Below are 55,534 nucleotides of genomic sequence, written 5' to 3'. Positions count from 1 at the left end.
AGTTCTCGGTGATCAGGGCGTGGGTGACCTCGAGTTCCAGCGCCGAGTCGAAGGCGTGGTCGATCCCGGCGTCCAGCGCCCGCTTCGCCATCGTGGCGGCCTCCGGCGGGTGATGGGCGATCTTCTCGGCCCAGCCGAGCGCGAGCGGCATCAGCTCGTCGGCCGGCACGGCGGCGTTGACGAGGCCGAGGTCGTGCGCGCGCCGGCCGTCGAACCGGTCGCCGAGCAGCAGCAGCTCCTTCGCCTTGACCGGTCCGACCAGCAGCGGGAGCAGCCTGGACGCGGCTCCGGTGACGCTCAGCCCCAGCGACACCTCGGGGAACCCGAACACCGCGTCCTCGGCGGCCAGGATCAGGTCGCAGCCCAGCGCGAACTCCGCGCCCGCGCCGATCGCGTACCCGTGGACCGCGGCGATCACCGGCTGCCGCAGCGCGCGCAGTCTCCGGGTGACGTCCTGGAGCCGCTCCAGCCTCGCGCGAGAGTCCCCCGCGGGGGTGGGTTCCTTCAGGTCGTGCCCGGCGCAGAAGGCGCGGCCGTTGCCGGAGAGGAGGACGACGCGGGCGGCACTGTGCGCGACCTCCTCCAGTGCGGTGAGGAAGTCGTCCACCAGCACGGGCGCGACGGCGTTGAGCCGCTCGGGCCGGTTCAGCCGGATCTGCGCGATGCCGCCCTCGACGGCCAGGTCAACGGTGCTCATGGAGGCGAGCCTAGACGTTCGATCGATCGATCGATAGTGTCCAGGGCATGCAGGTTGACGCGGTGTACGAGAACGCCAGGCTGGTCACCGGCGACACCGCGCTGGCGGTGCTGCACGGCCGGATCGTGGCGCTGGGCGACGACGCGCGCTCGCTCTCCGCCCGCCGCCGGGTGGACCTCGGCGGGGGTTTCGTCGCGCCCGGGTTCCACGACGCGCACAACCACATGGCCTGGTTCGGCATGGGCCTGGACGACGTGCCGCTCAGCGACTGCCGAAGCGTCGACGAGGTGTACGACGCGGTGGCGCGGCGCGCGGCCGAGCTGCCCGCCGGGAGCTGGGTCGTCGGCAGCGGCTACGACCAGAACAAACTCGCCGGCGGCCGGCATCCGGACCGGCACGGCCTCGACCGCGCCGCGCCCGGCATGCTCGTGCGGCTCAAGCACACGTCCGGTCACATGACGCTGGTCAACTCCGCGGTGCTGGACCAGCTGGACCTCGCGAACGTCCCGGTCGGCGGCGACGTAGTCCAGTCCGCCGACGGCTCGCCGACCGGCCTGCTGCGCGAGCAGGCGCAGTTGCTGCTGCGTCCGCTGACGTACCCGACGCCGCTCGAATCGGTGGTCCGCGGCCTCGACCGGGCGAGCCGGCAGTACCTGTCGGAGGGCATCACGAGCGTCCAGGAAGCCGGCATCGGCGGCGGCCTGGTCGGCGAGACCCCGGCGGAACTGGCCGCGTACCAACTCGCGCGCGAACGCGGCGTCCTGCGGGTGCGCAGCACGGTGATGGTCGCCGCGAGCGTCCTGCACGACCTGCCCGACGGCGCCGGCTTCGGCCTGGACCTGGGCCTGCGCACCGGCCTCGGCGACGAGTGGCTGCGGATCGGCCCGATGAAACTCTTCGCCGACGGCTCGCTGGTCGGCCGCACCTGCGCGATGCACGAACCGTTCGATGGCGAACCGGACAACCGCGGCTACTTCCAGGTGCCCGAGGACGAGCTGACGCGCACCATCCGCCAAGCCCACGACGCCGGCTGGCAAATCGCGACGCACGCCATCGGCGACCGAGCCATCACGGTCGTCCTGGACGCCTACGAAGCCGCCCTCGCCGCCACCCCGCGCGCCGACCACCGGCACCGCATCGAGCACTGCGCAGTGCTCCCGCCCGCGGAGCTGACCCGGCTCGCCTCGCTGGGCCTGATCGCGTCCCCGCAGGGCCGGTTCGTCAACGAACTGGGCGACGGCATGCGCGCAGCCCTCGGCGAAGCTCGGGTGCCGTGGTGCTACCGCCTCCGCAGCGTCCTGGACGCCGGATGCGTCCTGCCAGCCAGCTCAGACCGCCCCGTCGTCGACGGTGCTCCGTTGCTCGGCCTCGCCGACATGGTCCGCCGCCGGACATCCACCGGCCAACCGTTCGCGGTAGAGGAAGCGCTGACCCCGGCGGAGGCCCTGCGCGCCTACACGTACGGATCGGCCTACGCGACCTTCGCGGAGAGCTACCTCGGCACACTGGAACTCGGGAAGCTCGCGGACTTCGTCGTGTTGTCCGCGGATCCACTGTCCACTGTGGAGGACGCCCGGGTGCTCGGGACCGCGGTGGGCGGAGAGCTCCGGTACGAGGCGTCGTGATGGGGACGCCGTCGCTCCGCCCGGCTGGGCTGGCTTGCTCGCTGGTCGGCTCGGGGGAGCTTCGCCGCTCGCCGGTCGGGTTGCAGCCACTTCGGCGATCGATGACTGGCTGGAGTGCTCGCGACCGCTCGGCGGTGCGGTCGCGAGCAGGTCACCACTCGCTGGCTGGCTCGCGTGCTCGCGGCTGTTCGCCGGTTGGCCTGCGCGCTCGTGTTCGCTCAGCAGGTGGCTTGGGTGCTCGCGACCGCTCGGCGGTTCGCTCGCGGGCACGCCACCACTGGCTGATCGGCTCGCATGCTCCCCGTCGTTCGATGGCTCGCCTGCGCGCCGCCCGTTGTTTGACGACGGGTTTGCGCGCTTGGCCGCTCGTCGGTTGGTTTACATGCTCGCCGTCGCGCGGTGGCTTGCTCGCAGGCGCTGCACCCTTCACCGGTTGGCGAGCGTCCTCGCGACCGTTCGGCGGTTCGATCGCGGGCACCTCACCCCCGGCTGATCGGTTCGCGTGCTCCCCACCGTCTCGTGGCTTGCCCGCACCCCGCCCGCCGTTCAGCGATTGGTCGCGCTCCTCGTCACCCGCCAACGAAGGTGAGCGTGCGCACCACAGCTCGCCAGGTCACCGGGCCGACCCATCGGCCTATTCAGTTGTCGATTCACCGACCACCAACCACCAACTCCTTCCGTCCAACAACGCTCCACACCGGCTCCGCCGCGCCGGGCCTTCCTTACGCCTTGCTTCGATACCCGCAACCGTAGCCGCCACCACCGACAAGAAAGGGGCTTCCGATGCCCGTTCGCGACGCCGTCTTCGAGGACGTCGAGGAAATCTGCAGCCTCATCGAGGAACACGCGGTCTACGAGGACAAGCACGACCTCAAACTCGACCGCGCCGAGATGAGCGGGCACCTGTTCGGTCCGGAGCCCAAGGCGTGGGTCCTGATGTGCACGCCGCCGGGACGTCCGGACGTCATCGCCGGGTTTGCCTTCTGCAGCTGGAATTTCTCCACCTGGGAGGGACGCCCGGGCATCTGGCTCGACGACCTGTTCATCCGTCCGGAGCACCGCAGGCACGGGCTCGGCCGGGAACTGCTCGACGCGCTGCGCGCCCGCACGACCGGGCGCGTCGAGTGGGACATGCAGGCCGGCAACGAGAAGGCCGAGGCGTTCTACGCGCAGCTCGGCGCGGAGCCGGTGCCGGGCTGGATCCGTTATCGCTGGCGGCCGTGACGGACGGTGTCCGGCGCCTGTCCGATCGGGAAAGAGCCTGGCCAGGCGATCAGCACGGCAGACCCGGGACGGAACCCGCCACCGCTCCTGAACCGGCCGACCGCGGCGGGCTCGGCACCGTATCGTATGCGGCATGGGAGATGGTTCCGTCCGGAGGTCGTCGTCGGTCGAGGACTACGTGCGGGTGATCTACGGGCTGGTCGAACGGGGCGAGGCGGTCACCAACGCGTCGCTGGCCGGGCGGCTTGAGGTGAGCCCGTCGTCGGCGTCGGGCATGGTCACGAAGCTTTCGCAGCTCGGCCTGGTCGCGCACGTGCCCTACCGCGGCATCGAGCTGACTTCGGAAGGGCGGCAGCTCGCGCGATCGGTGCTGCGCAGGCACCGGCTGATCGAGACGTACCTGGTCTCCGAACTCGGCTACACCTGGGACGAGGTCCACGCCGAGGCCGACGCCCTCGAGCACGCCGTCTCCGACCGGCTCGTCGACCGGATCGCGGCCAAGCTCGGCAACCCCGTTCGGGACCCGCACGGCGACCCGATCCCGGCCCCGGACGGCAGCGTCGAGGAACTTCCGATGCGCATCCTGGACGACCTCCCGCCGGGCGCGGTCGGCGAGATCGTCCGCGTGTGGGACACCGACCCGGACCTGCTGCGCTACCTCACCGAGCACGCGATCGGGCTCGGCGAGCGCATCGAGGTCGTCGAGCGGCAGCCGTTCGGCGGGCCGATGGTGGTCAAGGTCGGCCAGCCGCCGGACGCCGCCACGCACGCGATCGGCAAGGAGATCGCGCAGGCGTTGTCGGTCACCTTGCGCTGAGGGTGGGCGCGGACCTGGCGCTCGCTGCTTGGTCGCCCACTGGACGGGACGGGCAAGGAGAGACAGCGCAGTCGTCGGTCGCCCTGCGCTGAGGGACGTACGCGAGAGTGTCGCTGCCGGACGGATGTGCCGGGCAGCCCGCCCGCCGACGATGGTCGGCATGACCACTACCAAGCCGTTCCGCTTCGGCATCGTCACCGGGTACGCCCCGGACCTGGAGTCCTGGACCGCGCAGGCCCGCCGGATCGAGGAATTCGGGTTCGACCTCATGTTCGCGACCGATCCGGTCGGCGGGCTCGACCCGCTGACGCTGGTTCCGGCCGCCGCCGCGGTCACCAGCAAGCTGACCCTCGGCACCTTCGTGCTGGCCGACCCGTTCCGCGACGCCCGGAGCCTCGCGTGGCAGGCCGACTCCCTGCATCAGGCGACCGGCGGCCGCTTCCTGCTGGGGCTGGGCGTCGGCCATCCGGGAGCGGGCAAGCACGCCGCGACGCTGGGCCGCGAGTTCCTTTCGCCGGGCGAACGCGTCGCCCGGTTGGCGGACACCCTCGAGGTGCTTGCGGAGCGCCCCGAGCGACCCCGGCTATTGCTCGCGGCTTCCGGGCCCAAAATGCTCGCGCTCGCCGCGCGCACCGCCGACGTCGTGACGTTTTCCTGGGGGCCGCGCACGACCGAGGACCAGGCTGACTCCATTGTGGACACTTTTCGCTCGTTCGCGGGAAACCGGGATGTCGAATTGGCGGTGAATCTCACCGCGATCGGGGACCGGCCCGCCCCGCAGATCGCGCGCTACACCGGGGTCGATGTGCCGCAGCTGGTGGAGGAGAAAGCCGTCACCGTGTTGCCGGAAAACCCTGACGCCGCCGGGGAAATGCTTCTCCGCTGGCGCGAACGGTGGGGGATTTCCTGTGTCACGGTCAATTCCGGCTATGCGGAACCGTTCGCCGCGATTGCCCGGGCACTCTCCGCACAAGGGTGAAAGCCCTTCCGATCATGCGTTATCCGGCCTACGCTCCGAGGTTTCCCAGCGACGTGGTTCGGAGCGTGTGCGATGACCGGTCAGCGAACACCGACGATCGACCGGGGGAGTACAACAGGGCGGGATCTCGGGCAATTGCTCGAAACCGGCCCGTTCGCCGAAGCGCTGCGCGCGGCCATCCGGGCCCGCGGGCTCGGCCTGGAACGCATCAGATATCGGCTGCGGGGAAGGGGAACGACGGTCAGTCTCGCGACGCTGAGCCATTGGCAATCCGGACGTTGCCGCCCGGAACGCCCGGAATCCTTGCGGGCACTGCGAAATCTCGAGCAGATCCTCGGCGTCCCGGACGGGTCGCTGCGCAGGCTGCTCGGCCCGCCGCGTCCGCGCGGCCAGTTCCATCAGCCGGGCCAGCCGCTCTCCTGAGCGCGCCCGGCCGCGGCGGACGACGAAGCGCGCGGGTGGATCCCGACACCTGCGCGCCGTCGTCCGCCGCGTTCGCCCGGAGGTGCCGCGCCGCTACGGCCGACGCCGCGCCCACTGCGGAGAAAACCCCAATGTGGCATTGGGTGCGTCAGACGCACCGAACGCCACATTGGGTGCGTCGCATGCACCCAATGCCACATTGGGGATCCGCACGCCCGGTGAGCTGAAGCCAGCGGCCGTACCGGCGGCTTCTACGATCGGACTCATGCGTGCGGTCGTGATCGAAGAGTTCGGCGTGCTTCCCGAGGTGCGGGAAGTACCGGATCCGGTGACCCCGGACGGCGGGGTCGTCATCGCCGTCGAAGCGACCGGGGTGTGCCGCAGCGACTGGCACACCTGGCAGGGGCACGACGAGGCGGTCCGGCTGCCGCACGTCGCCGGGCACGAGCTTGCCGGGCGGATCGTCGAGGTCGGCGCGGGGGTCAAGGGCTGGGCGAAGGGCGACCGGGTGACCGTCCCGTTCGTCTGCGCCTGCGGGGTCTGCGCGCAGTGCGCCAAGGGCGACCAGCAGATCTGCGACGACGAGTTCCAGCCCGGCGCGACCCACTGGGGTTCGTTCGCCGAGAAGGTCGCCATCGAGCACGCGCAGACGAACCTGGTCGCGTTGCCGGACTCGATGTCGTCGGCGGAAGCTGCTGCGCTCGGTTGCCGTTTCGGGACGGCTTTTCGCGCAGTGTTGCGCCAGGGCGGCGTACGCGCTGGGCAGTGGGTCTCTGTGTACGGCTGTGGCGGCGTAGGCATCTCCGCGGTTCTCCTGGCGGCCGCTGCGGGCGCGAAGGTGGTTGCGGTCGACGTCTCGCCGCAGGCGCGCGCGTTGGCGGAGCGTTCTGGCGCCGTGCTGAGCGTCGACGCGAGCGCATTCGACGGGCCGGAAGCGTTGGCCGCGTACGTCCGCGAGCGCACTGAAGGCGGTACGCACGTGTCGCTCGACTGTCTCGGCTCCCCGGCCACCTGTGCGGCTTCGGTGGGCAGCTTGCGCAAGCGCGGCCGTCACGTGCAGGCCGGGTTGATGCCGCCCAGCCAGGGGGTTCCGCCGATTCCGATGCACCGGGTGGTCGGCGGCGAGCTGGAAATCGTCGGGATCCATGGTCTGCAGGCGTACGAATACCCTGAGCTGCTCGGCGTGGTGGAGCGGTCCGGGATCGACCTGGCCGGGTTGATCGGCACGCGGATCGGGCTGGACGGGGTGCCGGCGGCGCTCGCTGCGATGAGTGATCCGGTGCCTGCTCGGGCCGGGGTGACTGTCGTCGAGTTCGGGTGACGAATGGTGACTGGCAAACACCCTGGGTGGCGAGTCCGAGTTGTAGCTGACGAAAACCTGGCGGCGCCCGCGGCGGTGTGGGAATCTTCGAAGCTTGGCGGCAAGTGGCGAGGGGAATCCGCCGCAGGAGCGCCCGTCCGGGTGGCTCCTGCGGCCGCCAGCCTGGGAGCGGCGTGATGGAGCTGCTGCCGCGTCCTCGCCGGGAGATTGCACCCGGAGCCGTGCACGTCCCGGATTGGCTCACCGGGGAAGAACAACGCGACCTGGTCACGGCCTGTCGCGGCTGGCGTGGCTACCGGTCGACCCGGCTGCCGGGCGGCGGGGTGATGTCGGTGCGCACGGTCTGTCTCGGCTGGCAGTGGCGGCCCTACCGGTACGAACGGCTGCGCGAGGACGGTTCGCCGGTGGAGCCGTTCCCGGACTGGCTGGCCGACCTCGGCCGCCGCGCGCTCGCTGACGCCTACGACCGGCCTGCCGACGATTACCAGCCCGACGTCGCGCTCGTGAATTACTACGACGCCGACGCGAAAATGGGCATGCACCAGGACAAAGACGAGCGTTCGACCGAGCCGGTCGTCTCGTTGAGCCTCGGCGACACGTGCGTGTTCCGCTTCGGCAATACCGAGCATCGCAATCGCCCGTACGCCGATGTCGAGCTGCGCTCGGGCGACCTGTTCGTGTTCGGCGGCCCGTCGCGGCTGGCGTTCCACGGGGTACTGAAAACGTTGCCGGGCACGGCGGATCCGGATCTTGGCCTGACCGGACGGCTCAATATGACGCTGCGGGTTTCCGGGTTGTGAACCGTACCCGTTGCCCGGGCCGGAGCTGGGCGGCGAGGTCCAGGTCGTCCTCGTCGACGACGGCGGCGACGGGGTAGCCGCCGGTCACCGGATGGTCGGCGAGGAACAGGATCGGCACGCCGGAAGGCGGCACCTGGAGCGCGCCGGGCATGGCGGCTTCCGGGGCCAGTTCGCCGACGCGGGCGCGGGTCAGCGCGGGACCGTCGAGCCGGACGCCGACGCGGTCGAGGTCGTTGGTCACGGTGTAGGCGCCAGTGAGCAAAGTGGACAGCGCGGACGGGGTGAACCAGTCCAGCCGCGGTCCGGGTTCCAGGCGCAGCACGGGTTCTTCGGCAAGCCGCGGCAAGGGGGCGAGGTCGATGCAAGGGGTGCCTTGCACCACTGAACCGATCGGCAGCGACATCCCGGCGGCGAGGACGGGCGGGCCGAGTTTGCCCAGCGTGTCCGTGGCGCGCGCGCCGAGCACCGGCGGTACATCCAGGCCGCCGCGCACCGCGAGATAGCTGCGCAGACCGAGCGACGCGACACCGAGTTCGAGTTCGTCCCCCGGGCGCAGGTGGATCGGCGCACCGACCGCGGCGGCCCGTCCGCCAGCGCGGATCGGCAGCCGCGCGCCGGTGACCGCGACGACGGCGTGCTCGGAAACCCGCAGGTGGAGGCCGCCGAGGGTGACCTCCAGCGCCGCGTGCGTTTCGGGGTTGCCGACGAGCCGGTTCGCCAGCTTCAGCGAACCCCGGTCGGCCGCGCCGGAACGGCCGACGCCGACTGCCGCGTATCCGGGCCGCCCGAGGTCTTGCACGGTCGCGAACGGGCCGGGCGCGAGGATCTCGATCTTCCCGGTCACCGAATCGCCTCGAACCGCACGCGGGTGCCCGGGACCAGCAGGTTCGGCTGCTCGCGGTCGACGTTCCACACCGGCGCGTCGCTGTGGCCGAGAAGGTTCCAGCCGCCGGGCGAGGAATGCGGATAGATCGCGCTGTACTCGCCGGCGATCGCGACCGCACCCGCGGGCACGCGCGTGCGCGGCGTGCTGCGGCGCGGCAGGTGCAACACCGGGTCGAGACCGGTCAGGTAGGCGAAACCAGGTGCGAAACCGCAGAACGCCGCGACGTAGGTGGCCGCCGAATGCCGTTGCACGACCTCGGAAACCGACAGTCCGGCGGCTTCGGCGACGTCCGCCAGGTCCGCACCGTCGTAGCGGACCGGCAGGGTGACGGTCTCCGCTGAGCGCTCGGATACGTCCACTGTGGACAAGGAGGCCAGCGTGCGCGTCAGCGTGGTGGAATCGGTGCGGGCGCGGTCGAACCGGACCAGCAGGGTGCGTGCGGCGGGGACGAGTTCGACAACGCCCTCGGGCTGGGCGGCTTCGCAGGCCGCCTGGAACCCGAGCACGTCATCGACCTCCACCAGCAACGCGGAACGGCCGTAGCGCAACACAGTGCTCACACGAACGACCTCAGCACCACGCCGGATTCGGTGAGCAGCTCGCGGATCCGCCGGGCCAGCTCGACCGCGCCGGGCGTGTCTCCGTGCACGCAAAGGGAATCCGCCCGCAGGGTGAGCTTGCCGCCGTCAGCGTCGACGACCTCGCCGGTGGTCGCCATGGTGAGCGCCCGCGCGGCGACTTCGTCCGCGTCGTGCAGTACCGCACCCGGCAGCTTTCGCGACACCAGCCGTCCTTCAGGCGTGTACGCGCGGTCGGCGAACGCTTCTGCGTACGCAGGCACGCCTGCCGCTTGAGCCGCACGCAGCATTTCGGAGTCCGGAGGACACAGCAGGGCCAGATCGGTGTGATAGCGCCGTACGCCTTCGACAAGCGCAGCTGCCTGCTCCGGATCGACAGCCGCGGTGTTGTACAGCGCGCCGTGCGCCTTCACGTAACGCACGCAGCTGTGCGCCGCGCGCGCGAAGGCATCGAGAGCGCCGATTTGGTACAGCACTTCGTCCGCGAGGTCTTCCGGTGCGATGTCGAGCGCGCGGCGGCCGAAGCCGGCGAGGTCGCGGTAGCCGACGTGCGCGCCGATGGTGACGCCGCGTTCGGCCGCGCGTTCGCACACGCGGCGCATCACGCTCGCGTCGCCCGCGTGGAAGCCGCACGCGATGTTCGCGCTGGTCACGATGTCGAGCATGGCTTCGTCGTCGCCCATGGTCCAGGCGCCGAAGCCTTCGCCGAGGTCGCTGTTGAGGTCCATGTCATCCCACCTGGTAATCGCGATCGGGTCGGTCGGTCAAGAACATGTAGCCGGGAGCGTGCGTGATGGCGAACGGCGGACGGGACGCCATCAGCGCCGCCTGCGGGGTGACGCCGCAGGCCCAGAACACCGGCACGTCGCCGGGCTCGGCGTCGACCGGATCGCCGAAATCCGGCCGGGCGAGGTCGGCGATGCCCAGCTCGGCCGGGTCGCCGACGTGCACCGGAGCGCCGTGCACCGCGGGCATCGCGGCGGTGATGCGCACGGCTTCCTCGACCAGAGTTTCCGGAATGTGCCGCATCGACACCACCATCGGGCCGCTCATCCGCCCGGCCGGTTCGCACTGCCGGTTCGTCACGTACATCGAGACGTTGCGGCCCTGCTCGACGTGCCGCAACGGGATGCCCGCCGCGCGCAGCAACGTCTCGAAGCTGAAGCTGCACCCGATGGAGAACGCGACCAGGTCGCTGCGCCATACCCCGGTGGCGTCGCTGATTTCGCTGGTCAGCGTGCCGTTGTGCCAGACGCGGTAGCGCGGCAGGTCGGTGCGCAGGTCCGCGCCGGGCGCGAGCCGGGTGGTCGGGTCGCCGGGTTCGCTGACGTCGAGCACGGGACACGGCTGCGGGTTACGAGCGCAGAACTCGCGGACGTCTTCGGCCCAGTCCGCGGGGACGGCGATCAGGTTGGTCTGGGCGTAACCGTCGGCCCAGCCGGTGGTCGGGCGCTCGGTGCCGGCGCGGAAGAGCGCGCGGGCCTCGGCCGGAGTGAGCGTCGAAGGATCGTAGGAAGTCGTCATACCTCCACCAGTTCCTTGCCTCGCGTTTCCGGCAGCCCGAGCAGCGCTACCGCGGCGATCGCGTAGCCGACCGCGCCGAGGACGATCGCGCCGCCCGCACCCAGAAAGCCCACCACGGCGGGGAAAGCGGCGCCGACCGCGCGGCCGAAGTTGTAGGTGAAGCCCTGTCCGGTGGCGCGCAGCGCGGTCGGGTACAGCTCGGCGAGGTACGCGCCGAAGCCGCTGAAGATCGCCGAAGTCGAGAAACCGAGCGGGAAACTGATCAGCAGCATCAGGCCGTTCGCGCCGTAGGGCAGCTGTACGAACAGCACGATCAGCAGCGCGGAAACGACCGAGAACAGCAGGAACGTCTTCTTCCGGCCGAGCAGGTCGGTGAGGTAGCCGCCGCAGACGTAGCCGATGAACGCGCCCGGGATCAGCAGCGCGAAGTAGCCGCCGGTGTTGACCACGGAAAGGCCGCGGCTGCTCTGCAGGTACTTCGGCATCCAGGTGAACAGCGTGTAGTAGCCGCCCTGGACGCCGGTCGCGAGGAGCGCGGCGAACACCGTGGTACGCAGGAGTTCCGGCCGGAAGATCCCGACGAGCGAGCCTTTGACCTTCGCGGAAACTCGTCGTTCGGCGGCCTCCGGCGCGTCTTCGACGCTGCGCCGCACCCACAGCACGAGCAGCGCCGGGATCACGCCGACCCAGAACAGCACGCGCCACGCGAGGTCCTGGTCGAGCACGCTGAACAGCACCGTGTAGACGATGACCAGCAGGCCCCAGCCGACCGCCCACGCGCTCTGCACGAACGCCACCGTGCGGCCGCGGTACTTGGCCGAGCAGTACTCGGCGACCAGCGCGGCGCCGACCGCCCACTCGCCGCCGAACCCGAGCCCCTGCAAGCCGCGGAAGACGAGCAGCGTCTCGAAGTTCGGCGCGAAACCGCAGAGCACCGTGAAGATCGTGTACATCGCGATGGTCAGCTGCAGCGTGCGGACGCGGCCGATGCGGTCGGCCAGCACGCCGGCCCCGACGCCGCCGATCGCGGACACGACCAGCGTGACCGTGCTGAGCAGGCCCGCCTCCCCGGACGTGATGCCGAAGTAGGCGGTGATCGCGGCCAGGCCGAAGGGCAGGGTCTGGTAGTCGAACGAATCGAGGCCGTAGCCGCCGAACGCGCCGAGGAAGGCGCGGCGGCCCTTGTGGCCGAGCGAGCGATACCAGCCGAACGGGCGGGCCGCGTTCGCGGTGCCGTCGGCGACGTTGACGTTCATAGGGCACCTCACAGGGGGACGAACTCATGGTGGCACGAGTCACATGGCCGCTACCGTACGGATCGTTCAACAATTCCACAAGTCCCTCATTTTATTGTTCACCGTCCGCTGGCTACGCTGGGCGACGTGGTCACAGACGGAGAGCCGATGGGCCTGGAAGCGGATCGCGGCCTGCTCGGCCGGACGAGCACCGCGGAACGAGTGGCGGGCGTGCTGCGCACGCGCGTTTCCGAGGGCTACTTCCTGCCTGGAGTACGGCTTTCGGAGCAGGACATCGGAAGCGCGCTCGGGGTCTCGCGCAACACGCTCCGTGAAGCCTTCCGGCTGCTGACGCACGAACGGCTGCTGGTCCACGAGCTGAATCGCGGCGTTTTCGTGCGGGTGCCGAGCGTCGAGGACGTGCGCGACATCTACCGCGTCCGCAAGCTCATCGAGTGCGCGGCGGTCCGCGACGTGACCGAGAAGCCGGCGGCGTACGACAAGATCGCCAGCATCGTCGCGGACGGCGATCGCGCGGCGAAGCAGGCGCAGTGGCAGGACCTGGGCACCGCGAACATCCGGTTCCACGCGGAGCTGGTGGCGCTCACCGGCAGCGAGCGCATCGTCGAGCTGATGCAGGCGCTTACCGCGGAACTGCGGCTGGTGTTCCACGTGATGGCCGACCCGCGCCGTTTCCATGAGCGGTATCTGCCGCGGAACCACGAAATCCTCGAAGTGCTCGCGGCTGGCGACGGGATCCGTACTGCGGAGATGCTCGCCGTGTACCTCGACGACGCCGAAGCGCAGCTGGTCGAGGCCTACGCGGAGTTGTCCGGCGCTCGTTGAGCGGTTCGGCCGAAACCGGCCGGTTTGCCCCGGGAAGGCAGCGCGGATGGCCGTTCGGCCCTTCCTGTCCCGCGCAAGGCCCGCGGCGCACGCGGGCTGGCTACCTTCGGCAGTGGGCCGCGTGAGCGTGCCGCCCCGGGCGTCGGGACCCCCAGCCGACGCGCGGAGGGCGGCCCACGCGGTTTTCCGCGGCGGGCCGTGGCCACCGGGGGGTGGTTACGGCCCGCCGTCTTACTTCAAGGCAACTTGTCCACAGTGGACGGCTACTGGTTCACCGACCATTTCTGGTTGACGTTCCCGGTGCACGTCCACAGCTGCAGTTTCGTCCCGTTGGCCGAACTGACCCCGGCCGCGTCGAGGCATTTGTTCGCGTGCGGGTTGACGATGTCGTGCGCCGCGGTCACGACCCACTGCTGCGCGTCGCTGTTGTTGCAGTCGTACATCTGGACCGGCGTGCCGTCAGCGGTGCCGGAGTACTTGACGTCCATGCACTTGCCGAGCGCGCGAATGGTCCCGTCATTGCCGATCGTCCAGTTCTGCGCGGCGTTGCCGTTGCAGTCAGTGATCTGCAGCTGGGTGAAATTCGCCGGATTGGCCCAGGGCACGTCGACGCATTTGCCGCCGATGCCGATGATCCGGCCGCTCGACCCGCCGGTGCTGCTCGTGGTCACGTGCACGTAGTCGACGACCAGTTGCTGCGGGAACTGCGTGCTGCCGTCCGGATCGCCGGGCCAGTCGCCGCCGACCGCGAGGTTCAGGATCAGGTAGAAGGGATGGTCGAAGACCCAGCGGTTGCCGTTCAGGTCGGCGGGGGTGCGGATCTGGTAAGCGTTGCCGTCGACCGACCAGACGATCTTGTTCGGCGACCAATCGACCGCGTAGGTGTGGAAATCGTCGGCGAAAACCGGGCCGTTGTACGGAGCGCCGATCCCGCCCGCGCCGGAGTAGCCGGGGCCGTGGATGGTGCCGTGCACGGTGTTCGGCTCGCGGCCGATGTTCTCCATGACGTCGATTTCGCCGTCGTTCGGCCAGTTTCCGCCGCCGAGCATCCAGAACGCGGGCCACATGCCCTGGCCGCGCGGGATTTTCATCCGGGTCTCGACGTGCCCGTAGGCCTGGCTGAATTTCCCGGCGGTGTTGAGCCGCGCGGACGTGTACTGGCAGGTGCCGTACCAGCAGGTGTGGCCGGAGTTTTCGCGTTTCGCGGTGATCACCAGGTGGCCTTGGCCGTCGAGGGCGCCATTGGCGGCACCTGCGGTGTACCACTGCCGTTCGTGGTTGTTGCCGTTGTTGTCGCCGGTTTCGTAGGTCCATTTCGACGCGTCGGCGGCGGCTCCGGCCGGACCGTTGAAATCGTCGGTAAAGCTGTCGGCGGCGGCCGCGAGGGGAGGAGCCAGCACGGCTGGCGCGGCTTGGAGGCCGAACGCCAGAAGCGCGGCGGCGGCGAATGCGGTGGGGAGGCGTCTGAGGAAATTGGGCATGCGTGGTCACCTCGGTTTCCGGGAGGAACCTGGGGGAGTGCTTTGTTGTGGCGGGCAACAAAGTAGGAGAAGTATGCCTGGTCTGGACCTCTGCGGCAATGGTCCGGCGGCGGCCGGCGGTCGTCACGCTCGGTTCAGTGGATCACCTGGCCGAGGGTAAGGCTGCCCCCACCGCACTGACGCCAGTCGGCACCATGGTTCGCGCGGGGTACCCGTCCTACGTTCGGAAGTGCCAGCCGAGAACGGACGACGGAGAGAGGCGAACATGACGGCGGGGACGGATCTTCGACCACAGCGGGCGGAGCCCGCGGCGGAGCGAACGGTACGGGTCGAGCCGAAGAAGCACTGGTGGCGGCGGCCCTGGATAGTGCCGCTGGGCCTGGTGATCGTCGCGTTCCTGGCGTATTCGCTGCCGCCGTACCTCGCGCTCGACCCGGCCCGGTCCCGGGTGCCTTCGACCTTCCCGGCGCACTACCTGATCCTGTCGGCGCACGTGGTGTTCGGCTCGATCGCGATGGTGACCGCGCTGCTGCAGGTCTGGCCGTGGATCCGGCGGAAGCATCCAGTGCTGCACCGCTACGCCGGCCGCGCGTACGTGTTCGCCGGGGTGCTGCCGTCCGGGGTGCTGGCGCTGACGGTCGGCGCGGCGACTCCGTACGGGCCGGTGACCCGCGCCAGCGACGTGCTGCTCGCGGTGCTGTGGCTCGGTGCGACGTGGGCGGGTTACCGCGCCGCTCGCGAACGCCGGTTCGGCGATCACCGGCGCTGGATGATCCGCAGCTTCGCGATGACGATGTCGATCATCCTGAACCGGCTCATCGGCCCGATCGCGGCGATTTTCCTCGAACCGCAGCTCGCCACCACGTTCGGCGGCAGCGAGATCGCGCTGGGGCAGTCGGTCGCGGCGCTCGGGGCGTGGGTGAGCTGGACGGTCGTGCTGATCGCCGCGCAGCTGTGGCTCGACCGGAAACCGAAACGGCGCGCGAGCGTTTAGCCGCGGCTGGATACCTCCTGCTGGTGTGTTCGCCAGCAGGAGGCTTATCCGCGCCGCTGAAGCGACCGCGCGATGATCGTCCGCTGGATCTCGGACGCGCCTTCGTAAATGCGCGGCGCCCGGACCTCGCGATACAGGTGTTCCAGCAAATGCCCGCGCCGCAATGCTCGTGCGCCGTGCAATTGCACCGCTTGATCCACGACGTACTGCGCGGTCTCGGTCGCGAACAACTTCGCCATTGCCGCGCGACCGGCCAAGTTCTGCTCGCCCGCGTCGTAAGCCGCGGCGGCGGCGTACACGAGCAGCCGGCCAGCTTCCGTCCGCGTCGCCATTTCGGCCAGCGTGTGTGCGACCGTCTGCTGCTTCACCAACGGACCGCCGAATGCTTCGCGCGAAGCCGTGTACTCCACGGTCGCATCGAGCGCGGCCTGCGCCATCCCGACCGCGAAGGCACCGACGCTCGGGCGGAACAGGTCCAAAGTGCGCATCGCTACGGCGAAACCGCGGTTCTCCTCGCCGAGCAATTCGTCGCGGTTCACCCGGACGCCGTCGAACACCACGGTGCCGATGGGGTGCGGGCTCACCAAATCCAGGTGCTCGCCGCTGAGCCCGGCACGGTCGCCGGGGACGACGAAGGCGCTGACGCCGCGTGAACCGGCATCGGGAGTCGTGCGGGCGAAGACCGTGTAGAAATCGGCTTCCGGGGCGTTCGAGATCCACATTTTCGTGCCGGTGAGCCGCCAGCCGTCACCGTCTGGTTCGGCGGCGAGTTGCAGGGCGGCGGCGTCGGATCCCGCATCGGGTTCGGTGAGGGCGAAGGCGGCGACGGCGTCACCGGCGGCGACGGCGGGGAGCCAGCGCCGGACCTGTTCGTCCAAACCGGACTGCAGCACCGGGTAACTGCCCAAGCCCTGCAACGCCAAGGCGGTTTCGGCTTCGGTGCTTTGGGTGGCGAGGGCTTCTCGCAGCAGACACAGGTCGGTCGCGGCGGCTTGCCGGGTCGGCTGTCCACTTTCGACTCCGGGGAACAGCCGAGCAAGCAAACCGTGGGAGCCCATGGCCTTGAGCAGTGGACGGTTGACCGCGCCTTCGGCACCGGCGGCGGCCAGTTCGACTAGCTGCTCGGCGGCGATTTTCCGGACAGAAGCGGCGTACGCGGTCTGTTCCGGAGTGAAAGCGAAAGCGTTCATCGGGCGTCCTCCGGTCGCCAGCGGGCATGGGCGGTCTGGTGGCCGCCGGTGCGGACCAGGTCGAGCCGGGGTTCCGGGCCGTCGGTGCGGCCGGTCTGCGGCGGGCGTTTGCCCGCTGCCCACTGTTTCGGCCACGGCACCGGATACTCCTGCGCCGCAGCCGCGTGCAAGGTCCATTGTGGATTGAACAGGTGGGTGCGGCCGAGCGCGCACAGGTCGGCGCGGCCCGCCAGGATGAGCGAGTTCACGTCGTCGTACGAGGAAATCGCGCCGACAGCGATCACCGCGGTGCCGTAGCGACGGCCGACCTCGTTGCGGATCCGGTCCGCGTACGGCGTCTGGTAGCTGCGGCCGAACTTCGGCTTCTCCTCGCTGACCACCTGGCCGGTCGACACGTCGATCGCGGCCGCGCCGTGTTCGGCGAACGCCTGCGCGATCGCCACGGCTTCGTCGGCGTCGTTGCCGCCCTCGAACCAGTCGGTGGCGGAGATCCGGACGGTCAACGGCCGGTCGGCCGGCCACACGGCGCGGACCGCGTCGAAGACCTCCAGCGGGAAGCGCAGCCGGTTTTCCGGGGAGCCGCCGTAGGAATCGGTGCGGTGGTTGGTCAACGGGGACAGGAACGACGACAGCAGATAGCCGTGTGCGCAGTGCAGTTCCAGCAGATCGAACCCGGCGCGCGCGGCGGCTTCCGCGGCCGACACGAACTGGTCCCGGATCTCGCCCAGTTCGGCGACGGTCAGTTCGCGCGGCGTCTGGTTGTTCGGCGAGTACGGCAGCGCGGACGGCGCGCACACCTCCCAGTTGCCCTCGGGCAGCGGGTCGTCAATGCCTTCCCACATCAGTTTCGTGGAGCCCTTGCGCCCGGAATGCCCCAGCTGCAACCCGATCTTCGCCGGGGTTTCGCGGTGCACGAAGTCGACGATCCGCTTCCACGCGGCCTCCTGCTCGGAGGTGTAAAGCCCGGGGCAGCCCGGCGTGATCCGGCCTTCGGCGGACACGCAGATCATCTCGGTCATCACCATTCCGGCCCCGCCGAGCGCCTTGCTTCCCAAGTGCACCAGGTGGAATTCGCCGGGGACGCCGTCGACCGCGGAGTACATGTCCATCGGCGACACGATGATCCGGTTCGGCAATTCCAGCGAACCGATCCGCACCGGCTGGAACATCGGCGGCGCAACAGATGTACCGAGCGAATCGGCGAACCACTGATCCAGCGAAGCGGCGAATTCCTTGTCCCGCAGCTTCAGGTTGTCGTAGGTGACGCGACGGCTGCGGGTCAGCAGGTTGAACGCGAACTGCTCCGGTTCCTGATGCGTGTACTGCGCGAGGTTCTCGAACCACTCCAGGCTCGCCTGCGCCGCACGCTGCGTCGAAGCGACTACCGGACGCCGCTCTTCTTCATACGCGGCAAGGGCTTCCGGGACGCTCGGCTGTTCGTGCAGGCACGCGGCGAGCGCGAGAGCGTCCTCCATGGCGAGCTTCGTGCCAGAGCCGATCGAGAAATGCGCGGTGTGGGCCGCGTCGCCGAGCAGCACGACGTTGTCGTGGACCCAATTTTCGCAGCGGACCGTGCCGAAGGTGGTCCACTTGGAATTGTTGGCCAGCAACTGGTGTCCGTCGAAAATGTCGCCGCACAGTTCGCGGATCAGTTCGATCGACTTCTCGTCGCTTTCCCCGGGACCGAGGCCGGTGGCGGCGATCGGGCCGAACGCCCGCTGCCAGACGTCCTCGTGCATCTCCAGGATGAACGTGCTGCCGTCGCGGCCGTACGGGTAGCCGTGGACCTGCATGACGCCGTGCGGGGTTTCGAGCACGTAGAACTTGAACGCGTCGAACACGAGGTCCGTGCCGAGCCAGAGGTAGCGGCACTGTCGGGTCTCGACAGACGGCCGGAACGAACCGGCGAACGCCGTGCGCACCGCGGAATTCACGCCGTCGGCCGCGACCACGAGGTCCGAGGACGCGGCCAGTTCGGCGGGATCCGGCGCGAGACTGCGGAATCGGACATCGATGCCCATTTCGCGACACCGCTGCTGCAGGATCGCGAGCAGCCGTTTGCGGCTCATCGCGGCGAATCCGTGCCCGCCCGAGGTCGACACCGTGCCGCGGTAGTGCACGTCGATGTCGTCCCATCGCGCGAACTCCCGGCGCATCGCCTCGTGCACCGCAGGGTCGGCGTGCTCGATGCCGCCGAGCGTCTCGTCGGAGAAGACGACGCCGAAGCCGAACGTGTCGTCCGGCGCGTTGCGCTCCCAGACCGTGATCTCGTGGTCCGGGCCGAGTTGTTTCGCGAGCACGGCGAAGTAGAGCCCCGCAGGCCCGCCGCCGACTACTGAAATCCGCACGTGACCCAGGGTATGTCGTCTGTCCTACGGTCGTCAAGAAGACGATAGATGGGTTACGCTCCCCGGCATGGAGCGGATCAATCCCCCCGAGCTGGGCAAGCCGTCGGGGTTCTCGCACGCGGTGGCGGCGCAGGGCAGGCTGGTGTTCCTCGCCGGGCAGACGGCGCTGGACGCGGACAACCGGATCGTCGGCGACGGCGTGGTGGAGCAGTTCGAGCGCGCGCTCGGCAACCTGCTCACCGCGTTGCGCGCGGCCGGCGGCGAACCCGCGGACCTGTGCAGCCTGACCGTCTACATCGTCGACATGGACGACTACCAGGCGCACGCGCGCGAGATCGGCCGCGTGTGGAAGCGGCTGGTGGGCACGGATTACCCGGCGATGGCCGGCATCGGCGTGAACCGGCTGTGGGACGTCGAAGCGCTGGTGGAAGTGCAGGGCTACGCGGTGGTCAACCGCTGAGCACCTGCCGCAGGTGCGTGCGCGCGGCTTCTTCGAGCCGGTCGTGCAGCGTGAAGAACACCTCGGCGGCGCGGATGCCGGACCAGCCCTCGGGCAGCAATTCCGCGGGCAGGCACGGGTCGAGGTACGGCATCCGCCGCCAGCCGGTGAGCACGCGGAGGTAATCGGCGAACGCTTCGTCGGTGGGCGTCGTGCGGCGGCGCTGCCACCGGCGCAGCGCGGGTTCGTGCTCTTCGAGGAACGCCGTGTACAGCTCGTCCAGCTGGTCCAGATCCCACCACTCGCGCACCTTCTCGCGCGGGTCGCCGAACGCCAGGTGCTCGGCGCGGAACACGTCTGCGTACTCGGCCAGCCCGAGGCGTTCCAGGGTGCCGACAGTGGCCTCGTACAGGTGCGCGGGGGCGATCCAGACGCCCGAGGACGCGGTGCCGAACCCGAGCCGCGACAACTGCGTCCGCAGCACGTGCCGCTTGTGCCGCTCGGCTTCCGGCACCGAAAACACCGCGAGCAGCCAACCGTCGGCCAGCTTCGCGCGGTCCCGGCGGAAGATCCGCTCGTCGCCTTCGCGCAGCAAATCCAAGGCGGTACCGGACAATTCGTACCCGGCGGCTCCGTCGCGGCGCACCGCTTCGAGGACCCCGCGCCGTTTGAGCCGGGAAATCGACGACCGCACGGCGGGCTCGTCGACCCCGACCGCGGCGAGCAGATCGATCAGCGAGGCGACCGAAAGCCATTCGCCGCCCGCCTGGTGGTGCACGCCGTAGACCGACACGATGAGGTGCCGGGGCTGGGCCGCGCGCCCGCTGTCGGCGTCGGCTGCTTCCGGTACGGCCGTCACCCGCTCACCATACAGTGCCGTTCGCCGCCGATCCGGCTGCAGCTTCGCCTGCTTCCGGTCGGACCGCGACCGGCGAGGGGTAGCATTTCCCGCGCGATGGCGTTTGTGAGCAATGCACCGTTGGTCAGCCGGCTGACCCGCCGCGGACGGCTGATGGCGAAACGGACCTGCGACCGCCGGGGTCACGCCTTCGCGTTCGGCCGGTTCCTTTTCCGCACCCCCACCGCGTGGGAGTACGCGGCGGCGGTCGCGGGCGGCAGCGATCCGGCCGCGCAGCGCTGGCTCGGCTGGCTTCCCGAGTCCGTGGTGGCCGAGCCGATGCGCGGCGAGGCGCTGCGCGTCGTCCCGGGCACCGGACCGGACTGGACCACGCCGGACCCGCATTCGGTGGACGTCGTCGCGATCGATCTCGTGGCGGGCCGCTGCGCTGGTCTCGTGAGCGTGCACGCGGGCGAGGACGGCGGCCCGGAAACCGGCGGCTATCTCGCGCCGGGGTATCGCGGGCAAGGCTTCGGCCGCGACTTGTTCGCCGCCGGTCTCATCCTGGCGCACGAGCATCTCGGGCTTTCGCGGGTGCGCGCCGGCGCGGAGGTCGGCAACGTCGCCAGCGGCCGTTCGCTCGAAGGGGCCGGACTGCGCCGGGTGCCGGGCCCGCCGCGGTACACGCTGCCGGACGGTCGGGCCTGTGAGGCCTCGTGGTACCAGCACGACGCGGCGTGGCCGCGGAAATGCGCGGGGCCGCAGGCGCAGTGGCTAATCGCCTCGTGAGCCGTATTGCTCGTACACCTTCAGCGTGTTGATCACCAGCGCGCGTTCGCTGGGGCTCAACGGCGTCAACGCTTCCTGCCACGCCTTCGCGCCGCGCGCGAGCCACGCGTCGACGGCCGGGCGCTTGTCCGCGTGGATGCTCACGATGGTGCGCCGCCGGTCGTCCGGGTCCTCGGCGCGTTCCAGCACGCCCTGCCGGGACAGGTCGCCGATCATCAAACTCGCTGTGGTGGGCGCGATTTCGAGCCGTCCGGCGAGTTCGTTGACCGTCATCGGGCCGTCGAACAGCAGATACGCCAGCAGGGACAAATGCCGCGGCGCGAGTGTGACGTCGTCGAGTTCCGGAGGCGGCGGCGTCCGCTTCGCGCGCCCTACAATGCGGGGCATCAGAAGCAGCAGTTCGCGGACCCCGTCCTCGACGGTCGGGCCGGATTCGGTGGCCATGCCGCGACAGTACCTGCGCGTGTGTTGACAGCCCGATTCGCGCGCTCCTAGGTTTGTTGTTACATCATCAATTCAGGGAGTTCTCCGATGTCGGACTGGAATCAGCAGATCATCGACGAGTTCCGCGCCAACGCGGGCAAGGTCGGCGGGATGTTCGAGGGCAAGAACATGGTGCTGCTCACGCACACCGGCGCGAAGAGCGGCAAGCAGCGGGTGAGCCCGCTGGTGTACACCACCGACGGCGACCGGATCGTGATCGTCGCGTCCAAGGGCGGCGCGGACACCAACCCGGACTGGTACCACAACCTCGTCGCGAACCCGTCCGTCACGGTCGAGATCGGCACCGACAAGTTCCCGGCGACGGCGAAGCTCGTGACCGACCGCGCCGAGCGCGACCGGCTGTACGCCAAGATGGTCGAGCACGCGGAGGGCTTCGCGGAGTACGAGAAGAAGACCGAGCGGCTGATCCCGGTCTTCGTTCTCGAACGCTGAATCAACCCAGCGGCTGCCCGTAGACAAAGCTCCGCAGCCGTCCAGTCGACATCGGATCCAGCGGAGCGAACAACTTGGCGTGGGCGGCCTGCACGGTCGCCGCGTCCGGTTCGATCATCGAAAGCGCGCGCACGGTGTAGCGCGAATCGGCGGTGAAATCCGGTGCGGACGAGTGTCGGTACGCGCCGCCGAGCAGGTCGATGATCAGCACGGTCGGAACCGGGGCGTCCGGGCCGGCGTGATCGAGCACCGTGCTCAGCACGTCGTCCCGGAGTTCCGGCAGCACGCGGTTGTCGCCGAGGTACGAGTGCGGGTTCGGCGGTTCCGCGGCGATCTTGCCGGAGTCGGTGAACGGCATCGTGGTCAGCGTTTCCTGCAGCGGGCCCAGCGGGCGCAGCGGTGCGACGAGCTGGTCGCCGTCGCTGCCGAGGTAGGCCACGCGAACGTGGGCGATGTGCTTGCCCCGCAACGGTTCCGGAACCATCGGCAGATCCGGGTAGGGCACCATCGCGACCGAGGTGCCGACGGTGTCCGGCAGGTCGGCGGTCCAGTCGCGCCAGGTGCGCAGGACTTCGGGGATCTTGGCGGTGTCGAAGTACAGCCCGCCGCCGTACAACGTGGTCACCGGGACCAGTTCGAACTCCAGCGCGGTCACGATCCCGGCGTCGATCGGGCCGGTCGTGCGCGTGCCGTCGGGCCGGACGAGTTCGGCGGCGCGGACGCGGTCCGAGGCCAGGCCGAAGTGCCGGCCGAGGAGACCGAAACCGCCGCCGAGGGTGTAGCCGACCACGCCGACGCCCGGGGCCGAACCGCTCAACGGCGCGAGACCGTGTTCCGCGGCGGCGGCGAGCACGCTGCCCCAGGTGGTCCCGGCTTCGACACGCGCCACGGCGCGGTCCGGGTCGATGGTCACGCCGGTCATCCGGCGCGTCGAGATCAGCACGCCCTCGGCAGGCGCGCGCAGCCCGTGTCCGGTCGCCTGCACGGACACCGGCAGGTCGCGCTCGGCCGCGAGCCGGACCGCGGCGGCGATGTCGTCCGCGCTGGTGGCGGCGACGACGAGCTGCGGCGTGGAGGTGATGCCGGTCTGGAACCCGGCGATCTCTTCGCGGTAACCGGCTTGGTCAGGGGTGAACGTCTGCATGCCTTCAGCGTGCTAGCCGATTGATGATAAGTCCAAGAGATACTAGTTCCAACGGCTAGAATCATTGGTTATGGAACTGCACCAGCTCGAGTACTTCGTCGCGGTCGCCGAGGAAGCCAACTTCACGCGCGCGGCGGCCCGGATGCATGTCGCGCAGCCCGGGGTCAGCGCGCAGATCCGGCGGCTGGAACGCGAGCTGGGGCAGCCGTTGTTCGACCGGTCCGGGCGCACGGTGCGGCTCACCGGCGTCGGCGCGGCCGCCCTGCCGCACGCTCGGGCCGCGCTCGCGGCGGTGGCGGCGGTGCGCGAGACGGTCGCGGAGCACGAGGGGCTGGTGCGCGGCCAGGTGGCGATGGGGATGGTGACCTCCGCCGGCCCGGTGGCGCTGCCGGAGTTCCTGGCCGGGTTCGCGGAACGCTATCCGGGAGTGGAAATCACGCTCAGCGAAGCGAATTCCGACCTGATGGTCGAGGCGTTGCGCGAAGGACGGCTGGACGTCGCGGTGATCGGCCTGGCCGACGGCGAGCCCGCCGGGCTGACCACGCAGGTCGTGCTGGACGAGGAACTGGTCGCGGTCACCGCACTGCGCGACGAATTCGCTGACCGAGCTTCGCTCACCCTGGCTGAGCTGGCGGACCGGTCGTTGATCTGCCTGCCGAAGGGCACCGGCATGCGCGGTGTGCTGGACCGCGGGTTCGCCGCGGCCGGACTGCGCTCGCGCGTGACGATCGAGGCGAGCGACCCGAACGTGCTGGCCAAGCTCGCGATGCGCGGTCTCGGCGTGGCGCTGGTGCCGGAATCGCTGGCTCGCTACTACGCCGGGGAACTGCACACCCTGCGGCTGCGGCCGGAGTTGCGCGGGCAGCTGGCGCTGGCGTGGCGGTCGGACGGTCCGGCGGGGCCTGCGGCTCGGGCGCTCATCGAGTTCGCCCGGTCGGTGCTTTAGCGGGCGGCGAAGGATACCGACGCCGTCCCGGATTCGCCAAGGAATTCCGGCGGGAATTCCCGAACCGACGAGGTGCCGCTCCCGAACATATCCGCTTCGGTGGGCCGTTCAGGTTATCTTGCCGCGTATTCGCGGAAATTCGTCGTACTGTCGGCAGCGGCCGCGAGTGCGGTTGAAGTTCCGGAGAAGACGGAGGTATTTCCGTGAAGCTGGTTCGTCTCGTACGCAAGGCCCTTCCGAGCAAGAGCCTGAAGTCTTATGCCTGGTACGGCTGGATCTGACCGTCCCGTTAAACGGGACCGGCCGGTTCCGGAATTCCCCGGAGCCGGCCGGTTTTCCCGCTCAAGAGGAGGTGTGCGTGACCATTCCCGCTGAACGGAACAAAGTGCGGCAGTTGGTATTCGCGCCGCGTCTCCAAGAACTGTTCGACCGTTATCGGGGAAAATCCTTCTTTCGGCTGGAACCGGACACCGTCGGCGTCGCCGGGGCGGAGCTGATGGACGCGCTGCTGCGCAGCCGGCCCGCGAATGCCGAGGAACGGCCGACGTTCAAGCCGGTGCGCGGGCGGGTCGTGACGCGGCCGGAATCGTCGACGCTGATGCGGGCGGTCGGCGCGGACGTGCGCTCCGCGCTCAAGAAGCCGCTCGGCGACGCTGACCTCGCCGGAACCTGGCCCGCCGGGCCGCACAACTACCTGCGGGACCTGGTGTTCGGCCGCGAGCAGCGGCGGTTCCGGGTCCTCGTCGACCGGCGGCTGGAGCTGACGCCGAAGATCACCTGGGCGGCGGTCGCCGCCGGAGCCGCACTGTGGGGACGGCCCGCGCCGGAGGTCGCGCTGTCCACTTTGGCGCGAATGGTGCTGGAGGCGGACACCTACGAGCAGCGCCGTTTCGCGATGTACCTCTACCGGCGCGTGGCCGGGCCGGTCTGCTTCACCGTCGCCGCGCTGGTCACGAACGCCTTGTGGCTCGGCTCGCCGCTGGACGACGACGTGCCCGCGGAGTACGTGCTCAACGAGGCACTGCGCCTGCTGCCGCCGTCGTGGAACATCCTGCGCGTGCGGTCGCCGGAGTTCGCCGAGGTGGACGCCCGGATCGGCGCGGGCGACGACGTCCTGCTGCTGCCGCTGCTGAGCCATCGCGACCCTGAGTTGTGGGACGCGCCCGACGAGTTCCGGCCGAGCCGCTGGGCCGCGCTCGACCCGGACGCCCACCCGGGCTACCTCCCGTTCGGGCACGGCAACGAACGCTGCTGGGGCCGCCACCTGGTGCTGCCGCTGGCGGAACGCGTGCTCGACCTGGTCCGGCGCGACGGGCTGGTCATCGACCCGGCGCAGACCCGGGCCCGGGTGCACCTGGACGGGCTGCTGGAGGTGGCCGACGTCCGGGTCGTCCGTGCCTGAGCGCTCTTGACAAGGTGTCAACGGAGGCGTCCCCTGGACGGATGCTCCAGGACGGCGTGCTCGGCGTCAGCCTGCTCGCGGGCGGCGCGAACGTGATCATGCAGCTGGGCCGGCCCGAGGTCGGATACGGCGTGCTGGAAAGCCGGGTCGATTCGGGGAATCTCTTCAAGCATCCGCTGAAACGGACTCGCACCACCGTCACCTATCTCGCGGTCGCCGTGCTGGGCACCGACGCGGATCGCGCGGCGTACCGGCGGGCGGTGAACGCGGTGCACGCGCAGGTGGTCTCGACCGACGCGAGTCCGGTCCGGTACCGCGCCTTCGATCGCGAACTGCAACTGTGGGTCGCCGCCTGTCTGGCCCATGGCGTCGAGGACGTGCATCGCGCGTTTCTCGGGCGGCCCGCTCCGGAATCCTGGTATGCCGAGGCCGCGGTGCTGGGCACGACGCTGCAGGTGCGTCCCGAAGACTGGCCGGAGGACTTCGCCGCGTACTGGGCGGAAGGGCTGGCCCGAGTGGACATCGACGACCGGCTCCGCGAATACCTCACCGCTATCGCGAATCTGGAGTTCCTGCCCCGGCCGTTCTCGTTTCTTTTCGGACGGTTCCACCGCTTCGTGACGACGGGGTTCCTGCCGGAGGTGTTCCGAGAGCAGATGCGGCTGCCGTGGTCGGCGGCGGACCAGCGCCGGTTCGATCGGCTGATGCGCGGGATCGGCCGAATGGTCGAACCGCTTCCGCTGCGGGTGCGGCGGTTTCCCTATGACGCGTGCCTCGCGGACTTCCGGCGGCGGGTGCGGAAAGGGAAACCGCTCGTCTAAGCGGTTGACCGGAATGCGCTGGTCGGCAAGGGTTGACGGTATGGCCAAAGCGGATGAGGTGCGCGAAGGGGTTTCCCTGACCAACCTCGACCAGGAGCTGTTCGTCGACGCCGGGGTGACGAAACGCGACCTCGTCGACTACTTCGACGCCGTGTCGGACCGGTTGCTGCCGGTGCTGCGCGACCGTCCGCTGTCGGTGATGCGGGTGCTGCGCGGGCAGGACGCGTTCATGCAGAAGAACCTGCCGAAGTACACGCCGGAGTGGGTGCCGCGGGCGAAACTGTGGGCGGAGAGTTCACAGCGGACAGTCACCTATGGTCTGTGCAACGACCGCCGGACGCTGCTGTGGTTCGGCAATCAGCGCGCGGTCGAACTGCATCCCGCGCTGACCCGGGTGGAGCCGGTCGGCCAGACCGATCTGATCATGGACCTCGACCCGCCGGAGGGAGCGGACTTCCACGTCGCGGTCGAGGCGGCTCGGCTGGTGCGGCAGGCCTTGGCCGACGCCGGGCTCGCCGGTGCGTTGAAAACCAGCGGGTCCAAGGGCGTGCACGTGTTCGTGCCGCTGGTTCCCGGTCTGTCCTTTGAGGACGTCGCGGCGGCGACCCGGGCGGTCGGCGCGCGGGCGGAGCGGATCGATCCGCAGCTGGCGACCACTGCGTTCATTCGGGAAGACCGGCACGGCAAGGTCTTTCTCGATTCGACCCGCGCGGGCGGGGCGACCGTGGCGGCCGCGTACAGCCCGCGGATCCGGCCGGGCGCGCCGGTGTCGTTCCCGGTGCGCTGGGCGGACGCGGACCACGTCAAACCGGCGGATTTCACCGTGAAGACCGCGGTAGGACTGTTGGGCAGCGCGGATCCGTGGGCGGAGGAATTGCCGGAACCACAGGAACTTCCGGCGGATCTCGTGGCTGAGGGGCATACGATCCCGGTCGCCCGGGTCGCGGCGATGCACGAGGGCAAACGCCGGGCCCGGGCCCGCCGGGAATCAGGGGAGAGCGAGTAAATCCCGGTGGTGCACGGTGACTTCGGCGATCTGCCGATCCTCCGGCACGGCCAGGTCTGGCTGTTGTTCTCGTGCCGCGGCAACGAATCCGCGGTACCAGGTGTCGATGAGTTCGCGGTGCTCCGGATCGAGCCGCCATGGTGCCGGTCTGGTGTGGACAGTCCAGCCGTGCTTGGTGAACTCCGCTTCGGTGAACGCGGCGGCTTCTGGGCCTAACTTTCCGTCTCGGCGTTGGTGGTCGTTGAACGCGGCATTGAGTGCTTCGTCCACCGCGTCTGCTGGCGTAAGTTGAGCCGAGCCGGTCACCGACAAAGTGAACAGCGCTGGGCTTTGTGCGTCCACACAGGACTGTACTAAGCGCTGGATCTCCTCCTTGGTAAGGAGATCCAGCAAGGCGGAAGCTGTCACCAACGAAGTTCCGGTCAGGTTGAGACGGGTCACGTCAGCTTGTTCCGTCTCCACGCTCAGCCCCGGCGGAAGGCTGCGCGCGGCGATCTCCAGCAGGCGCGGGTCCTGGTCGTGCAGGATCCACCGCTGCGGTTTCGGCAGGCGACCGCTCAGCCAGCGCCCCATCGCCCCGGTGCCGCAGCCGAGATCCCGGATGACCGCCGGACTGGCCGGGAGCAGGGCGACCAGGTCGGCCGCCCGCGCCGCGGTGTCGGCGGGTTCCCGGAGCCGCAACCATTCCGGTGCGTATCCGGAAGAGTCCACAGTGGTCACAAGAAACGCTCGTATCCGGCCGACGCGGCGTGGGATTCGTGCAGGGTCACCGAAATCTGCGCCAGCCCGCGGGCGTTCTCGCCGAGTTCCCCGGCGTGGATCCGGTCCGCGAGCCGGTCGGCGATCACCTTGGCGAGGTATTCCGTCGACGTGTTGATCCCCGCGAAATCGGGTTCGTCGTCGAGGTTCCGGTAGTTCAGGTCCGCGAGCACCGCGCCGAGCTGCTGAGTGGCGAGCCCGATGTCGACGACGATGTTGTCCGAGTCCAATTCGGACCGCCGGAACGTCGCGTCGACCACGAACGTCGCGCCGTGCAAGCGCTGCGCCGGGCCGAAAACCTCGCCGCGGAAACTGTGGGCGACCATGATGTGATCGCGCACGGTGACACTGAACAACGCGTTCTCCTTTACGGGTAGGTGATCCGGTGAGCCAGTCCGGGCAGGGTTCCGTCCGCTAGCCGGGCCGCGACGTCCGGCAGTTCGGCGAAGGTGGATTCGCTGGTGATCAGCGCGTCGAACGCCGGGTCCGCGAGCAGCCGCAACGCCAGCGCCATCCGGTCGCCGTAACCGCGCCGCGCCGCGCGGGCCGGCGAGACGGTGCCGACCTGGCTGCCGCGCACGGTGAGCCGTCGCGAGTGGAAGTTCTCGCCGAGCGGCACCGACACCTGGCGGTCGCCGTACCAGCTCAGCTCGACCACCGTGCCCTCGCGACCGAGGAGTTCGAGCGAGCGCGCTAGCCCGGCGTCGGTCGCGCTGGCGTGCACCACGAGGTCGAGGTCGCCGGTCGCGGTCTCCGGCGTGGCGTACCGGATGCCGAACGCCTCCGCGACCGCCGCGCGGTCCGGATCGGGGTCGACGAGCTGGACGTCCACGCCGGGAAACCGGGACAGCAGCCGCGCGACGCTGCACCCGACCATCCCCGCCCCGACCACCGCGATCCGGTCACCGACCAGCGGTGCCGCGTCCCAGAGCGCGTTCACCGCGGTCTCGACAGTCCCGGCGAGCACCGCGCGCGCCGCGGGGACATCGTCCGGCACCACCGTGACCGCCGACGCGGGCACGACGTACTCGGTCTGATGTGGATAGAGGCAGAACACCGTGCGGCCGGTCAGCTCCGGCGGTCCGGAAAGGACCTCGCCGACGTTCAGGTAGCCGTACTTGACCGGCCACGGAAAGTCGCCCTCCTGATACGGCGCGCGCATGACGTCGTGCTGGCTCTCCGGTACTCCGCCGCGCAAGACCAGGCTTTCCGTGCCTCGGCTCATCGCCGAAAATCGCGTTTGGACCAGCACTTCGTCGGCCTGCGGAGCAGCCACCTCGGCCGATCGGAGCTCCCCTCCCTCGGTCGAAGTGAACCAGAAGGCCTGCGCCGCCCGTGTCAAGGTTGTCCTCCGTTGCTGCCGGATCGAGGAGAAATGGCTGTCTCCACCTGTACACGAACCCCGGCCGAGCTGGGTTCAACCGTCGTCCAGCAGGCCCCCGCGCTGCTGGCGCAACTCGCCCTGCTCACCCTGCTGACCGTGACGACCGGCCTCGGCCTCGCCGGATGGGCGGTCGGCGTGGCCTACCTGCTCGGCCTGCTGGTGCTGCTCACCCAGGGCGCCTGGCGGATCCGGGTGTACCGGCTGGGCCCGGCCGATCAGGTGACCCTCGCCCGAGCGGCCCTGATCGGCACCGTGACCGCCCTGGTCGCCGACCGCCTCGGCGGGCACCCGCCGCTGCCGTTGATCATCCCGATCGCCGCGGTCGCCCTGGCCCTGGACGCCGTCGACGGCTACGTCGCCCGCCGCACCGGAACCGTCTCCGCGCTGGGCGCCCGCTTCGACATGGAAGCGGACGCCTTCCTGATCCTGGTGCTGAGCGTCCTGGTCACCCCGACCGTCGGCCCGTGGGTCCTGGCGATCGGCCTGATGCGCTACGCGTTCGTCGCCGCGGCCCGGCTGTGGCCGTGGCTGCGTGCCCCGCTACGCCCCAGCCGGGCCCGGAAAGCGGTGGCGGCGCTGCAGGGAATCGCCCTGACGGCCGCCGCGGCAGGAGCCGCACCGGTGCTCCTGGCGGGACTCGCGGTGACGACGCTGAGCTGGTCTTTCGGGCGGGACGTGTGGTGGCTGTACCGGAACCGTGCCGCCTAGTTCTCGCGAATTCTCCTGCGGCGATTCTTCTGTCCGCGGGGTTTCGGTATCGGAAACCGTGGTTGGAGACTGCTGTGGCTCTTGATTCCGCAGTACGACAAAGGGCCAGCCGTTTGCCTGCGCAGCGTGACTACTGCAGGTGAAACGGCTGGCCCCGGGATGTGGTATCGGCCCCCCTCAGGCTGATTGCCAACCTCCCAATGCCCACCATAGCGGGGTCTGAATGCGTCCGCTTAACCCGTCCGGGGCTCACCCGTCCGTATTCCTGTTCGCGGTATCTGTCGCTTAGTCAATAGTGGCGGAAATTGCGGTCGAGCTGCGGATCCGAGCTAGATTCGCGATCGCAAAAAGAAACCGTACGCGTATCTCGCTGGCCATCGCCACAGCCGAGAAATGCTCAGCCCTTGGCGCTCAACTGCCATGAAACACCCCACCGGTCGTTCACCCAGGCGAACGGCCCGAAGCCGTAGTCGTCCAGCGGCATCAGGGTTCCGCCGCCCTCGCCGAGGGCTTCGTAGACGCGCTTGAGCTCGTCGGTCGAGTCGACGGTGACGAACAGCGACGTCGACGGAGTGAAATCGAAGCCGTGCTGGACGAAGCTGTCGCTGCACCGCACTCGCTGCCCGGCGACGGTGAACTCGGCCATCACGATCGTTCCCTCCGGGCCGGGGCCGCCGGCGCCGTAGCGCTCCTCGGACAGCACGGTGTCCCCGGGGAACAGCGAGGTGTAGAAGGCCATCGCTTCGGCGGCGTCGCGCTTCTGGAACATCAGGAACGGCACGAGGTCGGTCATCGGACTGCCCTTTCGCAGGTTGGCGTCGGGTCCGAACGTCGCATTGACAAGAAGTTTTGTCAAGCGCGCAGCACGACGCAGGCGAAGCCGAACGAGTCGCGGTAATCGCGGAGCCATTCGTCGCGGTGGGTGGCCGCGGCGGCGAGGGCTTCGGCTTGGTCTGGGTCTTCCGGGTGGTCCAGGGCCCATTCGGTGAGGCTGCCGGTCCACGACCATTCGTACGCGTCCAGTTCGCCGCGGGTGCTCGTATGGCCGTGGGCCGGGGTCCAGCCGGCGGAAATCACCTGGGCGAGGAGTTCCGGCAGGGTGGGCAGGTCGCCGAAGATCTCGAGGGCGGCCGGGGTGGGCTCGGCTTCCCAGTAGGCGTCGCCGAGCAGGGCGCGGCCGCCGGGGCGGACGTGGGCGCGCAGTGCGGCGAGGGTGTCGGACAAGCCGCCGAAGGCGTGGGTCGAGCCGATGCACAGGACGGTGTCGAACTCGGCCGCGGCGGGGAATTCGGTGGCGGATTGCTGGTGGAGGGTCAGGCGGTCGGCGACGCCTCGCTCGATGGCGGCGGAGCGGGCGCGGGAGAGAGCGAACTCCGAGGTGTCGACGCCGACGGCGCGGAGTTCCGGGTACGCGTCGAGGGCGCGGATGAGCCATTCGGCACCGCCGCAGCCCAGGTCTAGGACAACCGCGTCCTCGCGCGGCAGGCTGCGGTCGAGCAGGCGCTGGACCTCGTCGTCGCTGACCGGGGCCGCGATGGGGTGCCGGGTGTGGGCGAGGGCGGAAAGTCGTTCACGGTTCACGCGCGGCAGGCTGACACGCGCGCCCGGAACCGCGCATCTCGTTTACGAGCGGGCGCGCATCGAGGCCGACGGGGCGGTGCCGAGCACGCGCGTGGCGACCCAGGCCAGGCCGTCGGCGGTTTCGGCGGGCGTGCCCGACGGTTGCATGACGTGGCTCAGCACGGTGCGCACGACCAAGTCCATGACCACAGTGAGCTGGCGGTCGTCGAGCGGCGGTGCGTAGTCGAGGACTCGCTCGCGCAGGACGGCTTTCGCTTCGGTGAGCAGGGTGCCGGCGCGGGTGGTCAGCAGCGGCAGGAACTCGGTGTCGGTCCCGTGGGTCGCGGAGGCGATGGCGCGCAGCAGGATGTTGTCGTCGGCCAGTTCGAGCACCGCGCGGACGGCGTCGTAGATCGCCTCGACGAGATCGTCCGGATGGCGGTCGAAGGCGGTGCTCACGACGGCGAGGAACCGGCGCAGCTCGTGCGAGATCATCGCCTCGGCGAGCGCGGTTTTCGACCCGATCTCGTTGTAGACGGTCTGCCTGCTCACCCCGACCAGGTCGGCCAGCCGCGCCATGGTGACCGCGGACCAGCCGGATTTCGCGGTGAGTTCGATGGCGGCGGTGATGATGGGCTGCCGGTACTGGCCGCCCGCGGGCACCGGAAGCACGCTCATAGCGGTCATTCTAGGCGGCCGTTTCCAGCGCGAAGGCCACTGCCTCGGACCATGGCGCTCGCGCGGCGATCCGCTTGCGGTACTTCATGATGTCGCGCGGCCGGTCGATGGTGAAGGCGCCGACGAGCCGATCGCCGCGCCGGTACAGCGCGGTGAAGCCGTGTTCGGCCGGGACCGCGACGACGACCTCGTCCGCCCGCGGCGTACCGACGAACTGGATGCGGTGCGAGTACCAATCGGACCAGAAGTACGGCACGGCGCTGAACACCCGTGCGCTCGCGGGGTCCAGCGCGTGCCGGGCCGCGGCCGCACCCTGCTCGGCCGCGTTCGTCCAATGCTCCAGGCGCATCAGCTCGTCGTCGAAAAGCGCGTTCGCCACGTGCGCGACGTCGCCGGCCGCGTAGACGCCGTGTGCCGCGGCGAGGGTGCCGTCGCAGATGACGCCGCCGTCGCGTTCGTGCAGCAGGAGTCCGCTGTCGCGCAGCCAGCCGGTGGCCGGGACCGCGCCGATTCCCGCGACGACGAGGTCGGCGGGGAGGACCTCGCCGGTGGACAGCCGGACGCCGGTCACCGCGCCGTCTTTTTCCACGAAACCGGTGACCCGGGTGCCCAGCCGGAGATCGGTGCCCGCCGCGCGATGCAGATCCGCGCAGACCTCGCCGACCTCGGGGCCGATCGCGCGCACCAAAGGCGTGTCCAGTGTTTCCACAATGGACACCGGCAGGCCGCGTTTGCGCGCGGCGGAAGCGACTTCCGAGCCGATGAACCCGGCACCGATCACGACTGTCCGCGCACCACTGTCCAATGCGGACCGAATCGCGATGGCATCGTCCGCGGTGCGCAGTGAATGAATCCCGGAAATCCCCTCGGTGCCGGGGAGAACGCGGGCGGCGGCTCCGGTGGCGATGACCGCGGCGTCGTAGCGGACGGTCGTGTCGCCGGTGTGGATCTCCCGGGCGATCGGGTCGAGTCCGGTGGCGGGAGTGCCCAGCCGAAGGTCGACGTCGAGTTCGCGCAGGTCGTCCGCGCTGAGAAACGGTTCCACCGCAGCCGGTCCGTCCGCCGCGAGGAAGGCCTTCGACAGCGGCGGCCGATCGTAGGGCAGATGCTCCTCGGCACCGAGCAATACGATCCGGCCGTCGTATCCGGTCCGCCGCGCCGATTCGACCGCGCGCAGGCCCGCCAGCGACGCGCCGACTACCGCGAGTGTCATGACACCAGCTTCAGCGCGAGCACCGGGCAGGCGTCGACCGCCGCGGCGAGGTCGGTCCGGTGTTCTTCGCCGGGGCTTTCGTCGAGCACGACGACCGTGCCCTCGTCGCCCACCTCGAAGAAGTCCGGGGCCATCGCTTCGCACATGCCGAGGCCGTCGCATTTGTTCAAATCCGCTTCGATCCGCATCACACACTCATCCTTCCGGGAGCAACGAAGTCGACCTTTTCCCTTACGCCGCAGTCAGGGCAGCACCAACTGTCCGGAATGGACGACCACGGCGTACCGGCCGGGAAGCCCTCTCGCGGATCGCCGCGCTGCTCGTCGTAGACGTAGCCGCAGCCGGGGCACATCCCGCCCTCGCTGGCGTCGCCGCGCACGTCGTCCAGCACGGCCACCGGAGCTGGAGCGGAAGTGCCATACCGGGCAAGGATTTTCTCCCGCTTCGACGGCTGGATGTTCGCCCGGCTGAGGTCGCCGTCGAAGTGGTTCAGCACGCGCTGGTCCATGACCCGGCGCCACAGCGGCGGGAACAGGGCAAGCACGATCATCCCGGCGTATCCGGTCGGCAGCACCGGAGATTCCGCGAAATCACGCAAGGTCTGGTAGCGGCGCGTCGGGTTGGCGTGGTGATCGCTGTGCCGCTGCAGGTGATACAGCAGGACGTTGGTCGCGATGTTGTTGGAATTCCAGCTGTGGCTGGGATCCACGCGCTCGTACCGGCGGCGCTCCGGCGGCCCGACCTTCTTCCGCAGCATCCCGTAGTGCTCCATGTAGTTCACGACTTCCAGCAGGGAGAACCCGATCACCGCCTGGATCGCCAGGTACGGCAGGATTCCGACGCCGAGCCACGCGACCATCGCGATCCACAGCACCGCGGACATGAGCCACGCGTTGAGCACGTCGTTGCCGATCCGGAACGGATGCTTGTTCCGGCGCGCGTAGCGCTTGCGCTCCAGCCCCCATGCGGATTTCAGCGAACCGAACACCGTGCGCGGCCAGAACCGGTAGAAGCTCTCGCCGACGCGGCTCGACGCCGGATCCTCCGGAGTCGCCACGCGCACGTGGTGCCCGCGGTTGTGCTCGATGTAGAAGTGCCCGTAGAAGCTTTGCGCCAGCGCGATCTTCGACAGCCAGCGCTCGTGGCTTTCCTTCTTGTGGCCGAGTTCGTGCGCGGTGTTGATGCCGATCCCGCCGATGCAGCCGATCGAGATCGCGAGGCCGATCTTGTCCACAACGGACAGGTCGCCGCGCGCGATCAGCCAGAACGCGAAGACGAACCCGACGTACTGGATCGGCAGGAACAGGTAGGTGATCCACCGGTAGTAGCGGTCCTGTTCGAGCCGTTCGATCACGTCGTCCGGCGGATTGCTCCGGTCGAGGCCGGCGACCAGGTCGATCGCGGGCACGATCGCCAGGATCACGATCGGCCCGATCCAGAACCAGACGCCCCAGCCGGTCGCCGCGTGCAGGCCGATCGCGAGGAACGCCAGCGATGGCACGACCAGTCCGATCAGCCACAGATAGCGCTTTTTGTCGGTCCAGCGTTCGGTCGACCCCAGCGGCACTGTGCCGGTCATCTCGCTCATCGCGCCCTCCTCCGTTGGCTGGCTTTACATTAAGGTAAGACATGTACATCGAAATTGACAAGATGAGATGAAATGTAAAGTCAACCCGACCGAGTGAACCCGCGGGGCGGGGCAGATCGGCTGTGGTTACTCCCCGTCTAGCGAGAGAAGCTGATGACCATCCCAGGTGAAGCGGGCAGTGGTGACCGCGTCGTCGCCGTCAGCGCCGGTGATGAGCTGATGGATCCCGATCCCGCTGAGTTCTGCGTAAACGCACCACTCGTGGTCGGACGTGAGCATGAGATCCAGGTCCAAGGCGGACAGGAGGGCGAACACCTGGCCGCGGTTCGTCGTGTCGACGCCGACGAAGACTTCGTCGAGCAGGATGATCCGAGGCGCCTCCGGCACGGCCTGATAGTGCGCGGCGACGGCGGCGAAGAGCGGCAGATGAAGCGCGATGGCCTTCTCTCCGCCGGACAGCGCGCCGTGCAGTTTCCGGGTCAGCAGTTGCCAGCCCTCGCCGTTGGCCCGGTCGACCTTCACCACGAACCGGTGCCACGCGGTGTAGTCGAAGACCTTGGCCAGTTGCTGTTCCCAACCGGTGGCGGTGTCGTCGGCTTTGGCCTCCTCGATCCGGTCGCGGAAGAACTGGTGCAGGGACTCCCGATCGGCGGCGGTCAGCCGGGCCGGATCCTTCAGCAGGAGATCGCGGGCCGCCTTCGTGCCGGGCGGCAGGTCGGCGGCGACCTGCCAGACCAGCCGGACCGCGACCTTCGACGCGGTGCGCACCTGCTCCAGCCGGCTGTTCATGTTCTCGACCAGCTCGTTCGCCTGGCGGATCCGCGCGGCCAGGTGCCGTCGGGTATCGCCGGTGAGGGTCTGGTCGAAGAGTTCCCGCTCCCGTTCGGTGATCTCGCGGCGGCTTTCCTCGGCCTCTTCGCGCAGGATCTTCAGCAGTTCGGCCGCTCCGACCCGGATGCCGTCCACCACGGCGGTGAAGATCTGCACGTCCTCGTCTGTTTCGAGGTCGAGGTCGGCGCGGGTTTGGAGAACGTCGCGACACGTGTGCATGGACTCGGACAGCCGGTGCAGCGCGTCGCCGATGTTGCTCGGAGAGTGCGGGACGCTCGGCCACGTCGCGGCTACCAGCCGCGCGGCATCCAGTGCGGCGCGGACGCCGTCGCTCGAGCCGAGGACGGTTTCGAATTGCTCAAGGTCGTCGAGGCCGCTGTCGGCGGGGAACGCCCCGGACGCCAGTCTCCGGAACCGGAGCGCCGCAGCATCGCGGTCACCCACTGCTTTCTCGTGTTCGACCGCGTCCGTCTCCCGGCGGTTGTTCCACTTCCCGACCTCGACCGCCAACTCGGTATGCCGGTTTTGCGTGGAATTCCGCGTGGCTTCGAGTTCGTCAAGGCGTCTGCCGATTTTCTCGATCTTGGCCGCGACCTCGCGGTACTCGACGCCGGCAGTGCTGTCTACCGCCTCGAGGGTCGCCGCCAGCTCCGAGTACTCCTCCTCGGCTTTCTCGGCTTCTTCTGCCCGTTGACGGGCATCGTCCGCGGACCGGCTGGCCTGCGCGGCCAAGGAGCCGAGCACTTGCCGTGCTGCGCGCAGTCCGTCGTGGCTTGCCAGCCAGTTTTCGCAGACGGCGTGGAACTCGCGGGTGGCCGCGGCAAGATTCGCCAGCGCGGACCGTTCGGAAGGCATCCCGTATTCGGCGGCACAAGCGGTCAACGTGCGCAGGGCATCGGCGACCTCGCGTTCACGCTTGCCTACCCGTTCGATGCGCTCGCGCACGAGCCGATCGGCAGCGGCGAGTCCGATCTCCGCCCGGTCGAGCTGCCTGGCGGCAGCGTTGAGGTCAGTATGCGGAGGCAGGCTTGCTCGCTCGTCGCGTACTGTTCCCCTGCGCACGGCGAGTGCGGACAGTTCCGCATCGGCGTCGGCGATTTCCGCGTCCAGCAAGAGAATTTCGTTCCGCAGCTCTTCGATTCGCGCCTCGCGGGCGCGTCGCCGGGCAGCCGCGCCGATGTAGGCCGGGCGCTCCTTGTGCCAGCTGCCGGTGAGGTTTCCGAGCCGCCACGACCCGTCGGCACCGATCGCGGCTGGGCCTTCGGCAGGCAGCACGTCGCCGAAACCCACGGAAGAGAGCAGCCTGCGCACCGCGGAAGGAGCGACCTCGCCGTCGGGCTCGGGCGAAAGGACGTCCGCGAGCGAACGTCCTTTCGCCGCGGGCAGGGCCTCTGGGGCGGCGAAGACATCGTGGCCTTGCACCTCTCCACGCGAACCGACCCAAGCGTCCAGCAGTCCCGCGCCTTCGAGGGCGGCTTCGATTCCGGCGCGGTCGTCCTCCGAACTCGCGACGGAGAAGTCGACAAGCCGCCACAACGGGGCACCGGCCATCCGCGTCCGGTCAGCGGTACGGGTCGGCGGCGCGAGCGGGGGAAGGTCTTTCTCGGACTGGAGCCGGGCGACCTCGGTGACACAGTCATCCCGTCGCTGCCGCAGTTCAGCCACCAGCGCTTCGCGGGACGCTTCCTGCCGGGTGATGTCCTCCAACGCCGCGTTGACCGCCTGCTCCACCTCGGCGTTCAACGCCCGCTCTGGTTCGAGAAGGTCCAGCAGCAGATCTGGCTCCGGAAACGCCAGCTCGTGACAGGCCTGTGCCCAGGCGAGCACATCGGTCCGCAGCTGTTCCAGCGCGACGGCTCGCTGCTCAGCGGCAAGATCCAGTTCTTCCTTCGCCGCGGAGAACGCCGTTCGCGCTTGCTCCAGTTCCTCTTCTGCCTGGCCCCGCCGGTCGATCGCGCGCTCGTGGCCGCCCAGCGCCTCGTCTACTGCCCGCAGTTGTTCCTCCCGGCTTTGCCCAGCGGCGCGCAGCAACGGCCGGGCCGCGGCCGGGTCGCCGCCGTCCAGCTGAGCCGCGATCTCGCCGTGCACGCTGGGCATTCCGGCCCGTACGGCGGCCTGCCGGGTCTCGCTTACCAGGTTTCGTACGTGCTCCGTCCGGTGGCGAACGTCTTGCTCCGCACTGCTCCGGGCGCGCTCGTCCTGCTCCGCCGCTGCTTTTCTCCGGCGGGACTCGGTCAGCAACCGTTCCGCCCGGGATTTGGCATCGGCGGTTCGCCTGCGAAGAAGTTCCAGTTCTGAACCGCGCTGGTACGCCTCGCTCTCGAGCAACCCGTTCCGGTGCGCCGACGAGGTGCGGATCTGCTTGGCCAGTTCGTCGATCTGCTGCTCGGCGGTTTCCTTTTCCCGCGTCGCGGTTTCGTACCGGACCGCCGACTCGCGCGCCGTCGAGGCCCGCTTCTCCGTCTCGGTGGTGGCTGAGATCAGCGTGCCCGCGCCGGCGCGCAGCACTCGCTGGGCATACGTCCGCTGCCGGGCAGCCAGAGTGCGGGTCGATGCGACCAGCTCCTCCAGTCCTTTCAGCCGTTCGTGGTGCTTGTCCAGCCTTTCGAAGCCCTCGGCGAGGTCGGCGATTTCCTGTTGGCCCAGTGGAGGGAGTGCCTTGGACAGCAGATCGGACAGCAGGCTCGGGTCCAGCCGCTGCGACAGCTTCGGCATGCGCAACTGGAGCAACGCGAGGATCAACGCGTCGAACCGCTGTTCGCTCAGCCCCGGGAAAAGCGTGGTGCGGACTTCGGCCCGGTAGTCGGTTGCGTTCCCGTAGAGCGTGCCGTCGGAGCCGAGTCGTTGTTCGAGTGCCTGCCGGGTCAGCGGCTGACCGGAATCGTTGACCAGGCTGATGCCGCCGGAAACCCCGATCCGCTGCGAGGTCGTGAAGTAGTCCGGGTGGACGGTGGTCGTGCGGGAGCTGGCCTGAAGCCGTGCGCCGCAGGTGAACCACCGCTCGGGGGTTCCCGGGTAACGGAATTCCAGCCAGACGTATCCGACCCGGGTCACTCCGGACGCGCCCTCGCCCATGAGGTTCCAGTGCATCGTGCGCTCGCCGGTGCCGAACGTGGACAACCTGTTCGCGCGCAGGCTGGCGTCGAAGAGGAACGGCAGCAGCAGCTCGAGAGCTTTCGACTTGCCGCTGCCGTTCGGGCCCCGGAGCAGGAGCCTGCCGTGGTGGAATTCGAAGATCTCGTCGTAATACCGCCAGACGTTCAGGATCCCGGCGCGAGCCGGTTGCCAGCGGTACGCCTGGCGCGAAAACGCGTCCTCGGCATGCCGGGGGAGTTCAGTGACCGTCATCCTGACGCTCCTTCGGAGTCAGCGGTCCGGGCTTCGCGGACGGTGTAGCGAGCGGCGGCGGGAAGCGGCCGGACGATTCCGGAAGAGAGCTGGGCCAACCCGAATGCCATCAGCACCTCGATCGCGTCGGCGGCCAGCCGGGCGGCGCCGTCCGTACCGCGATATCCCTCGGCCCATCGGGGAAAGCGGATGAGCAGTTCGGCCGCTTGGATCCGCAACTGCTCGACAGTGACCGGACCAGTGAGGGTTTCCAGCAAGAGGAGCGCGCCCACCTTCGCATTGCCCGCGTCGTCCGGGAACCGGGAATCCGTCGCGACGCTCTCGACGTCTACCAGCAGCACGCCCTCCGCGCGCTCTTCCAAAACGAAGCCGCCTTGTCCAGCCGCACGGCGGAGCAGTTGCCGTCCGGTAGGCGAGGCGAGATAAGCGCGTTCAGCATCACTGAGGTCTTCGAAGTAGAGCACGGGGTCATCGACCAGCCGACGGAAAACTGAGTGCCGGAGCCACAGGTTGCGCTGCACCTCCGATTGCCCGGGGCGGTCGCTGTGCGCACTCGTTTCGCCGTACCGACGTTCGCGGGAAACCGCGGCGAGGAGTTCCTCGAAGCGGAGCGCCACTTCGTCAAGCGGAACTGCGAGACGGGAAGGCCCGACCGGCGCGGACAGCAGTCGCAGCAGCAGCGTGCCGTCGATCTGGTACAGCACCTTGGCCTCGGTCGATTCGACGAATGTCTCGGTCGAGCCGTCGACCGCGTCGAGCACGCCGTAGTGCTCCAAGATCCGGAGGACATCGACCAATGCCCGGCGTTCTTCGCGGCTGGCGGTGTCCAGTGTCGTGATCGCTTCGTCCGCGGCGGTGGCTTGAACCACTCGTTTCGCGAGCAGCCCGATGGTGGTCACCGGTGTTGCGAGCAGCTCCGCCGCGGTAACGCACAACAGCACATACCGGCGCCGGTCGAACGGAGCTTTGCCGGAGCGGAGCCTCCGCAGCGGGCGACGCGGATCCTCGGCTGCCCGCACCTTGGCCAGACGTGCGTAACCGAGCCTCGGCTCGACCGTTAATGCCCATCCGCAGTAGTAGTCGAACCATTTCCGGATCGGTTCGCCGCGTCGTCGGATCAAGTCGAACGCGTCCGGCTTGGCGCGTTCGGTGATCAGCGGGGTGGCGAGGAGCTGGCGGATTCCCAGCGCTACCTCCTCGCGTTCGGCCGCGGCCAGTTGATTCGCCAGCTGGCTCATGACGCGCCTCCGCTCGCCCTGCGGGCCTGGCGGACACCGCCGGTGCGGATCTCGACCTCGTAGTCGGGGCCGTGGAAGAGTCCGCGAGGGGTGGAAAGCCTCGCTACGGCTCCGTCGGCGGGTGGGCGGAGCAGAATCTCGATCCGGCCGTCGGACGTCGTGCTCTGCCGGACACCGCCTCGGCCCGGCGCGATTCCGAGTGCCCGGCCGAGCAGATCGAGCAATCGTTCGAACACGGCGTGGTCGAGCCTGCCGAAGGCGGATAGACGGACCGGCCCGCCGGTGTCGAGCAGGTCCCAGGCGGCCTCCAGTTCGGCTCGTTCGGCACGGGCCTGCTCGGCTCTCGCGGCCTTGATCGCGGCGACGTCTCGGACCTTGCCGGTACGGCTGAACCGTTCGGTCTTTCCCGAAGTGCGGAGCAAAGGGGAGACCTCGACCGGGGGAGCGTCTTCCCACGACGTGGTCGAGCTGGTCAGCTCAGGATCGGGATGGGCGAGATGTGCGTGCCGCGCCGAACTGAGCCCGAATACGGTCGACCACAACCGGTGCAGATCGCCCTGGGCGGGGACGACGGCGAACCACCTCGCCAGTTCCCGGAAATCGGCCGCGGCGCTGCTGGCCCGCCGCCGCGACTCGGTGATCCGGTCGAGGACCTGCAGCAGCGTGACGATCGCGCGCCGGGCGACGACATGCAGTTGTTCGACTCGGGGCTGCGCTGCGTCGGAGGGCAGGAACCAGGCTCGCAAACCGTCCCAGCGAGCCCGGCGATGCGCCAGCCACTCGGGACCCGGATCGGCGCCGGAGAGCCGCGGGAGGTCCGCCCCGACCAGCGCGCGCTGGTGCATCAGCCCGACTCCGCGGTCCTCGACCTGCTGGATCCGGACGCCGATCGTGTGTTTCCGCTGCTCCAGGTCGGCCAGGAATTCCTCGAGATAAGCCACCGTGGAGGCCTTCACCTCGTGGAAAGTGGCGAGGGTGGTTCCTTCCGAACGCAGCAGCCGCTGCAGTTCGCCGTTGAACTGCTTGGTGTTCGCGCGCAGTGCTTCGAGGTGGCTTTCCAGCTCGGTCAGGGCGGTGAAGACCCGGCGGTCCGAACCGGCGTCCAGTTCTCGCGCCAGATCGGCGAGCCTGTCGGCGATCGCGTCGAGGACCGCTGTTTGCAGTGCTCCGGCGGACGCGAGCAGGCTCATCGCGTGCACGACGCCGGCGAACGCGGCTTCGCCTTGCCTGGTCAGGGAGTACTGCAGGTTGCGCCGCTCGTACTCGGCGGCTGACCGGTAGTTCTCCGAATGGTTCTGGGCTATGTCGACGAGCCGCCACGCGTGGAGTTGATCAAGTGCACGACGGAGCTCCTCGTCTTCGAGCGCGTCGAGCCAGCCGACCGCGCGCAGACGGGCCCGGACGTCGTCCAGTCCGAGGGAAGTCTCCAGTCGCTCGTTCGCCTCCCCGAAGGCGTGCAGCACCGACACGTAGAGTCCGGCCAGGTCTCCGCTGGTGAAGCGGAACATCTCAGGCGGGACACGGATCGGGTCCATGCGTCCTCCTGCAATCGTCACCGGCCACGGTACGGGAGGGCACCGACAATTCACCCGCTCGGAAGCGTTGTCCCTTGCTCGGTGATCTCGTCGAGAAGGCTGTCGGCAACGCGTTCTTCCGGCACCGTTTTTCCTTGCTCCGCCAAGTGAACCGCCAGCTCCGGGTCCCAGGGAACTGGCGTGACCCTTCCGGCCGCGGGTCCGTCGGCGACTGCGGCGAGGTAGTCGGCACTGGTCATCCGCCACGGCTTCGCGCCGGTTCGGGCTACGACATTCGCGGCGATTCGCAGGCCGTCTCCGTCAAAATCGCCGTGGTAATACAGATTCGTTCCGATCTGCGTTAACCGCTTCAGCAAGGCGACCCCGGCACTGCTCGGCCAGCCGGATGTGCAGACCAGCGGAGGGCAGGAGCTGCCGAAGCGAGCCAGCGCGAGGGCGAGGACGCTGGGATTCTCGAACACCCAGACCGTGCTCGGCGCGGATGCCAGCTTGCTCCCGCGGAGCTGCTGCAAGGTCAAGACCGCTGCCGTTCCCGCGGCGCGGCACACCTGGAGGATCCGGCCGACGACGTGGTCGCCGGGGAGCTGGAGCCCGGCCGTGAGCACGGTCGACGACAGTTCGTCGTCGGCGACGCCTGCTCGCTCCCACAACGCGCGCCGTTCGGGCGCATTCGTCGGAGGTGCCACGTCGTAGATCGCGGTCAGCGCTTTGAGGACGAGATTCGCGGTGCGGGCGCCGTCGTCCAGCGCATGAGTCGCACCGAGCGCGGAATCGGCGAATACCGGCAGCGGCACCCCCGTGGCCGGCAGTTCGGACAGCACGCGCAGCGCCCGTTCGAGTTCGAGCCGGGTGCGTTCGATCGAACCCTCGATCAGGCCGGCCCGGCGAATGCTCGCCGTCCAGGAACGCAACGCCGGTTGTGCGGCGACCACGGGATGCACGTCCAGCCAGTGCCACAGACTGGCGCGGGCTTCAGCGGCCTTCCGGCGATCCTCTGCGCGGTTGCCGACCGGCCCGACCAGCCGTGTGACGACTTCGCGCGCGTCGACGCCGGCGACCTCGCGAAGAGCGGCGTCCAGCTGGGCCAGGGTGATGCTGGTGTACTGGCCGGGAAACTGAGCCAGACCGAGAAGATCGGCGACAGCCGTCTGCTGTTCGGTGTCGAGCGGGCCGACTCGGACCCGGCTGACGGGGAGCCCGGACGAGAGCCTGGCGTGCACCGCTTGCCATAAGGGGGCCAGGGCTGAGGGAAGACGGTGGATGGGGTCCACTGCGGCGAGTGTAGGGGTCGTGAGTGGCGATGCCGGTTCTAACCGGCCTCAACACTCACGACACCCGGGCGTGCCGCAGCACCTCGACCACCGGATCCAGCCGGGTGTCGGCGGTGCGCCGGAGCAGGAACGTGGTCAGCGTGGCGACCAGATCGTCGATCGGCAGGACCGCGCATTCGTTCGGGTCCAGTGCCAGCGCGGTCGCGGATTCGACCGGTGCGAGGGTGAAGCTTTTGGTGCTGCGCAAGAAGATCAACAGTCCGCTGACGTCGGAGAACTGCGCTTCCGGATCGACCAGCACGCCCTTGGCGGCGAGCTGCTCGGCGCGCCGGGAGCCGAGATCCCAATGCCGCGGCCCCTGCAGATACTGGAATCCGCGCAGGTCGGCCAGGGTGAGCGAGGTGCGGCCGGGGAACCGCGACGCGTCCACCACGGCGCCGAGCGGTTCGCGGTACAGGACGATGGTGGACAGCCGGTCGTCGGAAGTGCCCAGATGCGACACGGCGAGGTCGATCGAGCTGCTGAGCAGGGCCGATTCCATCTCGAGCGACGGCATCTGCCGCAGGGTGAACCGGTAGGAGCCGTCGAGCGCGCGGATCGATTCGCTGAGCTGGCGGCGGTGCGCGGGGTTGAGCACGTCGGGGATGGCGAGCCGGACGTCCGCGCGCTGGTCGCGGGTGCGCATCCGGGCCGGAATGGCATCGAAGCCCGAAACGACCGATTCGGCGAGCGGCAGCAGTGCTTCGCCCGCCTCGGACAACCGGGTGTGGTGGGTGGAGCGGTCGAACAGCGGTTCCCCCAGCTCGCGTTCGAGGTCGCGAATGCGCTGGCTGAGCGGCGGCACGGACATGTTCAACGACCGCGCCGCACGGGTGAAGTTCAGCTCGCGCGCGACCGCGAGGAAGTACCGCAGGTGGTGAATCTCCACGCTGAGCAGCGTACCCACGGTGTTATCAGCGTGGTCATACCGATCTGATGCACTCGGTCATTCCGTTCTGGTGAGCAAGCGCTTAGCGTCAGTGGTGAAGCAAAGATCGTCAACGGGAGGACCGCGAAGATGGATGCCACCGGACCGCTTTCCGGGGTTAAGGTGCTCGACCTGTCGTCCGCGGTGATGGGCCCGTACGCCACGCAGATCCTCGGCGACTTCGGCGCCGACGTGATCCGGGTCGAACCGCTGCGCGACGTCGCCCGGCATTCGCCGGCCAACACCGGCCGCACGCCCGGGATGGCCCCGCTGTACATGCAGGTCAACCAGAACAAACGCAGCATCGAACTCGACCTCAAGGACCCCGCCGGCCGCGAAGACCTCTTCGCCCTGCTCGCCGACGCCGACGTCCTCGTCACCAACATGCGCGCCGCCGCACTCGACCGGCTCGGCCTCGGCTACGAGCAGCTGCGCGACCGCTTCCCCCGCCTCGTCTACGCCCACGCGCAAGGCTTCGCGCCCGGCTCGTCGCGCGCCAACCGGCCCGCCTACGACGAGGTCATCCAGGCCACGTCCGGCCTGGTCAGCCTGCAGGACCGGGCGGGCGGCACGCTGCAGTTCGTCCCGACCTTCATCGCCGACAAGACCGCCGCGCTGTACCTGCTGAACGGCGTGCTCGCCGCGCTCTTCGACCAGCAGCGCACCGGCAAGGGCCAGCAGGTCGAACTGGCGATGGCCGACGCGATGATCGCGGTCAACCTCGTCGAGCACCTGGCGGGCGACGTCTTCATTCCGGCCGCCGGCGACGTCGGCAACCCGCTTTCGCTCAGCGACACGCACGCGGCCATGCGCACGGCCGACGGCGGCGCGATCGCCGCGGTGCCCTACACCAACGACGCTGTGCGCACGCTGCTGATCGGGGCCGGCCTCGAAGACGCCGCGGCCGATCCGGCCTGGGATTCCCCGGTGATCGACCGGGAGGTTTTCACCGCGGGGGTGGAGAAGGTGCTCGCCAACTCCACGAACCGCACCACCGCGGAGTGGGAGGAGTACCTGACCGCCCACGACGTTCCGTACGCGGTCGTCGTCGACATCGCCGACCTGCCGACCGACCCGTACGTTCAGGAAGTCGGACTGATCACCGAGCGGGAACATCCGACCGAGGGCACGATCCGCGTCGTGGAGAGCCCGCTGCATTTCTCGCGGACCCCGGCCGGGTTCCGCAGGCACGCCGAACGCGCTGGCGCGAGCACCGCCGAAGTTGTCGGAGCCGTACGCACCACTGAAGGGGTTTGATCGATGGATCTCGAACTGTCTCAAGAGGACCTCGCGTTCCGCGACGGATTGCGGGAGGTGTTCCTCGGCGCGATTCCGGAGGAAATCCGCAAGCGCAGCGCGCTCGGCCTGATCACGCGGGACGACATCGTCACGAGCCAGCGGATCTTGAACGAGCACGGCTTGGCGGTCCCGCACTGGCCGGTCGAATGGGGCGGTCGCGATTGGACTCCGACCCAGTCCCACATCTACGCCTCCGAACTGCAGCGCAACGCGGTGCCGCAGCCGCTCGCCTTCAACGCGAGCATGGTCGGCCCGATCATCGCCGAATTCGGCAGCGAGGAACAGAAGAAGAAGTTCCTTCCCGCCACGGCGAACCTGGACATCTGGTGGTCGCAGGGCTTCTCCGAGCCGGAGGCCGGTTCGGACCTGGCCGGACTGCGCACCACGGCGAAGCGCGACGGCGACCACTACGTCCTCAACGGACAGAAGACCTGGACCACGCTCGGCCAGTACGGCGACTGGATGTTCGTGCTCGCGCGGACCAACCCGGACGCGCCGCGCAAGCAGCAGGGCCTGTCCTTCCTGCTGCTGGACCTCAACACGCCGGGCATCGAGCGCCGTCCGATCAAGCTGGTCGACGGGTCCGCCGAGGTCAACGAGTTCTTCTTCGACAACGTGGTGATCCCGGCGGAGAACCTGGTCGGCGAGGAGAACAAGGGCTGGACGTACGCGAAGTTCCTGCTCGGCAACGAGCGCAACGGCATCGCGCAGGTCGGCACCGGTCAGCGGATTTTCGCCGACCTCGCAGCCGCGGCCGCGGAACTGCCCACTGAGGACGGTCGGCTCGCCGACGACGCGGAATTCCGCGCCGCCATGCACGCCGCGAAGACCACGCTGCTCGCGCTGGAGGCGACCCAGATGCGGGTCACCGCCGCTTCGGAAAACGGCCAGCCGAGCCCGGTGTCGTCGCTGCTCAAGATGGAGGGCACGCAGGCCCTGCAGGCGCTCACGAAGCTGCGCATGCGCGCGGCCGGTTCCGACGGCATGCTGCTGGACACCGAATCGCCGGTGAAGGCCGACGAGGCCGCGGTGGTGGCCGCGGCGCAGTACCTGAACCAGCGGAAGCTGTCGATTTTCGGCGGCTCCAACGAAATCCAGCGCGGCGTCATCGCGAAGACGATCCTCGGTCTGTAAGGGACGGCGACTCATGAACCTCGAATTCAACGAAGACCAGAAGCTGCTGTTCGAGACCGTCGACACGGCGGTCGGCCGCGGCTACCCGGCAGGCGGCCGCGCGGCCGCGACGAGCAGCGAACTCGGCTGGAACGACCAGGTCTGGAGCACGCTCGGCGAGCTGGGTCTCGCCGGTCTCCCGATCTCCGCCGACCACGACGGCGCGGGCGCGGGCCCGGTCGAGGTCTACGCGACGCTAGAGGCGATGGGCAAGCACGCGGCGGCCGAACCGCTGCTCGACGGCGTGTTCCTGCCGTCGTGGATCATCGCCGAGCTGGGGACCGACGAGCAGGTCAAGGAGCTGCTGCCGCTGCTCGCCGGCGGGGGCACGACGATCGCGGTCGCGCACGCCGAGCCGGGACGTCCGTGGGGCCTCGCGCCTTCGGTGTCGGCGGCCGGTTCCGCGCTTTCCGGCGTGAAGTCGCCGGTGCGCAACGCAGATCAGGCTGACAAGCTCCTGGTCACCGCGGTCGACGAGAACGGCCGCACCGGGGTGTACCTGGTCGAGGCGACCGCGGAGGGCATCACTCGCGTCGACGGCCGGGCCGCGGACTGGGGTCACACGTCGCAGGTCGAATTCGCTGGCACGCCGGCGGTTCTGCTCGGCGCCGCCGACGCCGACGTGCCGGCCGCGTTGCGTCGCGCGTTCTCCCGGGCGCGGGTCGCGGTGACCGGCGAGGCGATCGGCCTGATGGAGACCGGGCTTGCGATGACGGTCGAATACCTCAAGACCCGCAAGCAGTTCGGCGTTCCGCTGGCGGCGTTCCAGGCGCTCGTGCACCGTGCCGCCGACCTGTACGCGAAGGTCGAGCTGGCTCGTTCGCTGGCGCTGTGGGCCACCGCGACGGTCGAGGCGTACGACAACGGTGCGTCCACAGTGGACCTCGAGGCCGCGGCCGACGACGCGTTCGTGTTCGTGTGCGACGCGGCGACCGCGACCGCCGAGGAAATCGTCCAGCTGCACGGCGGCATCGGAATGACTTACGAATCGGAGGTCGCGCACCACGCGGCGCGCCTCATCGCCATTACGGAGAGTTACGGCGGAGTGAGCGCGGCCCGGCGCCGCGCGCTAGCGTCGGACGCGTTGCTGACGCCGCCGAGCGCGCTGCTCAACAACGCGGACGCGGTCACCGCCTGAGAAAGGAGCGCGCCATGCCGGTCGTCGCGATCGTCGGCGCTGGGGTCATCGGAGTGTCGTGGGCTCGGCTGTTCGCCGAGGCGGGCTGGACGGTGCGGGTCACCGATCCGCGTCCGGACCTGCGGGACATTGCCTCCCGGGACCTCGCCGGGCTGCCCGCCACGGCAGTCGCGGACCTCGCGGAAGCCGCTGCCGGGGCCGATTTCGTCCAGGAGTCGGGCCCGGAGCGGATCGAGCTGAAGCGGGAAATGTTCGCGACGCTCGCCGCCGCCACGCGCGACGACGCAGTACTGGCGTCCTCCTCGTCGTCGCTGTTGCCCTCGGTAATCGCCGAGGGCAACGCGGCGGCCTCGCGGATCGTGGTCGGGCACCCGTTCAACCCGCCCGAGCTGATGCCGCTGGTCGAGGTAGTGCCCGGAGCATTGACCTCTGCGGAGACCGTGGCGAAGGCCGTCGAGGTCTACCGCGGGCTGGGCAAGAAGCCGATCACGCTGAAGAAGGAAGTGCCCGGCTTCGTCGGGAACCGGCTGCAGAAGGTCTTCAACGACCAGGCGATGTACCTCGTGCAGCAGGGCGTCGTTTCCGCGGCGGACCTGGACGAGCTGGTCAAGGCGTCGCTCGGGCCGCGGTGGGCGACCATCGGGCCGTTCGAGAGCATGCACCTCGGCGGCGGCCCGGACGGCATCCGGCACCTGGTGAGTCACGTCGGGTCGCAGATGAAGTTCGAGATCGGCCGGCCGGACCGGGAGCACCTCGACGCGGTGATCGACGAGGTCGAGCAGACCTACGGGACGGCGGACACGTACGCCGACCGCGTGGAAGCACGCGACAGCCGTACTCGCGCGCTGCTGGACGCGCTGGAGAAGGAATGAGCCTCACCGAGCAACTCGAGGCCGCGTTAGCCAAGCCAGCCACCACCGACGACTACGACCTGCACCAGCCGCTGGCCGATTTGCTGGGCTCAGTCGGCCTGCAGGAATCCGACGCCGGCGGCCGGATCGAGTTCACCGGAGCCGACCCGATCCTTCCGGGCGCGCTCCGGCTGGCTGGTGCGACGTCCATCGCGCTGGCGGCGAAATCCGTTGCGGTGGCGAAGATCTGGCAGCTGCGCGGAGGACGCGGGCAGGACATCTCGATGGACCTGCGGACCGCGCCGCACCGGCTGTGCCCGTTCTACGACAGGAAATGGGAACTGCTCGACGGCTACCCGCAAGGCGACCCGGCGCGCGTCGATCCGGCTTTCGGCACGGATCGCTTCTACGCCACCGCGGACGGCCGCTGGGTGCACCCGATCAGCCCGTACCCGAAGCTGCGCAACGATGCCGCCGCACTGCTCGGTGTTCCCGAGCGGGACGCCGTGGTGCGGCAAGCGATCGCGCAGTGGAACTCGTTCGAACTGGAGGACGCCGCCGAGGCCGCGGGCGTCATCATGCCGGTGGTGCGGACGACCGAAGAGCTGATGGCTACCGAGCAGTACCAGTCGGTGCTGTCGACGATGCCGCCGGTGATTGTCGAGCGCATCGGGGACAGCGCCCCAGAACCCTTGCCCCCGAACCCTTCCACGCCACTCGAAGGAATCCGCGCGCTGGGCCGGGCGCACATCATCGCCGGCGCTGGTTGTGGCCGGGCTTTGGCACTGCATGGTGCGGACGTGCTGAACGTGTGGGATCCGGGCGAATACGAATTGCCGGTGCTGTACGCGACGTCCAATGTGGGCGTTCGCTCCACCCGGCTCGATTTCCGTCGCGCCGCGGACCAGGAACGGATGCACTGGCTGCTCGGCAGCGCGGACATCTTCTACGCCAACCGCCGCCCCGGATACCTCGCGCGGCACGGTCTCGACGCGGAAACCGCCGCCGAGATCCGGCCCGGAATCATCCACGCCGAGGTGACGCTCAACGGCAGCACCGGCCCGTGGTCCGGCCGCGTCGGCTTCGACCAGACCGCCGGGTGCCTGTCCGGAGTCATGCTGCTGGAAGGGGAGGGCGGCGTCCCGTCGCTGCCGGCCGTTCCGGTGGTGAACGACTACATCACTTCCTGGTTCCTGCAATTGGGAATCCTGCGCGCACTCATGCTCCGCGCCGAATGGGGCGGTTCTTACCGAGTGCAGGTTTCTCTCACGCGCGTCGCTTTGTGGTTGCTGAGCCTGGGAATCTTCGACAAGGGTTATGCCGCGGAGGTCGCCGGTGTCGCGCCCGGGCACGAATACTTCGACCCCGAGACGTTCACCGCGGACACCCCTCTCGGCCGCTACCGCGGCGTCACCGAGCAAATCCGGATGTCGGAGACTCCGGGCTATTACACGAATCCCTTAATCCCGCGAGGATCGCACCGTCCAGAGTGGAGGTGACATGTTCAGCGAGCTAGTGGTGCTGGGCATTCGCACCGGGACGATTTACCGCGTCGGACTTCCCGACGGGCAGGTTACCCCGCTGTACAAAGACGCTGGTGTCTCGCCGGACGGCGTAGTCGTCGCCGATGGCACCGTTTACTGGACCACCATGGGAATGCCTTCGCGCGACCCTTCGGTGCCGGGCGAGGCGGGCCTCGACTATTCGGCCCGAAATGGTGGCCTGCACGCGGTTTCCTTCGACGGTACCGGTGCTCGCGATGTCCTCCCGAATGGCACCCTGACTACCGGGAAACAGTTGTCCTACAACGGTTTCCTTTATTGGGGTGACCGCGAAGGCTGCCGGATCACCCGAGTGCGTCCGGATGGCACGGGACTCGCCGACCTGATCGTGAACGAGCCGGACGACAGCGGGACTCAGGAATGCGTTGGCGTGACGGTGGACGCGACGCATCTCTATTGGACGCAAAAGGGTCCGGCGAAGGGCGGCCTCGGCCGGATTTTCCGGGCTGGGCTGGAGATTCCGGCCGGGGAGACCGCGCACGACCGGTCCGATGTCGAGACCCTGTGGGACCACCTGCCGGAACCGATCGACCTGGAAATCCATGGCGGGTACCTGTATTGGACCGACCGTGGCGCGGCCCCGAAGGGGAACACGCTGAACCGCGCGCCGCTTCCCGGCCCGGGGGAGAAGGGTGCCGAGCCGGAGATCCTGGCGAGCGGCTTCACCGAGGCAATCGGCCTGGCGGTAGACGACGACGTCGCTTACGTGTCCGACCTCGGCGGCCGGATCACCGCGGTGCCACTGCACGGCGGCGCATCGCGGGTAGTGGTCGATATGGGCGAACTGTTGTCCGGGATCGCGGGGATTCGTCGCTAGTCTCTGGGCTGACGGACCAGCACCTGATCGCGCGGACTCAGCAGTACTTCGAAGCGGCCTGGCGCGAACCGGTGCGGGTCTTCGCGGGACCGTCGAGGCAGGCGGGAACGGCGAGCGGATCGCCCGGGCGGGTGCCTCGCCGAGATCGGCGAGCTGGTACTGGGAAGACGGTTCGATGCTGATGTTTCCCGCCGCCTGAAGGCGGATCTACCGCACCGCGATCCCGCGCAAAATCATCTCCACCATGTTCAGCAAATGCTCCTGCAGATCGAACGGCGCGTCCTCGCTTTCGATCCACGAGCTGAGCGTCCCGAAATACGACGTCGCGAGCAGCAGCCCCGCCTGCGCCGGGTCAATCTCGGTCCGGATCTCCCCGGCCTCCTGTGCCCGGGCGACGAACGCACCGAACTGGCGGGCCAGTTCCGGGTTGCCGAACACGTTGGTGGAGTGGATCGCCGCGCCCATGCAGGCGATGGTTTCCGCTCGGGAGTCGAGGCTGGTGCGCGCCAGTTCGATCAGGTACCGGCTGAGCACCTCGCGCAGCGGGCGGTCCTCCAGGTTCTCGGCGCGCACCGCGGTCATCGCGCGTTCCCGGCGGCGCAGGCTCCATTCGTCCAGGAACGCCGTTTTGCGCTGAAAGTGGTTGAACACGGTGGCCCGCGCGGTGTCGGCGCGTTCGGCGATGTCCTCCATCGTGGTGTTGTCGTAGCCGCGTTCCACGAACAGCTCCACGGCCGCCTGGAACAGCCGGTCCCGGCGTTCGTGTCGCTGCCTGGTCCGCCGATCGGTCGTCGCTTCTGCCGTCATGCCTCGCAGTCAACCATCATTTCCTCCCGGCGCCTGCTGAACGGCGCCCCTTGACGCTGCCCCGACCGCGGCCTAGCGTCGATTAGACGCAAGTCCAACGTTGGATTCCAGTTCAAGGAGGCGGCGGTGCGGCTGGTCACCTATGAATCCGCGGGCGCGGCCCGGCTCGGTGTCCTGCACGGCGACGCGGTCGTGGACCCGGCGCGGGTCTTGCGGGCGTCTGGGCAACGAGAAATCGCTGTCCCCACTGAGATGGTCGCCTTCTTCGAGGGCGGGGCTGAGGCGCGCGGCACCGCCGACCAGGCGCTTCAGCTGGCTGAAGCTGCGGCCGAAAAGGGCGACGTCTTGATCGACGGCGGGCAGCCAGCGGTGCTTCCGCAAGACGAAGTCCGGCTCCTCGCGCCGGTGCCAAGGCCGCGTCGGATTCGCGACTATCTGACCTACACGCAGCACGCCAAGGGCTCCGGACTCACCGTTCCGCCAGCCTTCGCGGCGATGCCGATCTGCTACCAGGGCAACGTCGAGACGGTGATCGGGCCGGACGAGCCGTTGCGGTGGCCGTCCTACACCGCGCAGCTGGACTTCGAACTCGAGCTTGGCTTCTTCACCTCCGGCGGCGGCAAGAACCTGACCCCAGCCGAGGCCGCCGGGCGCATCGCCGGGGTCACGATCTTCAACGACGTCAGCGCCCGCGACATCCAGTTGTTCGAGATGAGCATGACGATCGGTCCGTCCAAGGGAAAGCACTTCTGCACCGCGATGGGTCCGTGTGTGCTCACGATGGACGAGGTCGACGAATGGGCCGTGCAGATGACGGCCACAGTCAACGGCGAGGTCTGGGCCAGCGGGTCCACAAAGGACCGACAGTTCTCGTTCGCCGAGGTGCTCGCGTGGGCGTCGTTGGACGAAGACGTTTACCCGGGCGAATTCTTCGCGCTCGGCACCGTCGGCGGCGGGTGCGGGCTGGAGCTGGACCGCTGGATCCAGCCGGGCGACGTGGTGGAACTCGCCGCGTCCGGCGTCGGCATGCTGCGAAATCCGGTGGGGCAACGGCAGGTCGCGCCGGAAGGTGCGGGATTGGCTTCCTATCAAGGTGCGCCTGAGGTGCACGTCTCCGGGAGGTAAGGGTGCGCAAGGATATTCCCTACACCAAAGGCCATCACCGGCTCACCGAACACTGCTCGGCGTGGCTGGTCCCGGACGGAACCTGGGGGTGGAGCAACGCCGGACTGATCGCCGGCGCCGGAGAATCCCTCCTGGTCGACACGCTCTTCGACGTGCCGATGACGCGGGAAATGCTCAACGGGCTTCAAGACGCCACAGTAGACAGTCCAATCAAGACAGTCGTGAACACGCACGCCAACGGAGACCACTGGTTCGGCAACGAACTCGTCGCCGACGCTTCCATCATCGCCTCCGAAGCCACCGCGGAAGAGATGCGCACCAACGGCCCCGACCTCATGCGCGGTCTGATCCGTCAGGAAGGTCCGCTGGGCCGCTTCGCCCAGCACATCCTGCACCCGTTCGACTTCGACTCCATCACCGCGACTCCGGCGAACCGGACGTTCGCCGGGCAGCTGAAGCTCGACATCGGCGGTGTCGCAGTAGAAATCCGCTGCCTCGGCCCGGCGCACACCGAGGGCGACAGCGTCGTCCTCGTCCCCGACGAAGGCGTGCTGTACGCCGGGGACCTGCTGTTCATCGGCGGCACTCCGATCACCTGGGCCGGACCGGTGTCGAACTGGATCGCCGCCTGCGACGAGATGCTCAAGATGGACGCCGAGTTCGTCGTCCCCGGCCACGGCCCGGTCACCGACGCCGACGGCATCCGTTCGGTCCTCGACTACCTGCAGTGGGTGCAGGCCGAGGCCGCCGACCGCCACCGCCGGGGGATGCCGGCGGAGGAAGCGATGCGGGACATCTCGCTGGGCCGGTTCGCGGACCTCGACGAACACGGCCGTCTCGCGCAGAACGTGCTCGCGGTGTACTACGAACTCGACCCGGAGATGGAGCGCGTGGACACCCGCGAGGTGTTCCGCCGCATCGCGGAACTGGAAGGCTTCGCGTGAGCTGCTAGCCCGCGACAGTCAGGATCCCGAGCGCCAGCAACACGAGCACCTTCACGGTTTCCGTGGCGATGTAGACGAAATGCGCCCGGGAACGCGGCAGCTCCACGCCCTCCGGAGCGGCGAGGACGCGGTCTGTCCGCCGGTTCAACGCCGGACGGACCGCTCCCAGCTGCCCGATCAGCACCACGACCGCCACCGCCGCCAGCACCGTCACCGCGGCACCCGGCCGCCCGATCACCACCGTGATAGCCACCCCCGCCGCGAGCAGCACCTCGGCAATGTTCAATGCCCGGAACACAATCCGGCCGATGCCGAGGCCGATCGGGATGGTGACCCCCAGCGCGCGGAACTTCAGCGGGGCTTCCAGGAACGAAATGGCGAGCACCATCCCGAACCAGACGAACGTGAAGGCGCCAATCAGAGAAATCGCGTGCACAGCGCGGAAAACCTCGATTCCGGTATTCGATCCGCCGCTGCCAGTCTACTCCGGTGACCAGGTCACCGGCAGCCGCACCGGACCGTAGATCGACGCGTCGGGCGGCAGGTCCACCTCGGCGAACGGCACCGCGAGCCGCAGATCCGGGAACCGCGCGAACAGCCGGTACAGCGCGATCCGCATCTCGACCCGCGCCAGCTGCTGACCGAGACATTGGTGCACGCCATGGCCGAAGCCGAGCTGCCCGGTCGCCTTGCGCGTGACGTCCAGCACGTCCGGGTCCGGAAACTTCCCCGGATCCCGGTTGGCGACCGGAAGCGACATGACGACCGGATCGCCCGCCTTGATCGTGACGCCGCCGAGTTCGACGTCCTCCAGCGCGGTGCGGATCGGCCCGATGTGGATCACGCTGAGGTAGCGCAGCAATTCCTCGACCGTGCTCGCGGTCAGCCCCGGGTCGGCCTTGAACTTCGCCAGCTGCTCCGGATTCTCCAGCAGCGCCAGCGTGCCGAGCGCGATCATGTTGCGGGTCGTCTCGAATCCGGCGACCAGCAGCATCATGCCGATGTTGGCGAGTTCCTCGTCGGTCAGCTCGCCGCCGCGGACGAGGTCGGACAGCAGGTCGTCGCCCGGCTCCGTCCGCTTCTCCTCGATCTGCCCGGCGATGAACGCGACGACGCCCTGGGTCGCGTCGATCCGCTCGGCGATCGGCACGTCCTTGGAGAACATGGTGGCGGTGTAGCCGGTGAACTCGGCACGGCGTTCGTAGGAAGCGCCGAGCAGTTCGCAGATCACCAGCGACGGCACCGGTCGCGCAAACGCTTCCACCAGGTCGACCGGACCGCCCGCGGCGGCCATCGCGTCGAGGTGGGCATCGACGATCTCGCCGACGCGGTCCTCCAGCGTGCGCATCCGGTGCACGGTGAACGCTCCGGTCAGCAGCTTGCGGTAGCGGTGGTGGTCCGGGTCGTCCATCCCGCTGAACACCCCCGGGTCAGCCGGTTTCGGCGGCG

General features: G+C 69.1%; 55 protein-coding genes (2 of these 55 only partly in view). 26 read left to right on the top strand and 29 right to left on the bottom strand.

The window, feature by feature from the left end; translation table 11 throughout:
* A protein-coding gene (locus SSMG_RS34250) for an enoyl-CoA hydratase/isomerase family protein (protein WP_009083745.1) crosses the window boundary here: on the bottom strand, positions 1 to 697 show its 5' portion. Its footprint begins 47 nt before the window's first position; 697 of the gene's 744 nt are visible here — the first part of the coding sequence; the start codon lies at positions 695 to 697; its stop codon lies off the left edge, out of view.
* Positions 698 to 744: 47 nt separating this feature from the next.
* On the opposite strand from SSMG_RS34250, the gene SSMG_RS34245 reads away from it, so the two are divergent.
* The 7 genes from SSMG_RS34245 (at position 745) to SSMG_RS34215 (ending at position 7,886) form a co-directional block, all read left to right on the top strand.
* Positions 745 to 2,322, top strand: coding sequence for an amidohydrolase (locus tag SSMG_RS34245; RefSeq protein WP_009083742.1), 1,578 nt, complete (start codon positions 745 to 747; stop codon positions 2,320 to 2,322).
* Positions 2,323 to 3,105: 783 nt separating this feature from the next.
* The gene (locus SSMG_RS34240; RefSeq protein ID WP_009083741.1) at positions 3,106 to 3,546 is read left to right on the top strand and encodes a GNAT family N-acetyltransferase; all 441 of its coding nucleotides are present in this window, start codon (positions 3,106 to 3,108) and stop codon (positions 3,544 to 3,546) included.
* A 133-nt stretch (positions 3,547 to 3,679) separates the two neighbouring features.
* Positions 3,680 to 4,363, top strand: coding sequence for a metal-dependent transcriptional regulator (locus SSMG_RS34235; protein ID WP_009083739.1), 684 nt, complete (start codon positions 3,680 to 3,682; stop codon positions 4,361 to 4,363).
* A 160-nt stretch (positions 4,364 to 4,523) separates the two neighbouring features.
* Positions 4,524 to 5,342, top strand: a complete 819-nt coding sequence (locus SSMG_RS34230; protein WP_037718471.1) for an LLM class flavin-dependent oxidoreductase — start codon at positions 4,524 to 4,526, stop codon at positions 5,340 to 5,342.
* Positions 5,343 to 5,414: 72 nt separating this feature from the next.
* A complete protein-coding gene (locus SSMG_RS34225) occupies positions 5,415 to 5,765 on the top strand; it encodes a hypothetical protein (RefSeq protein ID WP_009083737.1) in 351 nt (116 codons plus the stop codon).
* A 265-nt stretch (positions 5,766 to 6,030) separates the two neighbouring features.
* The gene (locus SSMG_RS34220; protein ID WP_009083735.1) at positions 6,031 to 7,086 is read left to right on the top strand and encodes an alcohol dehydrogenase catalytic domain-containing protein; all 1,056 of its coding nucleotides are present in this window, start codon (positions 6,031 to 6,033) and stop codon (positions 7,084 to 7,086) included.
* Positions 7,087 to 7,262: 176 nt separating this feature from the next.
* Positions 7,263 to 7,886 carry an alpha-ketoglutarate-dependent dioxygenase AlkB gene (locus SSMG_RS34215; RefSeq protein ID WP_009083734.1) on the top strand — a complete coding sequence of 208 codons (624 nt, stop codon included), beginning with the start codon at positions 7,263 to 7,265 and terminating at the stop codon, positions 7,884 to 7,886.
* On the opposite strand, the gene SSMG_RS34210 is transcribed toward SSMG_RS34215, so the two are convergent.
* The 5 genes from SSMG_RS34210 to SSMG_RS34190 are packed head-to-tail and all read right to left on the bottom strand — an operon-like array spanning position 7,855 to position 12,130.
* Positions 7,855 to 8,730, bottom strand: coding sequence for a biotin-dependent carboxyltransferase family protein (locus SSMG_RS34210; protein ID WP_037715772.1), 876 nt, complete (start codon positions 8,728 to 8,730; stop codon positions 7,855 to 7,857). The two genes, SSMG_RS34215 and SSMG_RS34210, sit on opposite strands and share 32 nt — an antisense overlap.
* The gene (locus SSMG_RS34205) at positions 8,727 to 9,332 is read right to left on the bottom strand and encodes an allophanate hydrolase subunit 1 (RefSeq protein ID WP_050788347.1); all 606 of its coding nucleotides are present in this window, start codon (positions 9,330 to 9,332) and stop codon (positions 8,727 to 8,729) included. Before SSMG_RS34205 ends, SSMG_RS34210 begins: the two co-directional genes overlap by 4 nt.
* Positions 9,329 to 10,078, bottom strand: a complete 750-nt coding sequence (locus SSMG_RS34200; RefSeq protein WP_009083732.1) for a LamB/YcsF family protein — start codon at positions 10,076 to 10,078, stop codon at positions 9,329 to 9,331. Before SSMG_RS34200 ends, SSMG_RS34205 begins: the two co-directional genes overlap by 4 nt.
* A gap of 1 nt (position 10,079) precedes the next feature.
* Positions 10,080 to 10,874, bottom strand: a complete 795-nt coding sequence (locus SSMG_RS34195) for a putative hydro-lyase (RefSeq protein WP_009083730.1) — start codon at positions 10,872 to 10,874, stop codon at positions 10,080 to 10,082.
* Complete coding sequence (locus SSMG_RS34190) at positions 10,871 to 12,130, bottom strand: MFS transporter (RefSeq protein ID WP_037715771.1); 1,260 nt, start codon at positions 12,128 to 12,130, stop codon at positions 10,871 to 10,873. The genes SSMG_RS34195 and SSMG_RS34190 overlap by 4 nt, the downstream gene beginning before the upstream one ends.
* A 147-nt stretch (positions 12,131 to 12,277) precedes the next feature.
* Here SSMG_RS34190 and SSMG_RS34185 point away from each other — a divergent pair, with 147 nt between their 5' ends.
* Entirely contained in the window at positions 12,278 to 12,955 is a 678-nt protein-coding gene (locus SSMG_RS34185) for a GntR family transcriptional regulator (protein ID WP_037715768.1), read from the top strand.
* Between the two features lie 263 nt (positions 12,956 to 13,218).
* On the opposite strand, the gene SSMG_RS34180 is transcribed toward SSMG_RS34185, so the two are convergent.
* Positions 13,219 to 14,436 (bottom strand): glycoside hydrolase family 16 protein, encoded by a 1,218-nt coding sequence (locus SSMG_RS34180; protein ID WP_009083727.1) that lies wholly within the window; start codon positions 14,434 to 14,436, stop codon positions 13,219 to 13,221.
* Between the two features lie 265 nt (positions 14,437 to 14,701).
* Here SSMG_RS34180 and SSMG_RS34175 point away from each other — a divergent pair, with 265 nt between their 5' ends.
* Positions 14,702 to 15,430, top strand: coding sequence for a DUF2306 domain-containing protein (locus SSMG_RS34175; RefSeq protein WP_078560989.1), 729 nt, complete (start codon positions 14,702 to 14,704; stop codon positions 15,428 to 15,430).
* 44 nt (positions 15,431 to 15,474) lie between these two features.
* Here SSMG_RS34175 and SSMG_RS34170 read toward each other — a convergent pair whose 3' ends face one another.
* Together SSMG_RS34170 and SSMG_RS34165 are read right to left on the bottom strand one after the other, a co-directional pair.
* Complete coding sequence (locus tag SSMG_RS34170; RefSeq protein WP_009083725.1) at positions 15,475 to 16,620, bottom strand: acyl-CoA dehydrogenase family protein; 1,146 nt, start codon at positions 16,618 to 16,620, stop codon at positions 15,475 to 15,477.
* Positions 16,617 to 18,968, bottom strand: a complete 2,352-nt coding sequence (locus SSMG_RS34165) for a bifunctional salicylyl-CoA 5-hydroxylase/oxidoreductase (RefSeq protein WP_037715766.1) — start codon at positions 18,966 to 18,968, stop codon at positions 16,617 to 16,619. Before SSMG_RS34165 ends, SSMG_RS34170 begins: the two co-directional genes overlap by 4 nt.
* Positions 18,969 to 19,035: 67 nt before the next feature.
* Here SSMG_RS34165 and SSMG_RS34160 point away from each other — a divergent pair, with 67 nt between their 5' ends.
* The gene (locus tag SSMG_RS34160; protein WP_009083722.1) at positions 19,036 to 19,428 is read left to right on the top strand and encodes a RidA family protein; all 393 of its coding nucleotides are present in this window, start codon (positions 19,036 to 19,038) and stop codon (positions 19,426 to 19,428) included.
* Here the strand turns inward: SSMG_RS34160 and SSMG_RS34155 are convergent.
* On the bottom strand, positions 19,418 to 20,266 hold the full coding sequence (locus tag SSMG_RS34155) for a PaaX family transcriptional regulator C-terminal domain-containing protein (protein WP_009083718.1): 849 nt from the start codon (positions 20,264 to 20,266) through the stop codon (positions 19,418 to 19,420). The genes SSMG_RS34160 and SSMG_RS34155 overlap by 11 nt on opposite strands.
* A gap of 105 nt (positions 20,267 to 20,371) precedes the next feature.
* Here SSMG_RS34155 and SSMG_RS34150 point away from each other — a divergent pair, with 105 nt between their 5' ends.
* A complete protein-coding gene (locus tag SSMG_RS34150; RefSeq protein WP_199786065.1) occupies positions 20,372 to 21,034 on the top strand; it encodes a GNAT family N-acetyltransferase in 663 nt (220 codons plus the stop codon).
* Here the strand turns inward: SSMG_RS34150 and SSMG_RS34145 are convergent.
* Entirely contained in the window at positions 21,020 to 21,478 is a 459-nt protein-coding gene (locus SSMG_RS34145) for a MarR family winged helix-turn-helix transcriptional regulator (RefSeq protein WP_009083717.1), read from the bottom strand. The two genes, SSMG_RS34150 and SSMG_RS34145, sit on opposite strands and share 15 nt — an antisense overlap.
* Positions 21,479 to 21,565: 87 nt before the next feature.
* Here SSMG_RS34145 and SSMG_RS34140 point away from each other — a divergent pair, with 87 nt between their 5' ends.
* A complete protein-coding gene (locus SSMG_RS34140) occupies positions 21,566 to 21,970 on the top strand; it encodes a nitroreductase family deazaflavin-dependent oxidoreductase (protein ID WP_009083716.1) in 405 nt (134 codons plus the stop codon).
* Position 21,971: 1 nt separating this feature from the next.
* On the opposite strand, the gene SSMG_RS34135 is transcribed toward SSMG_RS34140, so the two are convergent.
* Positions 21,972 to 23,114 carry an FAD-binding oxidoreductase gene (locus SSMG_RS34135; protein WP_009083715.1) on the bottom strand — a complete coding sequence of 381 codons (1,143 nt, stop codon included), beginning with the start codon at positions 23,112 to 23,114 and terminating at the stop codon, positions 21,972 to 21,974.
* A gap of 70 nt (positions 23,115 to 23,184) precedes the next feature.
* Here SSMG_RS34135 and SSMG_RS34130 point away from each other — a divergent pair, with 70 nt between their 5' ends.
* From SSMG_RS34130 to SSMG_RS34115, 5 genes are all read left to right on the top strand, one after another.
* Positions 23,185 to 24,060 (top strand): LysR family transcriptional regulator, encoded by an 876-nt coding sequence (locus SSMG_RS34130; RefSeq protein WP_009083714.1) that lies wholly within the window; start codon positions 23,185 to 23,187, stop codon positions 24,058 to 24,060.
* Between the two features lie 203 nt (positions 24,061 to 24,263).
* Complete coding sequence (locus SSMG_RS47835) at positions 24,264 to 24,341, top strand: tryptorubin family RiPP precursor (RefSeq protein ID WP_350539724.1); 78 nt, start codon at positions 24,264 to 24,266, stop codon at positions 24,339 to 24,341.
* Between the two features lie 77 nt (positions 24,342 to 24,418).
* On the top strand, positions 24,419 to 25,462 hold the full coding sequence (locus tag SSMG_RS34125; protein WP_037715761.1) for a cytochrome P450: 1,044 nt from the start codon (positions 24,419 to 24,421) through the stop codon (positions 25,460 to 25,462).
* 41 nt (positions 25,463 to 25,503) lie between these two features.
* Positions 25,504 to 26,283, top strand: coding sequence for an oxygenase MpaB family protein (locus SSMG_RS34120; protein ID WP_037715758.1), 780 nt, complete (start codon positions 25,504 to 25,506; stop codon positions 26,281 to 26,283).
* 40 nt (positions 26,284 to 26,323) lie between these two features.
* The gene (locus SSMG_RS34115; RefSeq protein WP_037715755.1) at positions 26,324 to 27,289 is read left to right on the top strand and encodes a DNA polymerase domain-containing protein; all 966 of its coding nucleotides are present in this window, start codon (positions 26,324 to 26,326) and stop codon (positions 27,287 to 27,289) included.
* Here SSMG_RS34115 and SSMG_RS34110 read toward each other — a convergent pair.
* Genes SSMG_RS34110 through SSMG_RS34100 form a run of 3 tightly spaced genes read right to left on the bottom strand, consistent with a single transcriptional unit; the run spans position 27,272 to position 29,390 of the window.
* Positions 27,272 to 28,000: a class I SAM-dependent methyltransferase gene (locus tag SSMG_RS34110; RefSeq protein ID WP_199786064.1), complete on the bottom strand. Its 729-nt coding sequence runs from the start codon at positions 27,998 to 28,000 to the stop codon at positions 27,272 to 27,274. The two genes, SSMG_RS34115 and SSMG_RS34110, sit on opposite strands and share 18 nt — an antisense overlap.
* 5 nt (positions 28,001 to 28,005) lie before the next feature.
* Complete coding sequence (locus SSMG_RS34105; protein ID WP_009083705.1) at positions 28,006 to 28,404, bottom strand: 6-carboxytetrahydropterin synthase; 399 nt, start codon at positions 28,402 to 28,404, stop codon at positions 28,006 to 28,008.
* Between the two features lie 11 nt (positions 28,405 to 28,415).
* Entirely contained in the window at positions 28,416 to 29,390 is a 975-nt protein-coding gene (locus SSMG_RS34100) for a zinc-binding alcohol dehydrogenase (RefSeq protein ID WP_009083703.1), read from the bottom strand.
* Positions 29,391 to 29,423: 33 nt separating this feature from the next.
* On the opposite strand from SSMG_RS34100, the gene SSMG_RS34095 reads away from it, so the two are divergent.
* Complete coding sequence (locus SSMG_RS34095; protein WP_050788346.1) at positions 29,424 to 30,140, top strand: CDP-alcohol phosphatidyltransferase family protein; 717 nt, start codon at positions 29,424 to 29,426, stop codon at positions 30,138 to 30,140.
* 397 nt (positions 30,141 to 30,537) lie between these two features.
* On the opposite strand, the gene SSMG_RS34090 is transcribed toward SSMG_RS34095, so the two are convergent.
* From SSMG_RS34090 to SSMG_RS34040, 11 genes are all read right to left on the bottom strand, one after another.
* Positions 30,538 to 30,933, bottom strand: coding sequence for a VOC family protein (locus SSMG_RS34090; protein WP_009083698.1), 396 nt, complete (start codon positions 30,931 to 30,933; stop codon positions 30,538 to 30,540).
* A 59-nt stretch (positions 30,934 to 30,992) separates the two neighbouring features.
* Positions 30,993 to 31,721 (bottom strand): cyclopropane-fatty-acyl-phospholipid synthase family protein, encoded by a 729-nt coding sequence (locus tag SSMG_RS34085; protein WP_037715753.1) that lies wholly within the window; start codon positions 31,719 to 31,721, stop codon positions 30,993 to 30,995.
* A 42-nt stretch (positions 31,722 to 31,763) separates the two neighbouring features.
* The gene (locus SSMG_RS34080; protein ID WP_199786063.1) at positions 31,764 to 32,378 is read right to left on the bottom strand and encodes a TetR family transcriptional regulator; all 615 of its coding nucleotides are present in this window, start codon (positions 32,376 to 32,378) and stop codon (positions 31,764 to 31,766) included.
* A 10-nt stretch (positions 32,379 to 32,388) separates the two neighbouring features.
* The gene (locus SSMG_RS34075) at positions 32,389 to 33,591 is read right to left on the bottom strand and encodes an NAD(P)/FAD-dependent oxidoreductase (RefSeq protein WP_037715748.1); all 1,203 of its coding nucleotides are present in this window, start codon (positions 33,589 to 33,591) and stop codon (positions 32,389 to 32,391) included.
* Positions 33,588 to 33,779, bottom strand: coding sequence for a ferredoxin (locus tag SSMG_RS34070; protein WP_009083686.1), 192 nt, complete (start codon positions 33,777 to 33,779; stop codon positions 33,588 to 33,590). The genes SSMG_RS34075 and SSMG_RS34070 overlap by 4 nt, the downstream gene beginning before the upstream one ends.
* A complete protein-coding gene (locus tag SSMG_RS34065; protein WP_009083684.1) occupies positions 33,779 to 35,179 on the bottom strand; it encodes a fatty acid desaturase in 1,401 nt (466 codons plus the stop codon). Before SSMG_RS34065 ends, SSMG_RS34070 begins: the two co-directional genes overlap by 1 nt.
* Positions 35,180 to 35,305: 126 nt before the next feature.
* Entirely contained in the window at positions 35,306 to 39,358 is a 4,053-nt protein-coding gene (locus SSMG_RS34060; protein WP_009083682.1) for a TIGR02680 family protein, read from the bottom strand.
* The gene (locus tag SSMG_RS34055) at positions 39,355 to 40,596 is read right to left on the bottom strand and encodes a TIGR02678 family protein (RefSeq protein WP_009083681.1); all 1,242 of its coding nucleotides are present in this window, start codon (positions 40,594 to 40,596) and stop codon (positions 39,355 to 39,357) included. The genes SSMG_RS34060 and SSMG_RS34055 overlap by 4 nt, the downstream gene beginning before the upstream one ends.
* The gene (locus tag SSMG_RS34050) at positions 40,593 to 42,131 is read right to left on the bottom strand and encodes a TIGR02677 family protein (protein ID WP_009083679.1); all 1,539 of its coding nucleotides are present in this window, start codon (positions 42,129 to 42,131) and stop codon (positions 40,593 to 40,595) included. The genes SSMG_RS34055 and SSMG_RS34050 overlap by 4 nt, the downstream gene beginning before the upstream one ends.
* A gap of 50 nt (positions 42,132 to 42,181) precedes the next feature.
* Complete coding sequence (locus SSMG_RS34045) at positions 42,182 to 43,402, bottom strand: TIGR02679 family protein (RefSeq protein ID WP_199786062.1); 1,221 nt, start codon at positions 43,400 to 43,402, stop codon at positions 42,182 to 42,184.
* Positions 43,403 to 43,457: 55 nt separating this feature from the next.
* Positions 43,458 to 44,330 carry a LysR family transcriptional regulator gene (locus tag SSMG_RS34040; RefSeq protein ID WP_037718459.1) on the bottom strand — a complete coding sequence of 291 codons (873 nt, stop codon included), beginning with the start codon at positions 44,328 to 44,330 and terminating at the stop codon, positions 43,458 to 43,460.
* Positions 44,331 to 44,459: 129 nt separating this feature from the next.
* On the opposite strand from SSMG_RS34040, the gene SSMG_RS34035 reads away from it, so the two are divergent.
* Genes SSMG_RS34035 through SSMG_RS34010 form a run of 6 tightly spaced genes read left to right on the top strand, consistent with a single transcriptional unit; the run spans position 44,460 to position 51,209 of the window.
* On the top strand, positions 44,460 to 45,626 hold the full coding sequence (locus SSMG_RS34035; RefSeq protein WP_009083672.1) for a CaiB/BaiF CoA-transferase family protein: 1,167 nt from the start codon (positions 44,460 to 44,462) through the stop codon (positions 45,624 to 45,626).
* Between the two features lie 3 nt (positions 45,627 to 45,629).
* Positions 45,630 to 46,802: an acyl-CoA dehydrogenase family protein gene (locus SSMG_RS34030; protein WP_009083671.1), complete on the top strand. Its 1,173-nt coding sequence runs from the start codon at positions 45,630 to 45,632 to the stop codon at positions 46,800 to 46,802.
* Between the two features lie 13 nt (positions 46,803 to 46,815).
* Entirely contained in the window at positions 46,816 to 47,979 is a 1,164-nt protein-coding gene (locus tag SSMG_RS34025; protein ID WP_009083669.1) for an acyl-CoA dehydrogenase family protein, read from the top strand.
* 14 nt (positions 47,980 to 47,993) lie between these two features.
* The gene (locus tag SSMG_RS34020; protein ID WP_009083667.1) at positions 47,994 to 48,851 is read left to right on the top strand and encodes an FAD-dependent oxidoreductase; all 858 of its coding nucleotides are present in this window, start codon (positions 47,994 to 47,996) and stop codon (positions 48,849 to 48,851) included.
* Positions 48,848 to 50,329: a CoA transferase gene (locus SSMG_RS34015; protein ID WP_009083665.1), complete on the top strand. Its 1,482-nt coding sequence runs from the start codon at positions 48,848 to 48,850 to the stop codon at positions 50,327 to 50,329. Before SSMG_RS34020 ends, SSMG_RS34015 begins: the two co-directional genes overlap by 4 nt.
* Position 50,330: 1 nt before the next feature.
* Entirely contained in the window at positions 50,331 to 51,209 is an 879-nt protein-coding gene (locus SSMG_RS34010) for a hypothetical protein (RefSeq protein WP_009083664.1), read from the top strand.
* Between the two features lie 207 nt (positions 51,210 to 51,416).
* On the opposite strand, the gene SSMG_RS34005 is transcribed toward SSMG_RS34010, so the two are convergent.
* Positions 51,417 to 52,016, bottom strand: a complete 600-nt coding sequence (locus SSMG_RS34005; RefSeq protein WP_050788345.1) for a TetR/AcrR family transcriptional regulator — start codon at positions 52,014 to 52,016, stop codon at positions 51,417 to 51,419.
* 126 nt (positions 52,017 to 52,142) lie between these two features.
* On the opposite strand from SSMG_RS34005, the gene SSMG_RS34000 reads away from it, so the two are divergent.
* Both SSMG_RS34000 and SSMG_RS33995 read left to right on the top strand, forming a co-directional pair.
* On the top strand, positions 52,143 to 53,141 hold the full coding sequence (locus SSMG_RS34000; protein WP_009083660.1) for a fumarylacetoacetate hydrolase family protein: 999 nt from the start codon (positions 52,143 to 52,145) through the stop codon (positions 53,139 to 53,141).
* 2 nt (positions 53,142 to 53,143) lie between these two features.
* Positions 53,144 to 54,085 (top strand): MBL fold metallo-hydrolase, encoded by a 942-nt coding sequence (locus SSMG_RS33995; protein WP_009083659.1) that lies wholly within the window; start codon positions 53,144 to 53,146, stop codon positions 54,083 to 54,085.
* Between the two features lie 4 nt (positions 54,086 to 54,089).
* Here SSMG_RS33995 and SSMG_RS33990 read toward each other — a convergent pair whose 3' ends face one another.
* Together SSMG_RS33990 and SSMG_RS33985 are read right to left on the bottom strand one after the other, a co-directional pair.
* Positions 54,090 to 54,473 carry a hypothetical protein gene (locus tag SSMG_RS33990; RefSeq protein WP_050788503.1) on the bottom strand — a complete coding sequence of 128 codons (384 nt, stop codon included), beginning with the start codon at positions 54,471 to 54,473 and terminating at the stop codon, positions 54,090 to 54,092.
* A 93-nt stretch (positions 54,474 to 54,566) separates the two neighbouring features.
* Positions 54,567 to 55,534, bottom strand: the 3' portion of a protein-coding gene (locus tag SSMG_RS33985; RefSeq protein WP_009083657.1) for a cytochrome P450. 220 nt of this gene lie beyond the right edge of the window; 968 of the gene's 1,188 nt are visible here — the last part of the coding sequence; its start codon lies beyond the right edge, outside the window — the gene reads right to left on this strand; its stop codon occupies positions 54,567 to 54,569.

This window comes from Streptomyces sp. AA4 (assembly GCF_000158875.1).
Classification (GTDB): domain Bacteria; phylum Actinomycetota; class Actinomycetes; order Mycobacteriales; family Pseudonocardiaceae; genus Amycolatopsis.
Note: the sequence above shows the minus strand (reverse complement) of the source record. Positions and strands in the feature narration are given on the sequence as shown.

Bases quoted from the DNA above. Each gene is read 5' to 3' on its own strand.
- SSMG_RS34245 (WP_009083742.1), top strand. From the start codon at position 745: ATGCAGGTTGACGCGGTGTACGAGAACGCCAGGCTGGTCACCGGCGAC.
- SSMG_RS34240 (WP_009083741.1), top strand. From the start codon at position 3,106: ATGCCCGTTCGCGACGCCGTCTTCGAGGACGTCGAGGAAATCTGCAGC.
- SSMG_RS34235 (WP_009083739.1), top strand. From the start codon at position 3,680: ATGGGAGATGGTTCCGTCCGGAGGTCGTCGTCGGTCGAGGACTACGTG.
- SSMG_RS34230 (WP_037718471.1), top strand. From the start codon at position 4,524: ATGACCACTACCAAGCCGTTCCGCTTCGGCATCGTCACCGGGTACGCC.
- SSMG_RS34225 (WP_009083737.1), top strand. From the start codon at position 5,415: ATGACCGGTCAGCGAACACCGACGATCGACCGGGGGAGTACAACAGGG.
- SSMG_RS34220 (WP_009083735.1), top strand. From the start codon at position 6,031: ATGCGTGCGGTCGTGATCGAAGAGTTCGGCGTGCTTCCCGAGGTGCGG.
- SSMG_RS34215 (WP_009083734.1), top strand. From the start codon at position 7,263: ATGGAGCTGCTGCCGCGTCCTCGCCGGGAGATTGCACCCGGAGCCGTG.
- SSMG_RS34200 (WP_009083732.1), bottom strand. From the start codon at position 10,078: ATGGACCTCAACAGCGACCTCGGCGAAGGCTTCGGCGCCTGGACCATG.
- SSMG_RS34195 (WP_009083730.1), bottom strand. From the start codon at position 10,874: ATGACGACTTCCTACGATCCTTCGACGCTCACTCCGGCCGAGGCCCGC.
- SSMG_RS34190 (WP_037715771.1), bottom strand. From the start codon at position 12,130: ATGAACGTCAACGTCGCCGACGGCACCGCGAACGCGGCCCGCCCGTTC.
- SSMG_RS34185 (WP_037715768.1), top strand. From the start codon at position 12,278: ATGGGCCTGGAAGCGGATCGCGGCCTGCTCGGCCGGACGAGCACCGCG.
- SSMG_RS34180 (WP_009083727.1), bottom strand. From the start codon at position 14,436: ATGCCCAATTTCCTCAGACGCCTCCCCACCGCATTCGCCGCCGCCGCG.
- SSMG_RS34175 (WP_078560989.1), top strand. From the start codon at position 14,702: ATGACGGCGGGGACGGATCTTCGACCACAGCGGGCGGAGCCCGCGGCG.
- SSMG_RS34170 (WP_009083725.1), bottom strand. From the start codon at position 16,620: ATGAACGCTTTCGCTTTCACTCCGGAACAGACCGCGTACGCCGCTTCT.
- SSMG_RS34160 (WP_009083722.1), top strand. From the start codon at position 19,036: ATGGAGCGGATCAATCCCCCCGAGCTGGGCAAGCCGTCGGGGTTCTCG.
- SSMG_RS34145 (WP_009083717.1), bottom strand. From the start codon at position 21,478: ATGGCCACCGAATCCGGCCCGACCGTCGAGGACGGGGTCCGCGAACTG.
- SSMG_RS34140 (WP_009083716.1), top strand. From the start codon at position 21,566: ATGTCGGACTGGAATCAGCAGATCATCGACGAGTTCCGCGCCAACGCG.
- SSMG_RS34135 (WP_009083715.1), bottom strand. From the start codon at position 23,114: ATGCAGACGTTCACCCCTGACCAAGCCGGTTACCGCGAAGAGATCGCC.
- SSMG_RS34130 (WP_009083714.1), top strand. From the start codon at position 23,185: ATGGAACTGCACCAGCTCGAGTACTTCGTCGCGGTCGCCGAGGAAGCC.
- SSMG_RS34120 (WP_037715758.1), top strand. From the start codon at position 25,504: ATGCTCCAGGACGGCGTGCTCGGCGTCAGCCTGCTCGCGGGCGGCGCG.
- SSMG_RS34115 (WP_037715755.1), top strand. From the start codon at position 26,324: ATGGCCAAAGCGGATGAGGTGCGCGAAGGGGTTTCCCTGACCAACCTC.
- SSMG_RS34095 (WP_050788346.1), top strand. From the start codon at position 29,424: ATGGCTGTCTCCACCTGTACACGAACCCCGGCCGAGCTGGGTTCAACC.
- SSMG_RS34090 (WP_009083698.1), bottom strand. From the start codon at position 30,933: ATGACCGACCTCGTGCCGTTCCTGATGTTCCAGAAGCGCGACGCCGCC.
- SSMG_RS34080 (WP_199786063.1), bottom strand. From the start codon at position 32,378: ATGAGCGTGCTTCCGGTGCCCGCGGGCGGCCAGTACCGGCAGCCCATC.
- SSMG_RS34075 (WP_037715748.1), bottom strand. From the start codon at position 33,591: ATGACACTCGCGGTAGTCGGCGCGTCGCTGGCGGGCCTGCGCGCGGTC.
- SSMG_RS34070 (WP_009083686.1), bottom strand. From the start codon at position 33,779: ATGCGGATCGAAGCGGATTTGAACAAATGCGACGGCCTCGGCATGTGC.
- SSMG_RS34065 (WP_009083684.1), bottom strand. From the start codon at position 35,179: ATGAGCGAGATGACCGGCACAGTGCCGCTGGGGTCGACCGAACGCTGG.
- SSMG_RS34060 (WP_009083682.1), bottom strand. From the start codon at position 39,358: ATGACGGTCACTGAACTCCCCCGGCATGCCGAGGACGCGTTTTCGCGC.
- SSMG_RS34055 (WP_009083681.1), bottom strand. From the start codon at position 40,596: ATGAGCCAGCTGGCGAATCAACTGGCCGCGGCCGAACGCGAGGAGGTA.
- SSMG_RS34050 (WP_009083679.1), bottom strand. From the start codon at position 42,131: ATGGACCCGATCCGTGTCCCGCCTGAGATGTTCCGCTTCACCAGCGGA.
- SSMG_RS34035 (WP_009083672.1), top strand. From the start codon at position 44,460: ATGGATGCCACCGGACCGCTTTCCGGGGTTAAGGTGCTCGACCTGTCG.
- SSMG_RS34030 (WP_009083671.1), top strand. From the start codon at position 45,630: ATGGATCTCGAACTGTCTCAAGAGGACCTCGCGTTCCGCGACGGATTG.
- SSMG_RS34025 (WP_009083669.1), top strand. From the start codon at position 46,816: ATGAACCTCGAATTCAACGAAGACCAGAAGCTGCTGTTCGAGACCGTC.
- SSMG_RS34020 (WP_009083667.1), top strand. From the start codon at position 47,994: ATGCCGGTCGTCGCGATCGTCGGCGCTGGGGTCATCGGAGTGTCGTGG.
- SSMG_RS34015 (WP_009083665.1), top strand. From the start codon at position 48,848: ATGAGCCTCACCGAGCAACTCGAGGCCGCGTTAGCCAAGCCAGCCACC.
- SSMG_RS34010 (WP_009083664.1), top strand. From the start codon at position 50,331: ATGTTCAGCGAGCTAGTGGTGCTGGGCATTCGCACCGGGACGATTTAC.
- SSMG_RS34005 (WP_050788345.1), bottom strand. From the start codon at position 52,016: ATGACGGCAGAAGCGACGACCGATCGGCGGACCAGGCAGCGACACGAA.
- SSMG_RS33990 (WP_050788503.1), bottom strand. From the start codon at position 54,473: ATGGTGCTCGCCATTTCGTTCCTGGAAGCCCCGCTGAAGTTCCGCGCG.